The organism is Legionella gratiana, from assembly GCF_001467695.1.
Lineage (GTDB): Bacteria > Pseudomonadota > Gammaproteobacteria > Legionellales > Legionellaceae > Legionella > Legionella gratiana.
Window position 1 is genome coordinate 324,759 of the sequence record NZ_LNYE01000029.1, and the last position, 57,671, is coordinate 382,429.

Consider the following 57,671-nt stretch of genomic DNA (forward strand, 5'->3'; position numbering starts at 1 on the left):
TAACTTATAGAGAACCGTACCGCAAACCGACACAGGTGGACAGGTAGAGAATACTAAGGCGCTTGAGAGAACTCGGGTGAAGGAACTAGGCAAAATGGTACCGTAACTTCGGGAGAAGGTACGCCCTTTTCGGTGAAGGAATTTACTTTCTGAGCTGAAGAGGGCCGCAGAGACCAGGTGGCTGCGACTGTTTATTAAAAACACAGCACTCTGCAAATTCGTAAGAAGACGTATAGGGTGTGACGCCTGCCCGGTGCCGGAAGGTTAATTGATGGGGTTATCTTCGGAGAAGCTCTTGATCGAAGCCCCGGTAAACGGCGGCCGTAACTATAACGGTCCTAAGGTAGCGAAATTCCTTGTCGGGTAAGTTCCGACCTGCACGAATGGCGTAACGATGGCCACACTGTCTCCACCCGAGACTCAGTGAAATTGAAATCGCTGTGAAGATGCAGTGTACCCGCGGCTAGACGGAAAGACCCCGTGAACCTTTACTATAGTTTTGCACTGGACTTTGATGATGACTGTGTAGGATAGGTGGGAGGCTAAGAAGTAGGCACGCTAGTGCTTATGGAGCCGACCTTGAAATACCACCCTGTTGTTATTGAGGTTCTAACTTGGTCCCATAATCTGGGATAAGGACAGTGTATGATGGGTAGTTTGACTGGGGCGGTCTCCTCCCAAAGAGTAACGGAGGAGCACAAAGGTACCCTCGGTACGGTCGGACATCGTACCAAGAGTGTAAAGGCAAAAGGGTGCTTGACTGCGAGAGCGACGGCTCGAGCAGGAACGAAAGTTGGTCTTAGTGATCCGGTGGTTCTGAATGGAAGGGCCATCGCTCAACGGATAAAAGGTACTCCGGGGATAACAGGCTGATACCGCCCAAGAGTTCATATCGACGGCGGTGTTTGGCACCTCGATGTCGGCTCATCACATCCTGGGGCTGAAGCAGGTCCCAAGGGTATGGCTGTTCGCCATTTAAAGTGGTACGCGAGCTGGGTTTAGAACGTCGTGAGACAGTTCGGTCCCTATCTGCCGTGGGCGTAGGAAAATTGAGAGGAGCTGCTCCTAGTACGAGAGGACCGGAGTGGACGAACCTCTGGTGTACCGGTTGTCACGCCAGTGGCATTGCCGGGTAGCTAAGTTCGGACGGGATAACCGCTGAAAGCATCTAAGCGGGAAGCCTCCCTCAAGATGAGTTTTCCCTTGAAGCCCGTTGAAGACTACGACGTTGATAGGCAAGGTGTGGAAGCGTAGTAATGCGTGAAGCTAACTTGTACTAATTGGCTGATTGTCTTGACCATATAATCTGAGTTTCTTCAGATTGTAGCGAATATACGATACAATACGTGGATATATACTCTTTATTTACCTGATGTGTGTTTGATTCCTTATATAACTTATCCAACACACACAAACCCGTTTTCCTGGCGACCATAGCGGTTTGGAACCACCTGATTCCATCTCGAACTCAGAAGTGAAACGAACATGCGCCAATGATAGTGTGAGGCTTCCTCATGTGAAAGTAGGTCATCGCCAGGGTTTTATTCTAAAGCGGCTTTTGAGCCGCTTTTTTTATTTATAATTTTATCGTCTAGTGATAGTATCCGTTCAGGTAATCTGTCAACTTAATGAATTTATGCCACTAAGCGTCCGTTCAAAGGTATGCTTTCTTCTGAGTATCTAATAAATCAATAAGCTTCCATCTTTTAGAACCAAACAAGGCAGAAAAAACTATTTGATCATAGCTCAACTAGGGTCTGTTGACCATTCTACTATCCTGGTCAAAATGTCGTGATTTTATACGATCCGATTTCATGTATGCTACGTTTCGGTGCTCTAAAATCACGACATTTTGACTCGGTCTAGCGAATTGGTAACAGCCCCTGGAATCACAGTTATTCCAATTATTCATTTTAAATTCACTTTCCAGTAATTTTAAAGTTACATACTGATTATATAGGGATTTGCTGCGCGATTATTGTGATTTCTAAGTCTCCAAGCGAGATGATTATCTAAAGAAAAGACAAATAATCCTTCTAAAAACGGAGAATAACTATTAAAAAATTTGATAATAAATATAAATACAATCAATTTTACAAATATATCTCTTGATGGTTAAATATTTATATTCCAGCATGTGGAGTTACAAATGGAACTACAGGAAATTGATGTTGCAAATAGTGAAGAAGTTAAAACTCAAGACTCACTGTTACCACCGTCTGTTGCGGTCCGTTGTGACGTATCAATTCCATTAATAGAAATTCCCTTTGAAATAACAAGACAAGAATTAATACAAGTTTATCTTTTATCTATAGGTAAATGCATTCATGCTGATGAATTAGCAACGATTTCTGCTCAGAATGTAGTAAGCCACTTGCTTTTTCTTAAATCATTAGCTGCAATTGAATGTGACAAAAAACAAAAAAATCAATTACGTACTTTCGCAAAAAAATTGGGTAGGTTTCTTGAAAGTGCAGAGTTATCTTTATGGAATATTGCGAGTCGTTATATTCAAGAAAGCCAATTTCCTATCATTCGATGGTTGGTGCATCAATCGCCATCTTTAAATTTTATCGCTACTTTTATTATTGAGAAAAATTGTGGATTATTAACTCGCAATCAAAGCGCATTTCTTCGACAATTTGAAAAATCTGCGGCTTTTTTCTTCCCTGATCTTCTGTATATGTTATGGCTTACTCAATCCTATAAAGAAGATTCAAATGAGAAATTAATTTGCTCAAGTTGCAAAATTAATTATTATTCAGATGTTACTGATAATTTGCTTCTGCGAACTCAACCGAAACAAATTAAGTTTGCTGCAGAGAGTTATTATGAGCAAGAGAAGGAATCTATAAATTCTAATTTTCGTTATTTAATGAGTCAAAAGAATTTATTACGTATCCAAGGCCGAACACTGCTTTTTATTAATAAATCATCGGAAGTAATAGCTGTAAAAGTACAGAAGAAAGTTGAGAATAAATCGAATTTCAGTGAAGAATATCAAATTACAAACTATTTAATAAAACATCAACGCCGATTAAATTTACAAAGTGAATTACCACAACCCCTTGGTCTTTATTCCATAAAAAGGACAGAGATTTTGGAAAATTGTAATCATAATCCTGATTATGAGCAGTTTATTGAGCTTATCAGTGATATGACGGAGCTTGACGTTTATGTTTATAAAGCTCCGCTTGCTTATTTTACTTATTTACATGATGAGCAACAAACTTTTTCTGAATTGGCTTCCTCACTACAAAAAAATATTCATGATCTTTTTGTGCTTCTTAAAGAGGGAATAGTGTTTCCTCAATTAGCAGATATATTTCATACAGGTAGTGATAAAGATTGTCGGGAAGATATGGGAAGATATTATACATTAGTCCAACTTTTAAAAGTTTGCCAACCTCATTTGGGGCGAATTGATAAGTGGCAAAAAGCGGTTGAATTTGTCAACTTACGCGTGAGTGGTTTGGCTGATCTTGGGGATAATTTACCTATAACCAGTTTATTTACTCCTTCAGAGTTCACAAAGAAATATTTTCCGGAGATATTGAGGGGTGGATACCATCAAACTTTCTTTGATCAGTCAAGTGGTACGGCAAGCTCTCTTTTTACTGGAAAGCGTAAATTATTTGGTAATTATTTGTACCTCAATACTATTGCAGAGTATTTGTTAGTCATTCAATTAACTCTAGGAGCTTATGGAAATAAGGTAACTCGAAAAATTGGAGATCTTGTGGCAAAGAAAGCAGTTTGGCAGCAATTGGCAGAATTAATGTTTCATAGTTGCGCTGAAGTAGTTGCTTTGATGGCAGGAATACCTCAATCAAAGGCACTCGAATTATTGAGTCAACGTGCAAAAATAGACAAGCATGCGCAACAAATACAATTTTGGATGACTCCTGATTATGCGGATCTGAATAGCTCAGAGATTAAAATGCAACAGTACATGCTTTATCCTGGTGAGTCAGGATATGAAATTAATGATGAATTAGTTCCTGGGGTTGGTTTATCTGTCGATGGCATTCATCAAGATTTAGGAGGATACAATCAATCGCTTCCTTTGAAAGAATTTGAAAAGTTATTGTATGCTACTGTAACTCTTATAGAAGGGACAATTCAACTGGATAAGCAATTTTTCTTAGCAGTTAGTGCAAGTAAATTATATGATTGCCATCAGGCTACAGTAAATCTTATGGAGATAGCGAGATCTGGATGCCATTTTCCCAATGAGACTGCCCTATTCTACTCTAGGAAAGAAACCAGATGAATTCAGAGTCATCACATGTTTAGGATAAGAAAGAATTAGTTAACTAAGGTACGTAGTTGGTGAACATGAATTGTTAACACGCCCTTATTTTTTTCTCGATAAAAAGCAATCAACAAGATACACTCGGATTAGAAAGAATCAGATATGTTTAATAAGAAAAATTGTGTAATCTAGTGATTTTTTAAAAGCTATTTATCTTAAGGATGCCAAATGACAATTGAAAAGCGATTGATAAAACTGGAAGAAGAGATTGAAGAGATCAAAGAAATAAATCATGAATTAACTGCAAGCAATCAAAGATTAGCGATGCTTTTAGACCGAATGGATCAACGGCTTAGTTATTATGAAAAATTAAAACAGCATGCAGTAGCTAGTCATGGAGAATTATTGAATACTTTTGGCATTATGAGCCAACAAAGACAACAGGAGCATGAGCTTATAGAAGATCCCCCTGTTAATGGTCTCATTAAAAGTACTTCTTAACCTAAGTATTTATCTTTTAACCGCACATAATGTTGTGCTGAATATTCTAATTGATTTAATTCTTGAGCTGTTAATTTTCTAACAGCTTTAGCTGGACTTCCCATGTATAAATAACCACTTTTTAGTAGTTTGCCAGGTGTTACTAAAGAGCCAGCAGCAACCATTACATGATGTTCAATGTGGACTGCATCTAAAATCATTGCTCCCATTCCAATAAGGCAAAAATCATCGACCACACACCCATGTAATACAGCTTGGTGGCCGATTGTAATTCCTTTGCCTAGAATCAAAGGTTGACCTTCAGGAGAGAATGGACCTTCATGAGTGACATGTAACACGGAGCCGTCTTGAATGTTACAAGCATTTCCTATGTTAATGGAGTTGACATCACCACGAATAACAGCCATAGGCCAAACGGACACATCATCCCCCAAGTTTACATCGCCAATGACTATAGATTTAGGATCAATATATACTCGTTGACCTAAAGAAGGAGATTTATCTTGAAAGCTGCGAATTGCATTCATATATAATTATACCATAGTTACAAATTCTTCTGCGCTTGTTGGATGAATCGCGACGGTATTATCAAAATCTCTTTTGCATGCCCCCATTTTTACAGCGACTCCAAAACCCTGAAGCATTTCGTCGGCAGCCAATCCAATAACGTGGAGACCAATAATTTTTTCTTCTTGGCCTAAGGTAATTAGTTTCATTACAGTTGGTGTTTTTTGATTAGTGAACGCATCAAACATGGGTGTAAAACGAGTTTGATAAACTTTGATATGATCTTTGCCATGTCGATCAATTGCTTCTTCCTCACTCAAACCCACAGTTCCCATAGGTGGATGACTAAAGATTACCGTGCTTATATTCTCATAACTTAAACAAGCATCTGGTTGTTGACCAAATAATCGATCTGCCAAACGACGTCCTGCAGCTATCGCTACTGGGGTAAGAGCAGGAGCGTTAGTGACATCTCCTATAGCATAAATTCCTTTAGTACTTGTATTTTGAAACGCATCGACTAAAATCAAACCCTGCTTATCAGTTGTAACGTTTACTTTTTCCAGCTGCAGATGTGCAGTTCTAGGAGTTCTGCCTACGGCAGTAATGATCACATCTATGTCGCGAATAATAGAACCACTTTGACATACAATCGATTTTCTACCATCACTATGCAAATTAATCTCTTGCGCACGATGATTTTGATGGATTTGAATTCCTTGTTGCTGCATGATTTCTAGCAAAGTATCGCCTAAAATGGAATCAAAGCGACTTAACGGTCTTGTGCCCCTCATTAAAAGATGAGTTTTGCTGCCCAGAGCATGCAAAACTCCTGCTAATTCAACACCAATATAGCCACTACCTATTACTGCTACTTTTTGAGGTTGTTTGGTTAAGGAAAAAAAACCATCTGAATCGATGGTGTGTTGTACCCCATGAATTTGTGGCTGGGATGGTTCTCCTCCAGTTGCGATAATAATATGTGGTGCTTGATAAAACGCATCATTTACTTTGATTGTTTGTTCGTCATGAAACTCGCCTTTACCTTGAATTAAGGTGATATTGTATTGAGTGAAACGCTTGGCATAGTTTTCTCTTAGCCGTTCGATATATGTAGTACGCTGCTTGACAAGAGCACTCCAATCCAATTGTACCGGCACAGAACTAAATCCATAATCAGGTGCATGGTGCAGCATTTCTGCAATCATTGACGCATTGAACATGATCTTTTTAGGAACGCATCCTAAATTAACACAAGTTCCTCCTAAGTAATTCGCTTCAATCACTGCCACTTTGGAACCATATTTTGCAGCACGAACAGCACTGGCAACACCACCGCTTCCACCACCAATTACAATAAGATCAAATTGTTTGTTTTTCATAGACTTTTCTTGAAAAATAAGTTTATATTACCAGGAACTGTCCAAGTAACCAACTCATTCTTTTTACATGAGTGATGCATCAAAAAAGAAATAATTATCTGATGTATCAAGTCGAGACTTTTCTTAGTATCTCAGGTTGCTTCTCAGTAATGTTGCTTATTTTTACTAGCCGTAGCTTTATTCAATACTGAATTGTCTTTTACATAAAATTTGTACTCTTTATTTCTGATCTTTCATCCTTGAACATTATAAAGGGATTAAGTTTAGAAAGATTTTGGGTTGCAAACTATTCTTTTTTCTTTTTGTGCAATTAGGACGAGAGGATCATAAGTAAATGATCGTTAACAAGGAGATTAATGTGGCAATGACTAAGATTAGTCGTATCGTTGTACTAGGAGATAGCTTATCTGATAGAGGAACATTTGATAAACGTAAATTATTCGGATTTATTCCTTTAAGAGATTTTTATGAGGTTGGTTCTGATGCACCCAGAGGTCGATTTACAAATGGATTTGTTTGGGGGGATTATTTTGTTACTGCTGTTATCGGAGACTTCGCAATCGATTATGTAAGAAAAAAATTAAATATTAGTCATAATGCTTGGGGTAATGCTGATGTGTCAGATGCTATTTTGGCTAATGACTTAAATATACTGAAAAGAAATGAAAAAGCATTTAGTTTAAACAATGACAAACATATTTTATATAAGGGCGAGCGTTTTGCACGCTTTTATTGCGAAGCTGGATTAACCTCTTATGATTACACCACACAATTTACGATAAATCCTAAATATGAATTTCTTAGGTTAATATTGGCCAGTTTGGAAGACAAGCAAGAGCAACTTACAGATGAGGATAAAAAATATAAAATTACAAAACAAGAAAAAGCTGAAACATTGATTATCGAGTGGTCTGGAGCTAATGATTTACTGACTGTCAATCCCGAGCCTACTTTAGATGAAGCTACTCATGCGGTGAATGCACGTATTGCGAATCTTGAAACTCTTATTCAACAGGGTTATAGAAATTTTGTGTTGTTAAATTTACCTGATCTCTCTTTAACCCCAAGATTTCAAACAAAAAGTAAAGAGGAACAAGAAAATGCAGCAAAATGTTCTGAGCATTTTAATGAACAATTGGCAACCAATGTAAAACAAGTTATTGAAAAATATAAAGATTTAAATGTATCTTTGACTCTTTCGGTTTTTGATGTCAATACCCCATTTAAAGAAATGTATCACAATTGTGAGGAATATGGATTTGATAGGAATAAATTAAAATTACCCTATATTGATTCAGAAGAATTTAAACAAAATCAAAAGAATCCTATATATCAAAAGGAACATATCTCCCCTGCGGATGGTTACATGTTTTGGGATGACATACATCCTACTATGGATACGCATAGTTGGTTAGCTGTAATGTTTAAAGACGCCTATAATAAAATTTTTAAATTTGTTCCACCAGAATGTGAAAGAAGAAGATGCAGTAAGGAAGCAGAAGATATCGTTCACCATTGTAGATCAGGAGCGTATGCTCATTTACCTGCTGATGTAGCAAAAATAATAAATACTATTTATTTAGAGTCGAAGAGTTTGGAACAATCCTGGTGTTCTCAGCGTCGCGAAGAAGGTGAGCTTTTAAAACGTTTTGTTTTTGAGCTGAAATGCCAAAGCGGCAATTTGCATGAAATCGATGCACTTATAAAAAAATTTACTAAAGATTCTGAGAATATGAAAATGATAAAAAGACATAATTATCCTATTTATGACTTTTTTGCAGGTAAGAAAACTACTCATTTGGAAGATTCTATTAAGGCTCTTGCAAAGGCGGTTGACGAGCATCTGTACGTTTCAGAACAATTGACCATGAACTAGTTAGGCTTAGCTTGATTTCTAGACCTTACGTTTACGGGGGTGACGTTAGGAGTACGTCACCCTTTGCGAAAGCGGCGTTGTTGCGGAAGGTGACGTTCTTTTGAAAACTGAGCGTTGATTCTGGAGTTTCACTCCTTGCCTAGGCTGCAGTATTATATGCTATGGTTATTAGTGAGTACTTTAAATTCCACCGCAACATTATTACGGATTGCATTGGAGTAAGGACAAACTTTATCTGCTTTGGCTACTAACTCTTCTGCATCTTTTTGATTTAAACCTTCTATATGAGCATGCATTTCAATCCCGAGTTTAAATCCTTTTTCGGGTGTTGGGTACAAAGATACTTGAGAAAGAATAGAAGCTTCTTTAAGTGGGATATGCTCTAATCGAGCTACATGACGAATGGCGCTTTCAAAACAAGCAGCATACCCTGCAGCAAATAATTCTTCAGGATTTGTGCCTCCACCTTGTCCCCCCAACTCTTTAGGCATCGCAAGATCGATTCTTAGTAGGCCATCTGATGTTTCAATATGACCATTTCTTCCACCATGTGTACGTGCTGTGGCTGTGTAAAGTGCTTTCATATTCGTCCTTTAATTGAGTTGAATAAAAGATGATAAATTAAATTAGGGCCTGTTGACAATTCTAACGTTTAGCGACATAAAAGATAAGAAAAACCTTTTATGTCGAACTCACGTTAGTTAATCTTATATACTTTGTTACAGTCATTTGGAACCATAGGACTTTTTACGCCATAAAATAAACCTTGCTCCAAATAGTCGCATATTTGTTGGGTACTCAATTCATTTAGGCATTGAGACACTATTTTATTTCGACAATGAGAGAAAATTGCATTGGGGTTATTTAATGCTTTGTATTGTTGATTTCCCCATTTATCTAAATGACTCGTATAGTAAGTGGTAAAATTTTCAACTTTCATCTTTTTGTTCAGCGTGAAGACTTTCATCGCAGGATAATTATGGTGGTTACGACTGATGCCTGGGGTAGAAAAGGCATATATATTCTTACCATTATTCAAATTAATTTTTCTAAACTCATCCATATGGGAGTGAGAGATGAGTAGGGTGATTTCTCCGTATGATTGTTTGTTTTTATTAAGTATTTTTATAAATTCTTTTAAATATTGTTTATGCCAAATTGGTTTACCAAGATAGGAGTTTCCTGGTGGTTCGTGCATGGCGATTAATAGTTGTTCTGCACGGTGTCCTTTTAATTGTTGTTCCAACCAAGAAAGTTGTTCTAACGCATCTTTTTTCTGATGAGGGTATCTTGACAGCAATGGTGTGTTTGCCCATTGATTGGCATTGAGAGCAATTAATATGATTTTTTTATTTCCGGGGATGACGTAACTCGAATAATAGCCATCGCTGTACATGTGGCTGTCATTAATAATCAATTCCTTACAATGAGCACATGCACCATGCCAATCCACTGCAAAATTTAAAGGAGAAACACCATTTGATGTAAAAGGTTGATAATTTCCACTGAGAGAATCATTGTTACCTGTAATGTAAAAAATGGGTTTTGAGCCCACATCGTTCTTATATAATTCGTCAAATACCTTTTTTTCATATGCTCCTTTTATAGAGGCATTAAATAATGAATGAGTAGGTAAATCACCTAAGCAAAGAATAAAGTTTACTTGTTCGCTTAGTTTTTTGAATTTTTTCATAGTAATGTTGAGAAATTCTGGTCCTGTATCTTCACCATCGCGCGATACGTTATTTTCACCATAATGAATGTCACTGATTGTGAGAAAATTCAAATTTGCATATGCGGGATGAATAAACCAACTGATTAAAAAAATAAGCTTAAAGAGTGATTTCAATCAATTTCTCCATAATTTTTTACTTAAACTTTAGGGTAAATATTGGGATTCTTAAGTTGCTTCGTGAATACTCCAAATTCGCTGTACTTGATTTGGATTATTTATTGTTTGCACCCACAATAATGTTGGTCCACCAGCAGGATTTATCGATAAAGTTTTGGAGGATAACATCACTGCAAAAGGATATTTTTTAACAACAGATTGTAGTGCTGACCATACTTTATCAGGATCACTTTGGTTATCGTTTACGATGAGCTCATTACTACGATACACCACATTGACTGGTTGATCTTTTAAAGACATACGTATTGCAGACTCCAAACGCCTCCATTTGGCTTGATGTGACTTTTGTTTCTCAGCTTGAGTTGGATTGGTTTGAAAACTAATGCGCTGATGTGGTGAAAAAACACGACTTAAACGGCTGCTACTCGGGTTATTTTTTAAAAAATAGGTGCATAATGCATCTAAAACGGGTCGTCCAGGCCCTGCTGATTTGCCAGGCTGTCGGTTGATGTACAAGGCAAAGGCTAAGGTATGGCCATTAGATGTATATAGATAGCCAGAAAGGCTATTTATTCCTACCATAGTACCTGTTTTAGCACGAACAAAACCTTGTTGGCTCGGAATACGAAACCTCTTTTGTAAGGTGCCATCACGTCCAGATATAGGTAAAGCAGCTATATATTCGTAGGATAAAGGGAAGCGCTGATATAAAAATTTCAATAAAGATATGGTTTGTTCAGGAGTAACTAGGCTATAGCGTGATAAACCTGAACCATCAGTAATGATCGCATTCGTAAAATCAATACCTGTTTGAGATTGTAGAAAATTCTTAATTATAGGTTGTGCTGATTGCCAGTTGACTGGAGAGCCATTAAGCGTTGCTGCAGCATGTAAATACAAGCTATCAGCATATAAATTATCAGAAGGCTTTAAAGTATCAGCCATTAAGTGTGATAAGGGTCTTGAGTATTGTGTTGCAATTAATAGAGAGCTACTAGGGGTTTTACCTAATTGAACTTGGCCATTGAGTTGGATATGTTCTTGGGCTAATTGGCTTTGGATCATTGCTTGGGCATACATTAAAGGATTTTTGATGGCCATTCGTTGTTGTACTGCCCATTGGCCAACACCTACACAACCGCGTATCGTTAAATGATTTTCTTTATCTAAACTAAAGCTAACGCCACAACCTTGAGCCTTTGCTTTGGTAGTCGCTTGATTATTTAATGTGATGTTTCCTCCTCCATCATCTACTTCAACTACAGTTGGATCACCTGCACGTGCTCCTGGATTTACAGTAACGGTCAAACGATTTGCATCGAGCATCACTGGCGCGTTAGGTGCACCATAGCTGTACGCTAAATCAGAGGTTAACCAGCCTGGAGGATAGGGATTAACTCCAGCTACGCTGCTGTCAATATATACATTACCTTGAATGGTATTGATATTTAATTCTTTCAAAGAAGCAAGAAGTTTTTTTAAGTCATCTCGACTAAAAGAAGGATCCCCGGCAAGTTGTAAATAAATATTTCCTTGCAAAACACCTTGCTGTATTTTGCCTGCACCCATACTGAGTTGATTTTTAAAATGGTAATCAGGCCCAAGAACCATTAATGCGGCAGCCTCAGAAAAAAGCTTCATGTTGCTTGCAGGAATATAGAGTCGTCCGGCATTTCGTCGATATAAAGTTTCTCCTGAAGTAAGATCAACAACCACAGCCCCAAGATTAACGTTTGGATTAATTTGGTTAATTAATTTATCGATTTCATTTTGTATCCGAGCACTTTGAGATACTGAGGATAAGGTCACGAAAAATGCGCTAACTAACGTCTTTTTCATTAATATTGTTCCTCTTTTTCTTGGGGATGTAAGGATATTCTAATCATATCGTAAGCCCAAACGCTCCAAAAGTCCTGCAAGCGTATCATTATCAAAAAATTTTACTTTTAGCCATCCGCCATTATCAGTATCATTTATTATTTGTACAGGAGCGCCAACTTGTTCTGCCAAAATGGTTTGTAAGCGTTCAATATCACGATCCTTTTTAGCATTTTTGGGAAAAGAGCGTTCTTTGCTTTTTTGCATTTTTACTGCATGTTCAAGTTGTCTTACTGACCACTGTTCATCTATAGTTTGCATCGCCAAATATTCTTGTTGGGTTGGATCGAGTCCTACGAGCATTCTTGCGTGACCTAAGGATAAAGCTTTACCACGAATTAAGTTTTTTATTGGTTCGCTTAGACTTAGTAAACGTAGAATATTGGCAATATGGCTGCGTGATTTTCCTACTAGAGTAGCTATTTCGTCTTGATGATAATTAAATTCATCAATTAAACGCCGATAGGCACTTGCTTCTTCAATTAAATTTAAGTCTTCTCGTTGAATGTTTTCGATCAATGTCACGGCGCAGGCTTGCTTGTCGGTGTACTCTCCTACTAGGCAAGGTACGGTTTGCAATCCTGCGATTTTTGCCGCTCTCCAGCGTCTTTCTCCAGCAATAATTTCATAGCGATGTTTTGCAATGGTGCGCACGATGAGTGGTTCGATTAAGCCTTGTGAGGCAATGGATTGGGCGAGTTCTTGCAGCGCTGTAGTATTAAAATCTTCTCTAGGTTGATATTGGCCTGCATAAATGCTTTCAATGGGTAAGTGGTGGAATTCAGCGTGCATGGAAAAAACACTCAAATGAATAATGAGAAATTGTTTCACATTTTGGTGAGAATTAAAATAGTCCTAGAAGCAACGTCAATTCAGAAAGTGTGCTCAATGAAAGAGGCTTTTAAACAACATAAACCTAAGAGTGACGAACAGGCGCAATTGCAGGAGGGAAATCTACCCCCAAATCCACATAACCAAAGATCTCTATAGGTTTGGGAGAGTTTATTGCGATATCAGTACAGCACATAAAGATTCTGCCTGATAGGCTCAAAGCAAACCATACACTATCGCTGAAATTGCAATAATGCCCATAATGGTAGTAAACACATTACTTATTACTGCCGTACGATACTTTTTCATTGCTGGAATTTTAGCAATGGCATACATGGGCATGATAAACAGAAGTATGGCGATGACAGGGCCTCCAAGCGTTTCTATCATTTTTAAGATATTGGGATTTATTGTAGCGACTATCCAACAGGTTAATATCATGAAAATTTCAACAATTCGTTGTAATTTAGTGTCACTGATAGTTATTTTGGAGGGTTTGAACAGATTCATAATAATACTGCTTAATCCTTCTTTCGCACCTAAATAATGGCCTAAAAATGATTTAGAAATTGCAATAAAAGCAATGATTGGTGCAACAGAAGCAATAAAAGGTGTTTTAAAATGATTTGCTAGATACGAGAGTATCGAAATGTTTTGTTGCTTTGCCTGTAGCAGATCTTGAGGAGAAAGGCTAAAGACACAGCTAAATACAAAAAACATGACGGAAAATACCATCAATAGATGACTGTATTGCATAATCCAAGTACTGTTACGATCGGCATCATGACCATATTGCTCTTTTTGATTTACTGCAAAAGAGGAAATAATGGGCGAATGGTTAAAAGAAAACACCATCACCGGAATGACTAACCACAAGGTCATGAGTAATCCGTGCCCACCATTAGCGTGCAATGAATTACTTTGTTGTAAAATGGCATTATTCCAGTTGGGAATTAAGTAAATGGATAAAAATAAGAGTATTGTTGCAAAAGGATAAACCAATACAGACATTGATTTTACTATAATTTCTTGTCCAAAACGTACAATAGCCATTAATGCAAGAATAAGGATGATGGCTAAAAGCGCTCTTGGAGGTGCTGAAACACCTAATTGATGAACAAGAAAGCTTTCAGTCGTATTAGTAATGGCTACACTATACATCAGTAAGATTGGGTAGATTGCAAAAAAATACAAGACAGTTAATATTCGTCCTGAAAAAACACCAAAATGTTCCTCTACTACATTGGTAATATCGTTTTTTGTCGAAGAGCCTGATAACACAAAACGGCATAAAGCACGATGTGAATAGTGCGTCATTGGGAAGGCAAGTAGGGTCATTATAATTAACGGCCAAATGCCATTGAGTCCAGCATCTATAGGAAGAAAAAGTGTTCCTGCTCCAACTGCGGTACCATAAAGGCTTAACATCCAAGTCGTATTATTTTTTGTCCAAGAAGTTTTTTTATTTACGGTTAGCGGCGATATTAGCGTTGTAGATTCATTTGATGCCATTAAAACAACCCTTAGATGTAAAACCCAACATATTCTGTTCAATATTAACACTTTAAGACTAATATCTCAACAGAATTATGTGTGTCTGAGTTAAAATTATAAAATTCAACTTGCTTTGTACAGCAATTTTTACTTATATGTAAAGTAAATTTAGTTTTCAGCGCTTAACATTCCAATTTTGTTCCATAAAGTCTATCCCCAGCGTCGCCTAAACCTGGAATAATATAACCTTTATCATTGAGCTTTTGGTCTATGGCTGCAGTAAAAATTGGAATTTCTGGATGTTCCTCGTGGAATGCCGCTATTCCTTCAGGAGATGCGAGAAGACAGAGAAATTTTATGGACTTGGGGTTTAAAGCCTTAATTTCATTGACTGCAGCAATAGCTGAATTTCCAGTAGCTAACATAGGATCAACCACAATAACATCCCGATCTTGGGTGTGTTCTGGAAGCTTAAAATAATATTCAATGGGCTCTAATGTCATTGGATCACGATATAAACCAATATGACCAATTCTGGCTGTAGGTACTAGCTGTAACATACCATCGACTAAACCATTTCCAGCGCGCAAAATAGAAACAAACACCATTTTTTTTCCTTTTAAAACAGGAGATTCCATTAACGCTAAAGGGGTTTCGATTACTTCATATTCTATTTCCAAATCACGGGTTATTTCATAAGCCAAAAGCATGCTAATTTCGTGCATTAAGGCGCGAAACTTGACTGTGCTTGTGTCTTTTCGACGCATAATTGTTAATTTATGCTGAATTAATGGGTGTTTGACGACAACAACATGTTGATTATTCATTGGTTACTCCATAAATTTCGTTTCATCCAGCTAGGGTCTGTTTACAATTCTACTTTCTTGGCCAAAATGCTTTGATTTTCTGTGCTACGATGCGCACATACTTCGTGTATGCTGTGCTTCGTTGCTCGAAAATCAAAGCATTTTGACTCAAGCTAGCGAATTGTAAACAGACCCTACTTTTTTCTTGATTAAAAAACGGTTCCATCACTAATAATTTGGAGAGGAGGGGTGCCTAGAGAGCGTTTTTGTTTGGCAATTCGCCGTCCTGCTTCCCAAGTGCCACCTTGCAAAATCTTAGCTAAGGGTAATTCGGTCTGATTTTTTCGTAATTTTTTTCTGATTAAATCAGCTAACTCATCTAATAAAACTACAGTGAGGGCACGCCATTCTACGATAATTTCTGCATCAGGTAAGTGGGCTTTTTCCAGATCCTTTTTATCTTTTAGACGGAGTAACTCACTATCAATAAGTAAACCACCATTTCGGTATTCAGGTAATCCGGTGAGTTCATCAAGATGAGTCACTGAAATTCCAGCCTGTTCTAAAGGTTCGATCAATGAATAGGTTAACCATTGGGATAATTTATGAAATGGAATATATTCAGAACCAAGTTCATTAGTTTTTAATGCCTTATGTTGCCAAACGTCTCCGAGGGAAACGCCATGAAATAAAAGTCTGGGTGGCCAGACTGCATTAAATGTGTTAAGTATTGTTTGAAAAATTTGTGTTGCTGTGAGCTGCTTATGACTTGCTAATGAGCTTACGTAAGTAAAAAAATTGCCTAATCGGTGTTCTTTGCCAAAATGTTGCTCATCATGCTGCATTAGTGATCCTAATCGATTTAACAAGGCGAGCCGTCCGGAAATACCTTCCAGAGGATTGCTTTGGGTAACTTGAAAACCGTGTCGAAGCTCGTGTTCACTAAGTGTCAATAAGCGTGCTGCATCTACTCTGAAGGGTTCTGATGGATAGGAACTAAAAATACCCTTTTGATAAAGTGATAAACTGGCTAATGCCAAGCCTTCTGATCGTGAATAGGTAACTCCTGTTTCTGGTTCTTTGTAACTCCAATATTGTCCTGCACCTGCATCTAAAAATACGCTGATAATAACGAGTTCATAAAGAATTTTTCCATGCTCTTCAATAGATAAGGAACTTAATTGTTCTTGCATTTTTTTTATGCGATCGATACCTCCTACCTCAAAATGTCGCCAACGACTATGATAAGGAATATCTAAATTGGGATAGTTATCCTGAATCACATTAATAATAAAGGATGCGGTGCTGGTCATTTTTTCAGGATCTAAGGCGAAGTATGCTGATTTATCGTGTTTTATTAGATCGAGAATTGCTTGTGATCTTATTCGGATCGTACGAGGATCCATAAGCGTCGCAATAACTTGGTCAATTTCTTGTTGCTCATTACTCATGGAGATCACGTCCTTTGGTTTTTGCTAATTCATTGATATCTACGATACGCTCAGGGGAGTAATAACCTGCTGCTCGTTTGGCGTTCATTTCTACCTGTGCGTCGGGTGGAACGAGCTCGTCGGGAATGGTGACACGTTCTGCGATGTTAATGCCCGATTTGAGTAAGGCGTCATATTTCATATTGGACATGGAAACAAAACGATGAATTTTAGTGATGCCAAGCCAGTGTAGGACATCGGACATTAATTCTTGAAAACGCATGTCTTGAACGCCTGCGACGCATTCCGTTCGTTCAAAGTATTTGGCTGCGGTGTCTCCACCTTTTTGTCTTTTGCGAGCATTATAGACCAAAAATTTGGTGACCTCTCCTAAAGCTCGACCTTCTTTACGGTTATAAACAATCAACCCAGCCCCACCTTTTTGTGCAGATTCAATAGATAATTCAATTCCATGAACTAAATAAGGTCGGCACGTACAAATATCGGAACCAAAAACATCAGAGCCATTGCACTCATCATGAATACGGCAAGTGAGTTCAATTTTAGGATCATGTATGGTAGTAACGTCACCAAAGAAATAGGCTGTTAATCCGCCTATAGGAGGTAAAAAAACATCCAAATCGGTGCGTGTAACCAGTTCAGGAAACATTCCCGCTGTTTGTTCAAATAAGGTGCGACGTAAGCGCGACTCTGAAACTCCAAAGCGCTCAGCAATTCCCGGTAGATACCAGACAGGTTCTATGGCTGCTTTAGTAACGGCAACATCACCGGATTCTTTTAATATTTTTCCATCTGGTTTTAATCGGCCTTTTTGTATTGCTGTATGTAGTTCAGGAATATTAATATGAGCTTTGGTCACAGCGATTGTTGGCCGAATATCGTATCCTGATTTAATCTCTTCGGAGAATACGCTGGCTACGAGATGCCCCCATGGATCAAGAGAGATAATTTTCTGAGTCCCGCCCCATTGAGGGTGGGGGCCTATAGCAACTGGCGGGGTGGTATCGGTTAGATCAGGAACATGTTCAGGATCCAAAACTCCTGCGGCAACAGCAAGAGCTCGGTAAACAGAATAAGAGCCAGAATGAGTGCCCACAGCATTGCGATTTTTTATATTGGTGAGTGATGCAATAACTGGACCTCGCTCTTTAGGGTCTTGGGCTCCCCATTTTATTTTTAAAGGTACAGCTGTATGACCCGCTGGATGTGATGATAAAATGATATGACCTTTGGATTTTTTTTTTGATTCCTCTTGCACCATAGTATTAATCCTTTAAATAACGTGAGTTCGACCTAAAAGACATAGAAATGTTTTTTAGGTCGTTAAACGAACATTATCCCGTAAAGCTTGTCCCCAGCGAAAGCGGGAATGCACCGCATTTATACGGGATCCAGTTCTAAATAAAATTCAGTTCGATATAAAAAATCACTTTATTTTTTATATCGAACTGACGTTAAATAATAACTACTTATCATAACAGAAGAGATTCAAAGGTAGAAAGTGTTCTATGTCAAGAAAACGGATGTTCTTTAGATAATTAAGACTATTAATTGAGGCATTTATAAATTTTAGAGATTATTGTACTGGGGTGACATTCCCGTTATGATGATTGAATTTTTATTTACAATCAGGAAGATTGATTGATGACCACGTTAATAGTGTGTTTGTTTCTTGCAACGTTGCTGCCTTATCTTCTAAAGCTCGTAGTTGCCAGTTTTATGCAAAAAGAGGGGAAATACGACAATCATTATCCAAGATTACAACAGGCTAGATTACAAGGAATGGGTGCAAGAGCTGTGGCTGCGCATCAAAATAGTTTTGAGTCATTACTTGTATTTGCCATTGCTGTGTTGACCGCAATTGCTACAAATCATGTGGGCACAGCAGTTCAAGTTTTGTCGGTTATTTATATTGTTTCACGAATTATTTATAGCTTTTTTTATATAATGGATATGGCTTCGCTAAGATCAGCAATTTGGTTTGTTGGTTTTTTTTGTTGTTTGACTGTTTTAGTGTTATGTATGATCTGATTTTTGTGAAATAAGAATTAATGCATAACTATGTTGGAAAGGGTTTTTAATGCACGAAAAAAATAATATGCAACAAGTCTCATTACAGCCTTTGTTGGTTTTTGTAGTTTTAATGCTTATGGTATTAATGCAAATGACTACAGATCAGTATGTTCCTTCATTGCCTGCTATCACTAAAGTTTTTAATACGAATGAAGCGTCAATTCAATTAACGCTTTCTCTTTTTATGCTTGGATTAAGTATTTCACATGTATTTTATGGTCCTTTATCCGATAAAATTGGCCGCAAACCGCCATTGATGTTTGGGGTTGGTTTAAGTATTTTGGGCAGTTTATGCTGCTTTTTAGCGCCCACAGTTTTAGTTTTGATTATTGGCCGTTTTATTCAAGGTTTTGGTATCGGTTGTTGTGGTTCAGTAGGACGTTCTTTAGTTCGCGATCTTTTTACGGATAGAGTGTTATCAAAGATAGGCTCCTATGTAGGTATAGTGAGCGTTTTTATTATGGTTGCCTCTCCTGTACTAGGGGGATATATCCAAGAACATTTTGGATGGCGCAGTAATTTTTTGTGTTTATTCGTGTTTGGTATCATCATATGGCTTTTTGCATTATGCTCTCTTCCAGAAACCAATAAAAATCTGAACCCACAGGCTACTAAACTAAGAGTTATGCGGGAGAATTACTTCATTTTATTGCGCTCGAAAGTTTTTTTAGGTTATGCACTGTGCGCTTGTTTTGCTTGCGCAGGTTTACTTGCTTATCTCGCAATCGCCCCTTTTCTTTTTCAAGATGTCTTAGGATTGAGTCCCGTAGAGTTTGCCCAGTTAACTATTTTTATTGCAGGAGCAATTTGTGTTAGTGGGATAATTAATAGTCAAATGGTGATGGGCAAAGGAGTGTCTCATATGGTGTTTATTGGGATAATTTTCATGATTATTGGTGGTCTAACCATGCTTTGTCTGGCTTTTTTAGGGATGAAAAATGTATTATCTATTATGATTCCAGTTTCTTTTTTTAGTATGGGTGTCGGTTTTACTTTTATTAATGCCTTTGCTGGAGCTTTTCATCCTTTTCCGCATATGGCAGGAACAGTAGGTGCTTTATATGCTTGCATGCAGGATTTAAGTGCAGCATTATCTACGGGCATTGTTGCGCTTGGTAAATGGTATGGGCAGTATTCATTAGCGTTAATATTCCTCATTTTGGGAGTAAGTTCATTAGTTTCATGGTATTATCTGGCCTCTAAAGAACGTTAAGGGGAATTTATGAAAATTACTGAGAGTGAGTTAAAAAATATTATTGCCAAGTTGTCTGGCTCTAATGCAGATGAAATTCATGATGATACCGCTTTAATAGAAGACTTACATTTAGATTCTTTAAAAATTGTAGAGTTACTTGCTATTCTCAGTGAAGAATATAACTTAACAGTGACTGAGGACGATGCAATGAATTTCCATACTTATAAGGATTTATTTGATTTTACTCAAGCATAAAGTTTCTAGTGACCTGCTTTTAATAAATTGTATGATGTGCCTAATGTGACCGTTTTTCGGTATCCATTCAGGGGGTATGCTTTCTTCTTGGTGAAAGGATGGATTTGAGCGCAGGTTGCGCGAAAATAATACTGAGGAAACGGAGCATACATCACAGTATGTGGGGCTTCCGAAGTGCTATTTTCGCGTAAAATGCGCCAAATGCAGCCATGAGGCATGAATGCTTACGTTCTACTCAAGTTTAACCTGAGTATAGCAAAGCATAACTCAGGAATTCAACTTTGATAAGTTTTGACGATGAACTTATTTATTCTAAGCATGAATTTTCACGAGGGTTTAAACAGAGGGTTTAAATCGCTTTTACTGCCCTTAGTAAAATATGCCATCAACATGCAAACTGCTACCGCACCAACGAAAGCTAATCCGCCATAGAATATAGAATTTCGTATTAAACCACTTGATTCAGTTTTTTTCGCAGTAGGTGAAGTAGTGTTTTTCGATTTTTTTTCTTCATCATTATGAAGAGAAATTAGACATTCTTCACTGGGAGAATGAACAGGGGATTTATCCTCTTCACTCTCAAGAATGGGTGTTTTTGAAGAGTCAGGAATGGCTTTAATGATTTGATAGCGCTCTAATAAACTTTTCCATTGATTTCGATGGTGTTCTTCGTAAATTTCAGTCTCTTCTTTTGCTAAGACACTGCTGCTTTTGTGTTCAACATCAGATTGTTCAAGAAACTCTTTATAACTTTGATGTATACCATCAATCGATGCTGCACATTCTTTTTCACAATAACGGGTTTTAGCGTTATGTTTTAATCGTATTTGCGCCTCTTTGGGTATCGTACTGTCTAGCTCCATATCTGGGTTTTCTTTAATATTTTTAACTAAGTCAAAAACTTGAAAAGCAATCAGCGCACTGTCATATTCGCATTGCTTTTGAATTTGAGTCACTGCTATAGATGCAGAGGTACAGTCAACTCCGGCAGACTCTCCTATTTTTTTGAGTCGAGTTAATCGCTGCTCCACTTCTTCAGGTGAATTTTTTTCGTCCAGTATCCATCCGGCATATGCTCTTGCATATTCTTGCTCCAAGTAAAATTTCACCTGATTAAAAAGCTCACTAAAGTGTTTGGGATTATTTAATTTACCTTCCAAGGGATCTTCCATATCAGCTATAAGCTGTTCTGCAAATCCTAATAACTCGCTTATTTCAGCAAAGACAAGTTTTGCATTAAAACGCGGATCGTGAATAATACCTTCTGTTGTCAAGGCAACATATTTTTTAATTTGAATATCAATCAATTGACTTAAAAATTCGAATAATTCTTTTTTATTTTTCATCTTGTTTCCTTTCTTATTTTGAGCAAGTAGATTATCTTATGACTTTAATTGATGCAATTAAATCATTTCCTTGATCTTATTTTTCTAGGCCGTGCGGACGAATTGTAAACACACCTTATTATTCTCCATTATCTTAAAAGACTTATATACTAAATAAGAAGGGGGGAATTTTTATTAGGGAACAATATGGAAACAGAGCGTGGGTTATTGGTGACAACAGAGTCATCCCAAGTAATAGACATCATTAATCACTTCCATCATCAAATTCTGGGTGCCGGTAAAGAGCCTCATTTAATTTTAGATGCAGTTAAGAACCATCCTAATAATTTACTTCTCCAAGTTTATGCCGCTTCATTTTATCTTTATGGTCAAACCAACCCTACCACCGAGAGGGCCAAAGAACATTTATTCCATGCTGAAAAATCACTGTATTCAGCAAACTTAAGAGAAAAAATAATTTATCAAGCAACTAAAGCTTGGATGAGTTTGGATTATGAAAGTGCTTTAACACTGTTATCGGCTCTAACTTCTCTTTATCCGCGTGATACTTTAGCAGCAAAATTTGCGGAATGGTTATTTTATTGTACTGGGCAAGCGTACAACAGTCATCATTATTTGGCATTTTGTGAGCGTATTGCTCCTCATAATCAAGATGAATCTCATTTTATAGCCATGCATTCTTTTGCGGCTGAGTTATCTGGTCATCTATCAGAAGCACAACGTTTGGTTGAGAAAGCTCTTTTACTTGAATCACTCACACCATGGGCGCATCATACTCTAGCTCACATTTATCTGAATACAAATAACTTAGCCAAAGGGATTGCCACTTTAGAAACGTTTCGAGTAAGTTGGAATGAAATTTCACCACTTCTACGTGGTCATAATAGCTGGCATTTAGCATTATTTTATCTTGCATTACGACAAGTAGATAAGGTAATGGCCTTATATCCTACCATTTTTGGTTCTTCTCCAGAGATGATTACTGAGCAAATAGATGCTTTATCATTATTATGGCGATTGGATATGGCTGGGTTTCCTCAATTAGATCAATTTAAAATTATTGAACATTATCTCGATGAGAATCCTTATACTCATTATACTGGTTTTAATACAGTCCATTATATCTATGGGCTTGCGCGTTTAGGGCACGAAGATGCGGTGCAAAGAGCTATTTTAGCTGTTGAAGAATATGCTAAAGCGCTGACCAAAGGTTATAGTAAGACGCTTTGGCAAGAGGTTATTTTACCTTTAAGTAAAGGGATATATGCTTTTGTAACTAATGATTTTCAATCTGCTTGTGATTTTATCGCACCTTGTATTTCAAGACGTACAGAAATTGGAGGCAGTGATGCGCAATCTGAAATTTTAGCGCAGACTTATTTGCTTTGTTTATTGCAAATGAATAAGGAAAAAGCAGCTAAGGAGTTTTTCAAGTTTCATTTAGCTCATTACAAAGGAACACCTTTAGCTGAATTTTGGTTTGGATCGAAGTTCTCGTTTTAAGGTATAAAGCCACGCAGGATACGTCGTCTCTCATAAAAGGTATTTCATATACTTTTATGTCGAACTGTTTTTATTTGGAATAAGCGTTCAGCAAATTACCCGCCCTTGGGGCGGTAATTTGCTGAACGGAAACTATTTAGAACTGGATCCTATATAAATGTTGCATATCCCCGCTTTTCGCCTGAATCTTCTACACATCTTGTCTATCGCAAATAAAACAGGATCCAATTATTTCTTTTGCAGAAGGAGACGGTATTGAGAGCATCGTCACCCTCTGCGCAAGCAGCTGTCTCTTGATGAGATAGGATCAAGAGAACTCACGTTAATTTATAACGACTCTATCCTTGCTTTGTGCTCTAGCAATTTTCCTTTTGTTTGTTGTGCTTGAGCCAATTTTTCTTGTTCTTTGGCAATGATTTCGGCAGGCGCTTTATCAGTGAATTTAGGATTATTCAACTTCCCTTCTGCAAGACTAATGTCTTTATCTAATTTAGCCAACTCTTTTGCGAGTCGGGTTAATTCAGCTTCTTTGTCAATTAAATCAGCCATAGGAATGAGTAATTCAATTTCATTCAACACAGCTGTAGCGGAGACAGGTGCTTTTTCATCCGTGTTAAGGCAATGGATGTGACTTAATTTGCTCAATGCTTTTAAAGTATCTTGGTATTTTTCTATTCGCTCTTTGAGTATTGGTGTAATGTTGCGAATATAAAGTGGAATAAGCTTCGCTGGGGAAATTGACATTTCACTGCGTATGGTGCGTACAGCTTGAATTGCTGCTTTCAGCCACTCTAATTCTTCTTCAATAGCAGGGGCTATAAACTCTTCATTGACTTGGGGATAGGCACTGACCATGATACTTGCGCCATTTTCACTGGTTAATTTTGTGGTACGTTGCCAAATTTCTTCAGTAATAAATGGCATTAAGGGATGCAACATTTTTAGAATTTGATCCAAGACATGAATGAGTGTCCTACGGGTGCCTCTTTTCAAGGCACTAAGTGCATGTTCATCTTGCAGTATAGGCTTAGATAATTCTAAGTACCAGTCGCAATATTCATGCCAGACAAATTCATAAATAGCGTTTGATAGCAAGTCAAATCGATAGGTTTCAAAATAATGATGAACTTTACTTATGGTGCGTTGTAAGCGAGATAAAATCCATTGATCAGCAGGGCTGTATTGAAATGCTCCATCTCCGAAGTCAATTTGTTCTTCATCTGTATTCAATAATACGTATCGTGCGGCATTCCATAATTTATTACAAAAGTTTCGGTATCCTTCAACACGTCCTATATCAAAACGTACATTACGTCCAGTTGACGCAAGCGAACAATAAGTAAAACGAAGTGCATCTGTGCCATAGGCGCGAATACCCTCTGGAAATTCTTTACGTGTGGCTTTAACAATTTTATCACGAACTGATTCAAGCATTAAATTAGACGTTCGTTTTGCAATTAACGATTCAAGATCGATACCATCGACGATGTCTAAAGGATCAAGTACGTTTCCTTTAGATTTGGACATTTTATGTCCTTCACTATCACGAATTAGACCGGTAATGAAAACCTCTTTAAACGGAATTTTGCCGGTGAATTTTAAGCCCATCATAATCATACGGGCTACCCAAAAAAAGATAATGTCAAAGCCAGTAACCAGAACAGAGGTTGGGTAAAACTGTTCTAATTCAGGAGTACGATCAGGCCAGCCCAGAGTTGAAAAAGGCCAGAGAGACGATGAAAACCAAGTGTCTAGGACATCTTCATCTTGCTTTAGCACAGTAGCGTCTTTAATTTTATATTTAAAGCGCACATCATTTTCACTGTAGCCTACATATACATTACCGTTACTGTCATACCAAGCGGGTATTCGATGCCCCCACCATAATTGGCGACTAATACACCAATCCTCAATATTATTCATCCATTGAAAATAAGTTTTTGTCCATGTTTCGGGTATAAAACGAATATCCCCATTTTCCACAGCAGCAATAGCTGGCTCAGCCAGGGGCTGCGTTTTAACATACCATTGATCGGTTAAAAGTGGTTCAATAATGACATGTGATTTTTCACCACGAGGCACTTTTAGTTTATGCGGTTCCGTTTTAACTAATAAACCTGTTGCCGTTAGATCTTTAATGATTTGTTCTCTAGCGACAAATCGATCCATACCTTGATATTTTATTGGGGCATTTTTATTAATAGAGCCTTTTTTAGTTAATATATTGATTAGGGGTAGTTGATGGCGCTTACCTATTTCATGATCATTAAAATCATGTGCGGGCGTAATTTTAACACAGCCACTACCAAATTCCTTATCAACGTACTCGTCGGCGATAATGGGAATCGTTCTGTCACAAAGTGGTAAATGCACTTGTTGTCCAATAAGATGTTTGAATCTTGGATCTTCGGGATGTACAGCAACAGCTGTATCGCCTAACATTGTTTCAGGTCTTGTAGTAGCGACAGTTAGAAACTCTGTTGAATTCACAATTGGATAACGAACATGCCAAAGAAACCCATCTTCTTCTTCAGATATGACCTCGAGATCAGATACAGCGGTTCCTAATTTAGGATCCCAATTTACCAATCGTGTGCCTCGATAAATTAACCCTTCATCATAAAGTTGTACAAATACCTTTTGTACAGCAGCAGACAATCCTTCATCCATGGTAAATCGTTCACGACTCCAGTCAACTGAAGCACCTAAGCGTCGCATTTGTTGGGTTATTGTATTGCCCGATTCATCTTTCCATTGCCATACACGTTGTAGAAACTGTTCGCGAGAGAGATCTTTTCGAGAAACGCCGGATGCCTCAAGTTGTCGTTCGACCACGAGTTGCGTTGAAATCCCTGCATGGTCAGTTCCAGGTTGCCACAATGTTTTATCACCTAACATTCGATGATAACGAGTTAATGCGTCCATAATTGTATGCTGAAAACCATGCCCCATATGCAAACTACCAGTGACATTCGGAGGAGGGAGCATGATACAAAATTTTTGGCCGTCACCATGAGGTTGAAAATAATGATGAGTTTCCCAATGGTTGTAGCGTGCTTTTTCAATTGCTTCTGGGGAATAGATTTTATCCATAATTAAACCTGTACTAATAAAACCAGAAATAGTATCACAAATTACATAGAGCACCACCCACTAAGTTTTATACTGTATTGCAAATTCACTCGGCTTCAGTTTATTTAATGATGTGGGTTAGGTAAGTGCACATCAGGAATTTTTGCTTCATCAAATTGCGGCTCAGATGTTTTTGAACGATGGTCCTCCGCTATATAAGTATATAATGTAGGGACTACAAATAAGGTAAATCCAGTTCCAATAAGCAATCCTGTCGCAATAACTAACCCAATGTCAAAGCGGCTTACGGCACCAGCACCACTGGCAATTAAAAGAGGTAATACACCAAATACCATTGCTGCGGTAGTCATCAGAATTGGTCTTAATCTAATTCCTGCAGCCTCTTCAACGGCAGCTCTCTTATCCAGATTTTTTTCTCGTTGTAAATGGTTGGCAAAGTCTACAATTAAAATTCCGTGCTTTGAGATTAAGCCAATAAGTGTGATTAAACCGACTTGTGTATAAATGTTAATGCTCGCTAACCCTAAATTTAAGGGTATCAAGGCACCGCAAATCGACATAGGCACGCTGATTAATACAATTAGCGGATCACGGAAACTTTCATATTGAGCAGAAAGTACTAAGAAGATGATGATAATTGCAAAAACAAAAGCAAAGAGCAAAGCAGTTCCTTCTTGCATAAACTGCCTTGATTCACCACCGTAATCATAAGAAAATCCTTTAGGTAATACTTCATCAGCTTCTTTTTGTAAAAATTGTAATCCTTCACCTAAAGTTTTGCCTGGCATCATTACTGCTTGAATGGTTGCAGAGTTCATTTGTTGGAAATGAGAAGCCGCATTAGGTACGGTTTTTTCTACCATGGTCACTACGGTTGAGAGCGGGACCATGGTGCCATTAATGGTTCTTACATAAATTTGTCCTAATTCTTCTGGACTCATACGAAAGGAGCGGCTTAACTGCGGTATAACTTGGTAACTGCGACCCTCAAGGTTAAAATAATTGACGTAGTTACCTGATAGAGCACTCGTTAAACTGCTACCAACCGCTTGCATGTCTAATCCCATTTCTGATGCTTTAGAACGATTAATGTCCATTACAATTTGAGGTTGATTGAATTTAAGTGAATTATCTACATAGATAAATAAGCCACTTTTTTTGGCCTTTTCAGTAAGCTTGTTCGATACATCAAGTAAACTCTGAAAATCATTTGTTGTTTTGATAACAAATTGTATGGGTGTCCCCCCCCCTCCACCAGGAAGAGGAGGAGGAACAATAGCAAAGGCATTTAATCCTGCAACGCTTGATAGCTTGTCTTGTAAAGGTTGCTTCAGGGCAAATTGGCTTTTTTGACGTTCATTCCAGGGTTTAAGTACCATACCTGATATAGGTTGATTATTATTTACTGTAAAATAATTTTCTGTTTCAGGAAAACTTTTATAAATTTCGTCAAAAGGTTTGGTAAATGCTTCAATATAATTAAGTGTTGCATATTGAGGGATCATGGCCATGACAAAAAAGAAGCCTTGATCCTCATCGGGCGCTGTTTCTGCTGCAGTATGAGTATAGAGGTAAGGAAGCATTAAGATCACGACTGCGGCAAAATAGAGCATAATCACACGAGTATCGAGTAAACTATGTAACGCTTTTTGATATTTTGATTTAAGTTTATTAAAAAAGTTATCAAGAAAATGTACAAACTTTCCGCTGCCAATGTCTTTGGATAAAACTTTAGAACACATCATTGGTGATAAAGTTAACGCAATGATACCAGAAATAATTACTGCACTTGCTAAGGTAAAAGCAAATTCTTTAAATAAGGCTCCAGTCAGGCCACCCATAAAACCAATAGGTGCATAAACTGCAGCTAGTGTAATCGTCATTGCAATAACAGGGGTAGCAATTTCTCGAGCACCAATCATTGCTGCATCAAAGGGTGTTTTCCCTTCTTCTATATGACGGTGCACGTTTTCAACCACTACAATTGCATCATCCACAACTAAGCCAATCGCTAAAACAAAGGCAAGTAAGGTTAATAAGTTAATACTGTATCCCAGCATAAGCATGAGCGTACACACACCTACTAATGATAAAGGAATAGTCACTATAGGAATAAAAACTGAGCGAATGGATCCCAAGAATAAAAAGATGACCACAATAACAATTAAGGCAGCTTCAATAATAGTATGCGTTACCTCGTCCAGAGATGCTCGGATAAACGCAGTTGCATCATAGACTATGGTGCCTGTTAAAGAAGGAGGGAATTCCTTGATGACTGAAGGCAACATTTTCCTTACAGCACTGATCACGGTGAGGGGGTTTGCTGTTGGAGTGGGGGTAATCGAGATAAATACTGCTTTTTTTCCATTAAAGGTTACTGATGAGTCATAACTTTGTGAACCTAACTCTATTTTTCCAATATCCTGTAAGCGCACTATAGAACCTTTATCACTTTTGACAATCAGGTTACTAAATTGAGTTGCATTATTTAGATCTGTTTTAGCAGTAATGCTGAGTGCTACATATTCCCCTTTGGTATTTCCAGCAGCGGTTAAAAAGTTGTTTTTGGCAAGTACAGTAGATACATCAGAAGGTGAAACACCCAATGCAGCCATTTTTTTGGGGTCAAGAAAAATGCGCATTGAATAAGTAGACCCTCCCAAAATATCAGCTTTGGCAACTCCATCTACTGTTTGTAGTTGTGGTTGTACCACTCGGGTTGCATAATCAGTGATTTGCTGCGGCGTCATTTCTGTACTATCCAAACTGATGTACATCAAGGCTGTAGATGCATCGGAAGTTTTTAAAATAACAGGTTGCTGAGATTCTTTGGGAAGCTGGTTGATTGTTTGTTGCACCTTACTCATTACATCGGTAAAGGCAATTTGGGGATCAAAATTTAATTTAATAGTTAATGTAATTGTACTTAAGCCTTGGGTGCTTGAAGAAGTCATATAATCAATACCTTCCGCACTGGCTACCGCTTTTTCTATAGGAGACGTAATAAAACCTGCGATGAGATCCGCATCTGCTCCAGGATAACCAGTCATAATGGTAATCACTGTATTATCCATACGCGGATATTGACGAATTTGCATATTATAGATAGCGTTAATACCAAAAAGAAAAATGAGCAAACTGATTACCATGGCAAGCACAGGCCGTTTGATAAAAAGATCGGTAAATTTCATAACATATCCTGATTAAAAAATTCTGTATTAGGCGATGTCCGCATAAAATTACTGTAACGTTTTGAAGCAAGAGATCCCCAGATTTAACTTTGTAGTTTTCAGGTTATAACCAACAAGCCTATTGCCCCAACATCTCTGGATTACTCACTTCTTCAAGCCTGACTTCATTATTGATTGTTACAGGAGTGCCATTTTGTAATTTTATTTCTCCGGCGCTTACCACTAATTGCCCTGCTTTAACCCCTTTTTTAATAACTGTATAATTACCTTGTTGCTCACCTACAGTTACGAACACACGTTTCACAGTTAGAAGATCGGAGCCATCTTTATTTTTCTTGCCGTCTGCATTCTTTTCGATAACATAAACTGCGTTGCCGTATAAGCTGTAAGAGATTGCAGTCGAGGGGACTATGACTGTGTTTGGTATCGATGGTTGGCTTATCTCAATCGAAGCAAACATTCCTGGAACGAATGTAAAACTATGGATTTTATTTTGAGTGTTTAGGTCAGAATTACAAGAAACAATCGATTTAGTTCCCAAATGTTCTTTTCGAATTTTTACTAGAGGCGATTTTTTAGGATCTTTAATGGCTGCCGTAGGGCAATTGGCAAGAGTCCCTTGTACAAGCACATTATGAGTGTTTGGATCCACTTTGGAGTTAATTGCGGTCACCTTCGCTTCAAAAAGAGCATTAGGAAATGCTTCTACAGAAAAGGTGATGATTTGATCGGGTCTTATTTTTTTATAAAGTTGTTCTGGAAGGTAAAATTGCAAATACAGCGGATCAAGTGATTGCAAGGAAACGATTGAAGTTTGTCCAGGACTGATAAATTGCCCTAAATTTATTTGACGTATACCTAATTTTCCTGCGAAAGGTGCCGTAATATGTTTTTGCTTTATTTGCGCTTCAGTTCGTTGTAATTTAGCTTGAGCTTGATCGCGATTTGCTCTGGCTTCATCCACGTTGGATATTGGGGATGCACCACGTTTATATAAATCGCTTTGGCGTTGATAATTTAAATTTCTAATAGCTAATTCTGCTTGATTAAACTTTAGTGTGGCTTGGTCAACACTGTCATCAATTGTTATTAATGGTGCATCTTTATCAACATATTGTCCTGACTCAAAATCAATTTTAATGACATTTCCAGAAGCTTGTGAGTTCACATCAACCCCATTAATTGCTACGAAATTACCTACTGCATTAATTGTTGGTTGCCAATCTACTGCTTTTGCAACAGCGGAAGCTACAGAAACGGCAGGTGGTTGGTAGTTTGCAAAAAAACGCTTAATCAGGAATGCTTTTATCAAGTTAAATGCAATGATCCCACCGAAAACAATCAGTAAGATTATTCCCATAATGGTCATTCGCTTTTTTATTAACTTCATTAATGCTCTCCCGAATTTTTAGAAAACGCAAATTTTCAAGTTTGCCAAATATAACACGAAAGATAAATTTTATTATCTTTAATTGTATTTAGGTGATTCAATTTTATCGATATTAGATTTATAAAAATATATTTCATGGTTACAAAAATATCCTATTGACTAAATTCAACACTTTGTTACTATGCGGCTTTCATCAATCAAAGGAGAAACCATGAAGTTGAAGTCCTTGTTATTTGCTATTTGTTTTGGATTGTTTGGCCATGCTGTTGCAGCAAATCAACATATGCATCCAAAAGCTAATGAAGTTGACAATAATAAGAATGCTGCTAGTAAGCCTTCTATGCTTCCAGGTTATTGTGAAATTGAAGTGATAAATGAGTCTTATACAGATGTGTATGTAGATGGTTTTTTCGATGATAACGCTTATTTAAAACCTTTTAGAGTGTTTAGTTTTGATGCGCCTCATTACATTAGCTTGTATTATTACGGTGCTTGTCATTATGGCATGCAGCTTAGAGTTGCAAGTGCAGGCTCACCTTATTTCATTTATGATCGATGGACTACAGTAGGCTCTACAGTTCATATCGTACCTTATTTAGCGAATGCTCTTAATAAGAGTGAAAATGATAAAAATGTTAAAGTAGAAGTAACCACAAAATAAATAATCATATATGATTATTTAGTAACAAATAGGGAAGTTGCATTATGATGCAACTTCCCTATTTTGTATGAGAGGAATGACTTATGAAACCTGTAATACCTTGTTTTTTACTATTCTCATTGTTGACTTCTTGTAAAATGACTCAGCCTGAATATTATGATGCAGGTTATTTTCATTCTGTTCCTCCTCGATCAGAAATATATGGCTTTGATGAACATCCACATGACTATCACCATCCTAATTATGATCATCAATCCGCTTTCAAAAAAGTAAATACTGATTCTAAAAGTACTAAAGTACAGAAACAACCACAATCTTCGTGAGTATAATTCGGTCTAATTTGTATCACAATTCGTATACCATTAAATTTTGTGGTACTCTAATGGGGTTTTTTCTTTAGGGGGTTGAGGATGCATCACTCACTGAAAATGATATTTGTTGTGCTTTTATCGATAATGGTTATAGCATGCGTCGCTTCTCCAGGCAGAGAAAGCACAGGAGAGTTTCTTGATAGTTCAACGACAACGACTAAGGTAAAAGCCACATTGGTTAATCAATTAGGAACGACTGGTTTAGCGGTACAAGTAAAAACCTTTAAAGATGAAGTGCAACTTAGTGGTTTTGTGGCTACAGAACGATTAAAACAACGTGCAGGAGCAATTGCTGCAAATGTAGATGGTGTTAGAAGAGTGCGTAATGACATCATTGTTCGACCTTAACTTTTTTCTTTAGGATGACTTATGTTTGATGACAGCTATACTCTAAAAAATTTTGATGATGAGATCTTGCAAGCGATTGTTAACGAACAACAACGACAAGAAGAGCATATTGAGCTTATTGCATCAGAAAATTATGTAAGTCCACGGGTTCTTCAGGCTCAAGGATCTGTATTAACCAATAAGTATGCTGAAGGCTATCCGGGCAAGCGCTATTATGGTGGATGTGAGTATGTTGATGTTGCTGAGCGATTAGCAATTGCGCGCGCAAAAAAACTTTTTGGTGCCGATTACGTTAACGTTCAACCTCATTCTGGTTCACAAGCCAATGCAGCGGTGATGATGGCCTTAATAGCTCCTGGTGATGTAGTTTTGGGAATGTCTTTACCTCACGGTGGACATTTAACTCACGGCTCCAAAGTGAATTTCTCAGGTAAGCTGTATGAAGCCATACCTTATGGTGTCGATGCTCAGACCGGTTTGATTGATTACGATGTCTTAGAAGCTTTAGCTTTAGAACATAAACCTAAATTAATCATTGCTGGATTTTCTGCTTATTCACGGGTTGTTGATTGGCAAAGATTTAGAACAATAGCCGATAAAGTAGGGGCCTATTTAATGGCAGATATGGCGCATGTTGCTGGTTTAATTGCGGTAGGTCTTTATCCTTCTCCTATACCTTATGCTGATGTCGTAACCACCACTACGCATAAAACATTAAGAGGACCAAGAGGGGGGATGATTTTATGTCGTGCGAATGAAGAAATTGAAAAAAAATTAAATTCTTCAGTATTTCCTGGGTCTCAAGGTGGGCCATTAATGCATGTAATTGCGGCTAAAGCAGTTTCTTTTGCGGAAGCTTTACTGCCCGAATTTAAAATCTATCAACAACAAATTTTATTAAATGCAAAAATAATGGCGTCGGTGTTAATGGATAGAGGCTATAAAATTGTTTCTGGCGGTACAGATAACCATTTACTATTAGTTGATTTAATTGATAAGAATATTACAGGTAAGGATGCTGATATTGCTTTAGATAAGGCAAATATTACCGTGAACAAAAATACTGTTCCTAATGATCCGCGTTCTCCGTTTGTCACCAGTGGCTTACGTTTAGGAACTCCTGCAGTCACAACACGAGGATTTAAGGAAAAAGAAATTACTCTTTTATCTAATTGGATAGCAGATATTCTTGATGATATTAATAATGAGACGACTATAGCAAAGGTTAAAGAACAGGTCTTGCTTTTATGTCGTGAGTTTCCGGTTTATAAATAATCATGTATTGTCCATTTTGTCATGCAGAAGAAACAAAAGTAGTTGATTCGCGTTTGGTCGCTGAAGGAACCCAAGTACGGCGAAGACGAGAATGTCTTGTATGCCATGAACGCTTTACTACTTTTGAAACAGCTGAGTTAATCATGCCCTTAATTGTAAAGCGTGATGGTAGACGTGAGCCGTTTAATATAGAAAATTTGCGTTCGGGTATGTTAAGGGCTTTGGAAAAAAGACCGGTGAGTGTTGATGCATTGGAGACTGCAATTATTTCAATAACTCAAGAAATTCGCCGCCGGGGGGAGCGAGAAATTGATTCTCAGATTGTTGGTGAGTTAGTAATGAAGGAATTGTTTAGTCTGGATCATGTGGCTTATGTGCGATTTGCCTCGGTCTATAAGCGCTTTAAAGATGTGAGTGATTTTAGGCTAACTATTGATCAGATGAATAAAGATTAAAAGTAACTACTCACTCTGTATCAAGATGTGTCAAATACGGTCCATTCACCAAGATTTTCTTTTAGAGAGTACTAATGTCTGTTTTATAATGAGTATATTGAGCAATTTATAGTTATTTATTTATGAAAGTTTATGAGGTTAAGGTGGAAAAGCAGTCAATAAGTGGTAAAAGAAAAGCCAGAAAATTAGCACTTCAGGCTCTTTATCAATGGTTAATGTCGGGAACAGAGGTGCATGAAATAGAAGCGCAATTTCGCGTTATTAATAAAATGGAAAAAGTAGATGTTGATTATTTTTGCCGTTTATTACATGGCGTCCCTGAGCAGGTTACTTCATTAGAGGCACGTATTACTCCTTTTCTTGATCGAGAAATCGCTGCACTTAACCCAATTGAACTTACTGTCTTACGTTTAGGTTCTTTTGAGTTACTCTATTGTCCTGAAATTCCTTATAAAGTTGTACTTGATGAATCCATCTCTTTGACTAAAGAGTTTGGCTCCCAAGATGGATATCGTTATGTCAATGGTGTATTAAATAACCTAGCGCGCCAAGTGCGCTCAATTGAAATCAGTCATAGCAATGAATGAGTTTTCACTCATTGCCCAGTTTTTTAAACCGCTTGATTTAAAAAGTGATGAAGTCTTATTAGGTATTGGTGATGATGCAGCTTGTTTACATCTCTCTGATGGAGTAGATTTGCTGATCAGTACTGATACTTTAGTTTCAGACGTACACTTTTTGCCTGAATGGAATGCCTATGATATTGCTTGCCGCTCTGTCATGGTCAATGTAAGTGATATGGCAGCTATGGCTGCAAAACCATGTTGGATCACGCTTGCTTTAACGTTGCCTGAATTAAATTCTAAATGGCTGACTGCGTTTGCTCACGGATTAAAGGATTCGCTAAATCAGTTGAATATGACGTTAATCGGTGGTGATACAACTAGAGGTCCTTTATCAATTACAATTACTATCTTGGGTACGGCACCTGAGGGACAAGCTATATCACGTAGTGGTGCGAAACCCGGAGACATTATTTTGGTTTCAGGAGAGCTAGGTGCTGCAGCATTAGCCATTAAATTGCTTGATACAAAGATTCCAAAGCATGAGAAAGAAGAGTTAATGCATAAACTACTACATCCTAAACCCCGTATTGATTTAATTGATTTTTTGCGACTTCATGCAACAGCAGCTATAGATATCTCTGATGGACTTAGTGCAGACTTAAATCATATTTGTGTTGCTAGTGGTGTAGGAGCTTGCCTAAATGAAGATGCAATTCCAACGCATTCGTTACTTAAGAAATATTTGCATGGTAAAGCAGTTGACTTAGCATTAACAGGCGGCGATGATTATGAGTTATGTTTTACGGTGCCTGAAGATCAATTTCCTTCATTGATGAGCGAATTGAAGAAAACGAATTTGCTTTGTTATCCTATAGGTGTGATAGAGGATGCACCAGGGATAAGGATAAAAAGTGTGGATAATCAGTGCCATGCATTAAAACCAATGGGGTACACGCATTTTTAAGTTTTTTGCGTTAGATAACGTTTTAAACCATCTACATTGACGATATATGAAGTTGAGAACAATGATGAAACAAATGAATTTGGCTAGAAGTGTATTTCAAGATCCTATTTACTTTATCGCTTTTGGATTTGGCAGTGGATTAATGCCTACAGCACCTGGTACTTGGGGAACATTGGCTGCTGTCCCTCTTTATTTATTACTTATAGGAACTCATTGGACTGTTTATCTTTTTTTTACATTGATTGCATTTATTTTAGGTGTTTGGGTTTGTGAGAAAGTTTCTCAAGACCTAGGGATACACGATTATAAAGGGATTGTTTGGGATGAGGTTGTTGGTTATTTATTAACTATGTTTATGGCTCCAAAAGGATTGTCATGGATAATTTGTGGTTTTATTTTGTTTCGAATTTTCGATATATGGAAGCCACAGCCTATTGATTATATCGATCAAAAAGTACGTGGTGGGTTAGGAGTTATGCTTGACGATGTACTAGCAGCGGTTCCTGCTTGGGTAATAATGCAAATTTTAGCATGGGGTTTTGCTTGATGAATGAGAATCACAAAGAACTCATTAGTATGGGCTTAACTATAGGAATTATAGTTCTTAGTTTGTTTATTATTCATCGATTTATCCCATCTATGATATGGGCTTCAATTATTGTTATTGCTACTTATCCTTTATACGAAAGATGGCGTCGATTTTTTGGAAATAAGGATGATTTATCGGCTTTACTTTTCACAACGTTAATTGGATTACTGTTTTTACTTCCTCTAAGTTGGTTGGTGGGGCTGCTCATCAAAGAGTTACAAATATTCATCAATTTTTTACAGAGTTTAAATGAAAAAGGAGGCGTGGCCCCTGAGTTCTTGAAAAAATTTCCTTGGATAGGTAATGACCTAGTTGTTTATTGGGATAATAATATTGGCAAGCCTGGAATGATTAAAGGATTATTATCTAATATTCATTTATCTTTAACACCGACCAGTTATTATGTAAAACAAATTGGTTCTAATTTGGCTCATCGAAGTGTACAAGTGGGTTTTACTTTATTAAGTTTGTTTTTCTTCTATCGTGACGGCGAGCAATTAATCAGACAAATTTATCTTGTAGGTGAAAACTGTTTGGGCAAACGATGGTTCCGCTATGCAGATAGGCTTCCTAGAGCTTTGAGAGCCACAGTGAATGGAACGATCGTTGTAGGGCTTGGGGTAGGTTTTTTAATGGGAGTTTGTTATGGTTTAGTTGGTTTTCCAGCACCTACTTTGGTTGGATTTATTACTGCACTTGCTGCAATGATTCCCTTTGTTGTGCCTGTAGTTTTTATTACGGTAGCTATGATTTTATTTGCGTATGGTGGTATGTTTGGCGCAATCGCTGTTCTTGTTTGGGGAACCTTAGTCATGTTTGTTGCCGATCATTTTATCAAACCGGCACTTATCGGCGGTGCTATTGAATTACCTTTTTTAGCGGTCTTATTTGGCATCTTAGGGGGGGTTGAAACTTTAGGTTTATTAGGTTTGTTTGTAGGACCTTTAGTTATGGTTTTATTTGTTACCTTATGGCAAGAACCACAAATTCATACAAATTGTAATCAATTGAATGAACAGCATATGAAAGCGTTATGAATGTAAGTCCTACCATTCAGTAAACAGGGACATAGGGTGAGTATCACTCATGTTTAAAGTCGCCATTAAGAATAAAGTGAAGCAATCCAGTTCAAATCTTCAATGCAATATCGTTCTGGATTGCTTCGACTAGGCTCGCAACGACTAAATTCATAGATCCGGCGAGCGATTACGGCGTAGGGAATATAAGCTTGTAGGGGGAACCTGAACATAAAAGGATAACTACTTATAATCGCATTGGTCAAAGCGATAAACGATACCCACATCACCCATTTGAGCTTGGAAAGTTCTTCCAAATGTATCCGAGGAGCTTGTTGCTAAATAACGATATGAAGCATTTAAGGCAAAATTTTCTGCAAAGTTATAGGTCAACCCAGCAGTACCTTGATAGGCAAAGAGGCCATTACTTTGTTTAAAAAAGATGGCTCCAAATGGACCAGTACTTTCTAAAGAGTTTTGAATGTAGGCATAGCCAATGCCGACACCAAGAAAAGGGGAAATCGTGGGTAGAATAACGTCCGGGAAATCATAATAAATATTTGCCATACCAATGTTTGCATTGGTGTTGCCCGAAACACCAATTTGAGGAATAAAAAAAACATCAAAACTTTTGGTATTCGCTTGGAGATAGGTATATTCTATTTCATAGCGAAGTGGATTACTTTGATACCCTAACCGACCACCCACGTTAAAACCATTTCGATATGCCGCGTCTGAAAAGAAGAAACCAGAATCAAATCGAGAAGTATAGCCAGGTATATACGAATAGCCACCAAAGACGCTGGAATACCACCCATTGACTGGAGTTGCAGCTGAAGCAAGACCGCTAGCTAATAAAGCGGTAGAAAATAGTGCTAATTTCATAACATCCCTTTGTTATTATTTTTTGTCGAATCATGTTAACGTGTTACTTTAAATTTGCAATATCAGAAGCATATATTTTTTTAAGAGGAATGTATTCGTGTGGCAAGATCTAAAACCCTGTCTATACTTCAATTTGTTCTCTCTAATTTTAAATTCTTAATCGATAACTAGAGGCATAATATCTCATTCCAACCTTAATGAAAATTTATCTTTGTAAGATGGAAATTGAGGCAAAAGGTTCATAGAAAGCAGTAATTGAGAGAAAATGATAATTATTAAAATCTAAAAATGCATAATAATTTTCTACTTGTATAAAATAAACATTAATGTAATGATAATTTTTGCATCATGAAAAGGGAGTTTCAAAAATGCCAAAAAAAAAACCATTAGAGATATCAAAAGAATTTGTTAATCAAGTATTGGCTATAATTGCGGACGAGTCAGAGGAAGGGCGTAGAAAAATTATTGCTATTGCACGAAGAGCAGAAGAAAAATATGAGCGTCCTATAAAATCCTGGCTAACAGGATGGTTTTATCAATATACCCGCACTCGTGGTGAAAAAGTAGAGCAATCAATCGATGTGATGCAAAAATTTCCAGATGCGTATACTCGGCTGCTCGAATTTAAACTCATAATCAGTGATGGCGAGTGGAAGATAGGCTCATATAATTATCTGCTTTTTTTAGAGTTGATCGATGCTATTCCTGACTATGCCTCCATAGATGAATCATTTATTCATTCATTCATTCTTGAGCTTAAAGAGTTAGTCATAAAACAAATTGATAGCTTTATGTTTCAATATAAATCTACACTAGAATCCATTAAGGCTCGAGAGATTGAACGGCAAACAATCCGTCAAAATGAGCGTCAATCTATTGAAAATATATTAATTTTTAATGAATTAACTGTTGCAAAAGAAATGCTGTCCCAACAACCCGATAAAACGGGTTTTTCTTTGAGCTTTAAAAATGATTTATGGAATCTGTTTTGGATTGATGAAAATGGTGAAACCTATCCACTTTCCCCAAGCAATGAATTGATTTTAAAACTTACTACATTAGAAGAGCCTAATATTGAAAAACTAAACAAGGTTAGTTTAAAACAAATCAAAAAAGAATGTGTTAAAGCGCGAGATCAATATCTTTCTAAAATTCAAGTGATTATCAATCCAGAGGATAAAAAGTCACATGCTCCTTTGAGCATTGAAAATCTAATAATCAATGGAGTTACATCAACTTTTGTTTTGCGTGATACAGAAAAGGAAACTAACCTGTGGTGGATTAATAGCATGGGAGTTTCAAGTAAAATTTCTTTGACTGATTATCCCAAACTGAATTCTTGGTTAGCGACTCATAAACCACCATTTAATGAAACAGATGGGTTACAGTTTAAGGCTAATTTGCTGCATATCAAAACCACACAACCCTTTTCTGCTTCTAAAATAGAAAGTATGAATGAAATGTTAGAGAAAGTGTTAAAAAAACAAGGCCCAAGAGATGCGTTTACAAAAGACAATCTTAATATTGGTAGGCTAGACTTAGAATCATTTGATAACATAAAACTTCATCTAGAAGATAGAGTAAAAAAAATAGCAGAGAGAACCACACCTGTTTCTGAGCCTCTTCATGAAGCAACTGCTATTCCGAATCCTCCTAAAAAGTTGAAACCAGAGCGATACACAGCCCTTTCACAGTTACCCAATTTTTGGCGACAACATGACATGGCAGAGAAAGTTGAGGAAGTTCAAACCTTGGTTTCTCATTTAAATAAAAATTAGGGGGGCAAGGAGTCCCTCCAAAATCAAAACAATTTGCGTGCGGTAGCACGCATTTATGTGAATATGTGTGTGCCCGTTAGTGTTTGTTTAGTGATTTTCAAAGCCATTGGTTATTGGATAACGCCAGTCTTTGCCGAAAGCTCTTGGGCTTATTTTAATTCCAGGTGGAGCTTGGCGGCGTTTGTATTCATTATGTTTAATTAGTTGAATTACTTTTGCTACTGTTTCAGGTGCAAATCCTTGTTGAATGATTTCTTCAGGGCTTAAATTTTGCTCTACGTACCCAACGATGATTGCATCAAGTACAGGATATTCAGGCAAACTATCTTGATCGGTTTGATCAGGTCTTAATTCCGCAGAGGGAGCCCGAGTTAAGACGCGCTCGGGAATGATGGCACCAAGGCTATTACGATAGTGTGCTAAAGCATAAACTTGAGTTTTAAGTACGTCTTTTAGTACAGCAAAGCCACCAGCCATATCTCCATATAAAGTAGCATAGCCGACCGCAGACTCACTTTTATTTGAGGTTGTAAGCACCATGTTGCCTGTTTTATTAGAAAGAGCCATGATCAATAACCCGCGAATTCGTGCTTGTATATTTTCTTCAGTAGTATCAGGAGATAATCCTATAAATAAAGGTTCAAGAGTTGCTATTAAGGCAGCAAATGCTGATTCAATTGAAAGTATTGAATGAGATACTTTTAAATGTTGAATTTGTGTTAGAGCATCTTCATTACTCATTTGCGCTGTATAACGTGAAGGCATGAGCACCGCATGAACTCGATCAGCACCTAAAGCATCTACAGCTATGGCCAACGTTAAAGCAGAATCAATCCCTCCTGAGAGCCCAATTAAAACACCCGGAAAATGATTTTTGTTGACATAATCTCGAATACCACAAACTAATGCTTCATAGATTAAGGCTTCGTTTTCAAGTAAGGGTGATATTAATCCTTTGATTTGATTTCCTTGTATTTCAACAGTAGATAAACTTTCTTTAAATGCTGTTCCGCGCGCACTAATTCTTCCTTGGGAATCTATCGCTATTGATTGTCCATCGAAAAGAAGTTCATCTTGGCCACCAACTTGATTTACATATACAATGGATATACCTCGTTTTGCATAAGATTTTAATAGGGTTTCCCTTTTTTGATATTTACTGTAATCAAAAGGAGATGCATTTAAAATGAGTAAAACCGAAATACCATGCTCAATCAAATCTTCTGCTGGCCCTGGTTGCCATAAGTCTTCGCATATGATAACTCCTACTTTGTAATTGTTGATTTCTAAGATACATGGATTCTTTTTACCCGGAGTAAAATAACGTGCTTCATCAAAGATTGCATAGTTCGGTAAAATTTGTTTGTTGTAGTCAGCAACTTTTTGCCCTTGATAAAAGATACTTACGCTATTATATCGGTGTAGTTTCTCGTGAGATGGATGCCCGATAAGGACATAACAATCTTCGATTACTGCTTGAATTTCCTTTAAGTGTTCATTGATTTTTTGCTGAAATTCTTTGCGAAAGAGTAAATCTTCTGGAGGATAACCTGTTAATGCAAGTTCAGGGAAGACAATGATGTCATGATTGAATTGCTGGCTTTTGATAATCTCAATGATTTGATCTCTATTGGAGGTTAGAGCCCCTACAGTAGGATTAATTTGCGCCATTAAAACTGTAAGTCGATTTTGCATGATATATACTCTAATAGAATCAAGGTGTAATAAATTAATACAAAGTCTTATTAATTAAAAGATAAAATTGTTAATTAATTTAAAAATTGACTAAAATAACATGAGTTTGACATCAAAAGCACTGCAGTGCCATTGATGTTGTTACACATTATCCCGTATAAATGTTACGTTTTCTGTGGACAATGTTCCAAATAAAGGCAGCTCGATATAAAAAATTACTTATTTTTATATTGAATTCACATTAAAATAGATCTTTTGCCTAATAAGTACATATATTTTATGTTAAAAGAAGCACTTTCAACAATGCCAGATGTCTTTGAGGCTAAGATATTATTGCGTGGGCAAGAATATTTTGAAAAGGGGCATGTGCTAAATATTCGGTTTAGTGATGGTTTGCTTAAGGGAAGAGTTAAAGGCAGTGCAAGCCAGATTTATGATGTCCATATGGATTTAAAAGTTTGGCCGAAGAAAGTAGCCCATTGTACTTGCGCTTATCAACATAATTGCAAACATGCTGCAGCTTGCCTCTTAGCATTACGCGATAGAGAAAAAAGCAGCTCTCAGTCTTTGGCTGCAAATAAGTTAGATAAACGATTGGATAGCTGGCTAAAAAATTTACGCGCCCAAGAAGCTGCGATTGTGCAAACAAAAGAGGTTACGCATCATTTAGTTTATCTCATTGATCTACGGCTTGATGGCTATGAGCACCGTGTTGTTGTTAAATTAGCTTTGGCTAAATTATTAAAACGTGGTGGTTATGGAAAAATGATCACGTTTAATAGTCTTTCTGACTCCAAAAAACAACATTTTATTGGTGATGATACTGATCTGGTTGCTTTATTGCTCTTTAAATGTGGTGTTTCCGGTTGGTTTGATTCTTTAATCATTCGTAATAGTGAGCTACTTGAACGAATAATTGCTACTGGAAGAGCTTTTTTTATACAAAATCCACATCAAGAAATTCACTTAGCTGAATCTATCAAAGGTACTTGCCAATGGGTATTGTCTCATAATGGAAGTCAAAATTTATTATTAATGCATGAGGACAAGGTACTTAAGCCTTTATTACTGGATAACAGCTGGTATTTTAATTATTTGGAAGCCAAAATAGGGCATTTACTGACCTCATATCCCATAAAACAGCTGAGTTATTTATTGGAAGCGCCGTCAATTCCGATGGAACAGGCTGAATTGTTGGCCCATAAAATGGCTAAGACTTGTCCTGAATTTCCCGTACCTCAAGTCTTTAAACAACGTGAGATACGTAAGGTTATCCCCGTACCGGTGCTGATTCTTGATACTATTAGTGAGTTTGATGAAGAGTCCTCTTGGCTCTATGATACTGAAGAAGAAATACATGCTTTATTTACAGTGCATCTTGTTTTTGATTATGCGGGCTTAATTGTTTCTGGTTCAGAAGCATGTGATACAGTTGTGTGTCAGCAAGAAGGTGTTTTAATTCAATACCAACGAGATAAAGATTTTGAAAAATTAAAATGGGATGAAGTGCAGTCCATATTGGACCTAAGGGTACCTAGAACTTGGGAATATGAGCAATGGAATAAAGTAAAAAAAGTAGATTTTATTATTCAAAATATTAGTGTCCTAGCTGATTTGGAGTTTCTTTACAATCAATCAATCCCTGATCTAAAAGATAGAGGCTGGCGAGTAGAGTGTGTTGGTTTTTTGTATCAGGAAATTGTTAGTGCTGATGAGGTCGAGTGGTATTCTGATCTTCAAGAAAGCACAACAGATTTTTTTTCATATCAATTGGGAATTTTAGTTGAAGGAAAACAAGTGAGTATTGTGCCTTTAATTGCTGATTTAATTCAGCGTTATAGTGGCAATAGTTTGGATAATCTTCCTGATACTCAGTTGATAAAACTTCCTTTGCATGATGGGCGTGCACTCCAGTTGGAAATGGGACGAATTAAGCCCTTGATTCGTTTATTATTGCAATTTGGCTTGCGTCACCTTGATGCAAATCAAAGCGTTCCTCTTAATAAATATCAATTCATCTTGATGCATGAAGCTGAATTAGCCATTGCCGCAATGAAAACACGTTGGCAAGGCGCAGAGACACTTAGAGAGCAAATAAGGCAACTGACTCTATTAGCGAATATTCCTGAAATACACCCCCCATTTGGATTACGAGCACAATTAAGAGATTATCAATGCCAGGGATTAAATTGGTTGCAGTTTTTACGTATCAGTCGTTTTAACGGTATTCTGGCGGATGATATGGGTTTAGGTAAAACAGTGCAAACTTTAGCACATCTGCTTTATGAAAAGGAGCAGGGTCGTACTCAATCTGCTACATTAATTGTTGCACCAACAAGTCTTGTAGGTAATTGGTTGGCTGAAGCAAAACGCTTTACACCCCAATTAAAAGTTTTAATCCATCATGGATCCGAACGGCATCAGGATAATTTTGATGATTATGATTTGGTGGTTTCCACTTATGGATTAATTCAACGTGATAAAGAAAAATTTGTAAGTTATCCTTTTTATTATCTCATTTTGGATGAAGCACAATTTATTAAAAATGCACGTACTAAAACAACCCAAATTATTCAACAATTGCGTGCTACCCATCGTTTGTGTTTAACAGGCACACCTTTAGAGAACCACTTGGGTGAGTTATGGTCATTGTTTCATTTTTTAATGCCTGGTCTATTAGGGGATGCCAAGCAATTTAGACTTTGGTTTAGAACTCCGATTGAAAAATATGCCGATAGAGAGAGACGAGAAATTCTAACAAAGCGTGTACAACCTTTTATTCTAAGAAGAACAAAAAATCAGGTAGTCCGCGAATTGCCACCAAAAACGGAAATAACTCATACCATAGAGCTTATTGGAGCACAGCGTGATCTTTATGAAGCGATACGCATGAGCATGGAGAAAAAAGTTCGTGATGCGATTGCAAAACAAGGCTTAGGTAAAAGCCATATTCTTTTGCTCGATGCTTTGCTTAAGCTACGGCAAGTTTGTTGTGATCCTAGACTGTTGTCTTTACCAGAAGCGGCCATAGCTCATGATACCTCTGCGAAGCTAGAAGCATTAATGGATTTGCTGAATAATTTAATTGGCGAAGGTCGAAGAGTTTTAGTATTCTCACAATTTACTTCTATGTTGCAATTAATTGAAGTGGAGTTACGTACTCGTCAATACGACTACTTGAAGTTAACGGGGCAAACACAGCACCGACAAGCAATGGTAGAAAAATTTCAAGAAGGTAAGACGCCGGTGTTTTTAATTAGCTTAAAAGCAGGTGGTACAGGTTTGAATTTAACACGTGCTGACACCGTAATTCAGTATGATCCATGGTGGAACCCTGCTGTTGAAGATCAAGCTACAGATAGGGCTCATCGTATCGGCCAGGAAAATCCTGTATTTGTTTATAAATTAATTACCTCAGGTACTGTAGAAGAAGCTATTTTAATGATGCAGGAGAAAAAAAGACTCTTGGGTGAAAGTGTACTATCTCCTGATTCTGCAAAAACGATGACTTTAAGTGAAAAAGATATCGAGCAGTTTTTTATGCCATTAAGCTAAATCTTAAAAAACAGTTGGGGCACACTACTGTGTGGGCTAAGTGTACTGACCCAACTGCTTTTTCTAGGTTAAAATAAAATAAAAACTAGCATAGTTTCTATTCATAGCATAAGCTATTAACTGATTGCAAACATGGAGAAAATTATGAACCTATGGAAGCGAGCTTTTGGTTTTGTTCTTGCCTCATTTTATTTCCCTACGCTATTGGCTGCATCCCAAGTTCCAGTGGGTAACTGGGTCACTATGGATGATAAAACGGGTGCTAAAAGAGCAATTGTGACTATTACTGAATCCGGGGGAGTGTTAAGTGGTGTTATTGATAAGGTATATCCACAACCGGGCGATACTGGAATTTGTGAAAATTGTCCTGGTGCATTTAAAGGAAAAAAAGTAGTAGGATTGCGGTTTATGTGGGGATTGAAGAAAGAAGGGGATAATGAATGGAGTGGTGGCTCTATTTTAGATCCCAAAACAGGTAAAATTTATCGGGCTAAGCTCACTGTCCAAGGAAATAAACTCTTGGTTCGAGGATATCTCGGAATTTCTCTATTAGGCCGTACTCAAGTTTGGCATAAAGAATAGAGCCATGTTATAAAACAACACTAAATCTCTAGGATATTTGCATCCCGAATAACATCTATTCGGGGTGACATCCTTTTAAAAGAACATTACAATACATTTTGGTCTAATTTTCATTATATTATTGCTATGTATGAGCTGCAAAATTCCAAAAAAACGGTTGATCCATTAAAGCGACCGCCTCATTCAGTGGAAGCGGAACAATCCATTATTGGTGGATTGATGTTGGATAATCAGGTTTGGGATAAAATCAGCCATAAGCTATGCGAGACAGATTTTTATCGTACGGAGCATCGAATTTTATTTCGAGCCATTTCCGCATTAGCTAAAAAAGATCAACCCTTTGATGTAGTCACGTTACTCGATGCTTTAACGTCATATAATGAATTAGATGACGCAGGTGGTGAAGCCTATTTATTTGAACTTGCTAATAATACACCTAGTGTTGCTAATGTATCTGCTTATGCTGAGATTGTTCGTGAGAAATCAGTCCAAAGACAGCTTATTGCTGTAGCTACAGAAATTGCTGATTCGGCATATAATCCGGGAGGTAGAGAAGTTCCTGAATTGCTGGATTTAGCAGAAACCAAAGTGTTTGCAATAGGGGAACAAACAGGCGGGGATGGAGGTCCTGAAAATATAAAATCCATCTTGGTCCGTGCAGTAGAAAAAATAGATGCGCTTTATCACAATGGGGATGCAATCACTGGTTTAGCCACAGGCTTATCTGATTTAGATGAAATGACTTCTGGGTTACAACCTTCTGACTTAATTATTGTTGCAGGTCGTCCTTCCATGGGTAAAACTACTTTAGTAATGAATATGGCGGAACATGCTGCGATTAAATCCGGTAAGCCAGTACTGGTTTTTTCCATGGAAATGCCCGCAGATTCGTTGGCCATGAGGATGATGTCTTCATTAGGGCGTATCGATCAGCACAAGATTAGGACCGGAAAACTGGATGATGATGATTGGCCTCGAGTAACTTCGGCAGTACATATGCTTTCAGAAGCGCCTTTATTTATCGATGATACTCCAGCCCTAAGTCCTGGAGAAATGCGTGCACGTGCTAGACGTTTAGCTAAAGAACATGGTTCATTAGGTCTTATTGTAGTGGATTATTTGCAATTAATGAAAGTACCTGGGTTTAATGCAGATAACAGAACCGCAGAGATTTCTGAAATTTCTCGTAGTCTTAAGTCATTGGCTAAAGAATTACAGGTACCCGTAATTGCTCTATCACAGTTAAACCGAAGTTTGGAGCAACGCGCGGATAAAAGACCTGTTATGTCAGACTTACGAGAGTCAGGAGCAATCGAACAAGACGCTGATTTAATCTGTTTTATTTATAGGGATGAAGTCTATCATGAAGACAGTCCCGACAAAGGTACTGCAGAAATAATTGTAGCGAAACAAAGAAATGGTCCTATTGGTAAGGTGCGTGTTGCCTTTATAGGTAAGTACACGCGTTTCGAAGATTTAGCTTACACAGGTTATCAAGGGGTAGATTGAGGTGTCAAGACCTACTAGGTTGGTGATAGAGCCAAGTGCTTTACTTCATAATTTAGAGCAAATAAGACGATTTGCGCCAGGCAAGAAAATAATTGCAATGGTCAAGGCAAATGCCTATGGTTGTGGAGTGCATGTTGTGGTCCCAGTATTAGAAGGGCTGGTTGATGCTTTTGGGGTCGCCTGTATTGAGGAGGCTTTAACTCTCCATAAGATAGGTAGTCGTACTCCGTGTATTCTTTTTCAAGGTGTATTTAGTCCTGATGAATTTAAAACAGTGGCGCACCATCAATTTGGTTGTGTCATACATCAACCTCATCAATTACAATGGCTTTTAAATACCTCCTTAAATAAACCCATTAAATTATGGGTGAAGGTAAATACAGGTATGCATCGCTTAGGTTTTAAACCTCATGAGATACACGATGTATTGGATGCATTACAAACTTGTCCTTGGGTGGATAAAGATATTGGTTTGATGACTCATTTAGCTTGTGCAGATGAGCCAGAGCGTGTGGAAAATGTTCAGCAAATTTCTTTATTTGAGAGTATTTCTATTGCTGGATTTAGTCAACGAAGTATTGCTAATTCAGCGGCTATTATTTCTTTTCCACAAACTCATGCAGATGTGGTGAGGCCTGGTATCATGCTGTATGGTGTATCTCCTTTTGCCAATCAGACAGCAATGGAGTTGGGTTTGCTTCCAGTAATGCGCTTTATATCAGCAATCAGCGCAGTGTATCATAATCCTCCTTTAGCCCCAGTAGGATATAGTGGTATTTGGAAAAGTGAAAAACCTTCTATTATAGGCATCGTCGCTGCAGGTTATGGAGATGGTTATCCACGGCATATTGCTGAAAATACCCCAGTATGGGTTCAAGGTAAGGAAGTGCCTATCGTAGGACGGGTCTCAATGGATATGCTGGCTGTAGATTTAACAGATCATTCGGAGGTTAAACCTGGAGCGCCAGTCGAGCTTTGGGGAACACATATTTTAGTTGAACGAATTGCCCAAGCAGCGGGTACTTCAGGTTATGAATTGTTGTGCCAAATTTCTGAGCGCGTACGTCATGGTAGATTGTAGTGTTATTGTAATTCAGTTTAAATTTTGATCTTTATGTAATTAAACCTAGAAAAAACAGTTGAGTCCTACTGCACAAGCTAAGGGCACTGAACCTGCTGTATTTTCAGCACCTTTAGTTTGCTCGCTACGGATTCAACTGCTTTTTCTAGGTTAAAAGATGTCTACTCGCTGACGTTAATACAGATGATCTTTATAACTATGGATAATAACTGAGCGTGGTGTTAGAATAAGAGCCGATTTTGTAACCTTTTAAATGGTGATACGTTATGAAAAAACTAGCAGTTGTATCATTGTCTTTATTTTTGGTGGGTTGCGGACCAGTAACTCATGAAGACGTAGGTACTATCTCAGGTGGCGTTATCGGTGGATTGATTGGAAGTCAATTTGGTGGTGGATCTGCGGCTAGAATGGCTGCAGCAGCAGGTGGTGCGATTGTTGGTGCTTATTTGGGTGGCCAAATTGGTAAAACTATGGATAAGGTCGATCGAATGGAAATGCAACGTGCATTAGAAACTGCTCCTACCGGTAAAGCGGTAAATTGGTCAAATCCAGATACAGGATACAGATATTCAGTGCAACCAACACGTACTTATTATCGCGAGCGTTTACCTTGCCGTGAGTATATTACTAAAGCAGTTATTGATGGAAAAACTGAAACATTACGTGGTAGTGCGTGTCGTCAGCCAGATGGTACATGGCATGTTGTGAATTAAAAATGGTAAGCGTTCACACAATAGTGTCAGCTTAAGGACCAATCTTCGTCTCTAGGCAAATCGTCACCCTCCGCGAAAGCGGGGGGTCTCAATCAAAAGCCTTACTATAAAAGCACAATTGTTCTAGAAACAAAGCGCTGACTGTTTAGCAAGTTATTTAGACCCTCCGCTTTCGCGGAGGGCGACGTTCTTTCGAAACCGTGAGTTCCTCGAAACCTCATCTTTTCCCTTAAGCTGACGCCATTAGTGAACACTTATGAAGCTACAGGCGATTTATTAATCCCATTTTAATATCGGGCCACTCAGAACGAAGAATGCTAAAAATTATTGTATCAGTAATTACCTTATCTTGAAGAATCATATGTTGGCGCAATAGGCCTTCTTCAGTAGCCCCTAATTTTTTGATGGCATTGTAGGAGCGTATGTTACGAGAGTCAGTGCCTAGTTCAACTCGATTAATACCCCAGCATTCAAATGCTTGAGTTAACATAAGTAACTTCGCTTCAGGATTTACTTTGCTTCCCCATAAATTAGGTGTATACCAGCTATAGCCTATTACAAGACTTTTGTTTTCTAATTGAATCCCATAGTATGCTGTTGCGCCTACAATAGCTTGGTTTGCTTTGCAGCGTACCGCATAAATAATTTGTTCTCCTGTTACCATTTTATCTAGGCAACTATTAAACCAGGAATCAAAGAATTTTTTCGTGGCATTTTGTGGCATGTATTTCCATATTTGCTCATCATCAGCTGCTTTAGATAAACCTTCTCGATGTCGAAGTGAAATAGGCTCTAGATGGATAATGCTACCCTTTAAAATATCACTTTCTGATATGTGTATTTTTGAAGACATAAGGGATATGGCCTTAATAATATGCAACTTAATTTTAGTGATTAGACTGTAACTTTATTCCTATATTTGATACTAAAAAAGTGTAACACACAGCCATAGATAGGAACAAAGGCTATCAGGCTAATTAGAATTTTAAAACAGACATCAACGATGGCTATTTCCGGCCAATGTTGGCTCAAAAAAGGATGGGTACTGTGATAAAACGCAATAGTAAAAAACAAAAGGGTATCTATTATATTTCCTATTGTAGTTGAAAGTGCTGGCGCTACCCACCAAGATGAGCTGTTTCGAAGACGCTGAAAAATAAAAATATCCATAAACTGGCCGATGACATAGGCAATGAAGCAGGCAAATGCAACACGTAAAGGCATATAGTGTATTGCAAAAAAACTATTCCAGCTTAAGGCTCCAAGAGATTCAATAGAGCTTGCTATAAAATATGAGATGAGTAATCCTGGAATCATACTAATAAAAATGATGCTTCGAGCCGTCTTGGCGTTAGAGAGCCTAGTAGTCAGATCGGTCAAAATAAAAATGAAGGGATAAGTAAAAGCGCCCCAAGTAGTGTGATAACCAAAGAGATCAAAAGGGTATTGTACTAATATGTTACTGATAGTTATTAAAAAAACATGTGCACCTGTAAGAAGTCTAAGCGCTAAAATTTTATTCTGAATCAAAAAAGTAGTCTCTAGTTGATTAATCCGAAAGTTTGTACTCTATGTAGACTTTTTTATTTAACTCAAAAGCCGCACAAATAGGGGTCTATAGGCCTCTAATGTTAAAATAAAAGGCATGAGAATTCAATTTTTACGCCGAACTCACATTATTTAGCGAGTTTATCTTTGTTTTTATCACAACAGCTTGTTGTGTATAAATTAAACAAATTATAGAGCCAAGCAATAAGAAAACCTACGATGAAGGCATCAATAAAACCTACAACTCCTCCCAAGATACTTCCTTTGATTGAGGGTGCGTAACCTGGATATAATGAGCTTATAGCTAAAACAAAAGCATGTCCATAAGTATAATAATAAGCAAGTAATCCTAAAATGAATATGGATACGCCCCAGAGAACTCCAAATGCGAGACCTAAAGCTACAGGATTTAATTTGCAACTTTTCATGCTTTTCTCTCCCTAGTAGATGACGTTTATGTAGTGACTTAAAGGTATTTCCGTGCTTTTACGTCGAACTCACGTTATTAAATAATTTTTCACAAATTAAAAAATACAAAGTTTCTAATTGATATAATTGGTTTAAAGTAATACATTCATTAACCTGATGAATCGTTGCATTTACAAGCCCAAGTTCTATAACCTCAACACCATAGGGTGCTATAAAACGTCCGTCTGATGTACCTCCACTTGTAGAAAGTTCTGGTGAATTTCCTGTAAGCTCGATGATCGCCTCCTTGCAACATTCAAGTAAGGCCCCATGATCAGTTAAAAAAGGTTCACCACTGAGGCGCCAATCGATGACTGGATTAAGGTTATACTCCAGAAAGGTAGTAATAACTTTTTCTTTTAATGCATGATGAGTATGCTCTGTTGAATATCTAAAATTAAGATGTAAAACCAACTCACCCGGAATGATATTTGCAGCGTGGCCACCTGAGTACAGATGAGTAATTTGCATGGTGGTAGGGGGGAAATGAGCATTGCCCTGATCCCATACTGTAGTTGTAAGTTGCGTCAATACAGGACTTATCTTATGTATTGGGTTATCAGCTAAATGAGGGTAGGCAACATGTCCTTGTTTACCATGGACGTTGATTTTTGCACTCAGCGACCCTCGCCTGCCTATTTTAATGACATCACCAACAGTATGGGTACTTGAGGGTTCACCTACTATACAGTAATCAATATGAATGCCTTGACTTGCTAAGACTTGCATGACGTAAGGTGTGCCCATATCATAATCTTCACCTTCCTCCGCACTTGTAATAAGAAAACCTAATCTTCCGTGAAATTTGGGGTAGGTTTTAACAAAACGTTGTGCCATCAAGAGCATACAAGCCAGACTTCCTTTCATATCCGCAACACCGCGTCCATAGAGCATTCCATCTCGATTTTCAAGCACAAAAGGATCGGCCAACCATTTTGTGATTTCGCCAATAGGAACTACATCGGTATGACCTGCAAAGACTAAAAGAGGGCCTGTTTCACCATAAGACGCAAAAAAATTAGATACTGGGCCTTGATTCATTCGTTGGCAAGTAAATCCGATTTGCTCTAGAAATTGGATCATAAACTCCTGACACCCTGCATCTTCTGGCGTAATCGATGGGAAACTAATAAGTTTGTCTAGGATTTCTTGTAATTCCCCGGAATGATGAGGGGTTAGGCATTCAGTCATATTAGTTTGCTCTCAGTAATTCATTAATACTCACTTTATTTCTTGTTTTTTCATCGACTTGCTTCACAATAACAGCACAATATAAACTATAACTTTTATCGTCACTCGGTAAGCTTCCAGCAACAACTACTGAGCCTGCTGGGATTCGTCCATAAGTGATTTCACCAGTAAGTCGATTATATATTTTGGTGCTTTGCCCTAAATAGACGCCCATAGATAAAACGGAATTGCGTTCTACAATAACGCCTTCAACCACTTCGGATCGGGCCCCTATAAAACAATTATCTTCAATTATTGTAGGATTAGCTTGCAGCGGTTCTAGAACTCCACCGATACCTACTCCACCTGAAAGATGAACGTTTTTACCGATTTGGGCACAAGAGCCAACAGTTGCCCAGGTATCTACCATCACTCCTTCATCAATGTAAGCACCTATATTCACATAAGAAGGCATTAAAACGCAGTTTTTTGCTATATAGGCGCCTTTCCGAACTATTGCATGGGGAACTATTCGTACCCCAGTTTGTTTGAACTGTTCTTCGGTATAATTGGTGTACTTAAGAGGCACTTTGTCATAAAACTGACAGAAACTGGAATCGATAACTTGATTAGTATTCAGTTTAAATGATAGGAGAACCGCTTTTTTTATCCACTGATGGACAATCCATTCATGATTTATTTTTTCTGCAACACGAAGTTGGCCACTATCGAGACAAGAAAGTACCTCATTAATTGCAGTGATGAGTTCAGGTGTTGCTGTATCAATGGATAAAGTTTGACGTTGGTCAAATGCGTGTTCAATTAGAGTTTGTAACGGATGCATCTTTTTTTCCTGTGTATAATATTACTTGAAATTTGCTTTACTGCCCTTTAATCCTCAAATGCATATTTCAAATCAGCTTGTAAATCATCTGCATGTTCTATGCCTACTGAAAGTCGGATAAATCCATCATCTATCCCTAATGCTTTTCGTTGCTCAGGAGGGATTGAGGCATGGGTCATAATAGCAGGATGTTCAATCAAACTTTCTACACCTCCAAGACTTTCAGCGAGAGTGAATAATTCACATCGTGATAAAAATCGCTTAGCAGCATCGAGACCACCATCAATCACCATGGAAATCATACCTCCAAAGCCATGCATCTGTTCTTTAGCCAGTTTATGTTGAGGATGGCTTTCAAGTCCTGGATAAATGACTTTGATAACTTTAGGATGATTACTGAGCCAATTTGCTAAATGGTAGGCATTCTCACAATGTCTTTGCATCCGTAAAGGGAGTGTTTTTAGACTTCTTAAAACCAGAAAACTATCAAATGGACCAGCAATTCCCCCACATGAATTATGGAGAAAGGCAAGTCTGTCCACTAAATTCGGATTATCGCCGACAACCACAACTCCGCTGACTACATCAGAATGACCATTAAGGTATTTGGTAGCAGAATGAAGGACTATATCAAATCCTATTTCGAGAGGGCGTTGGATCCAGGGGGTTGCAAAGGTGTTATCTGCAACAGCGATTAAATTATATTTTTTTGCGATTAAGGCTATTTCACGTAAGTTAGCGAGTTTTAGCATAGGATTAGAAGGAGTTTCAACCCAAAGCATGCGCGTTTTTGAGGTAATAGCTGCTTCTATTTTTTGTGAGTCCGACATATCGACAAATGAAAAGGATAAGCCAGATGTACGTGTTTTAACTTTATCAAATAAGCGAAAGGTTCCTCCATATAAGTCATCCATGGCTACAATATGATCTCCAGCATCTAACAAGTCAACAACTGTATTAATTGCAGCCATTCCAGATGCAAATGCAAAACCACGTACTCCTGATTCCAGACTGGCGATACATCCTTCATAAGCCCCTCGGGTAGGATTATGTGTACGGGAATATTCATAGCCAAGATGCTCACCTGGAGCACGTTGCTTATAAGTTGACGTAGCATAAATAGGTGTCATCACGGCACCTGTACTTGGACAGGGTTCTTGGCCAGCATGTATCGCACGAGTATCAAAATGGTTTTTTTTCATTGAGATCTATCCTTTTTAGGTCACTTGATTTTTCTTCGTGTATGGAAGAGCGCTCTTTTCAGACTAGTTGATGTAGGATATTCTAGTGGGGCTTATATGTACAGAAAAGTTTACCTTTCTGATGAGTATAAAGAGTGTGTTTTTTGTTGTAGTTTAATCAGACTTCAGTTTTTTATTAATCAGGGCTTTGACCATGAAATTTGATCTTCTTGCTTTGTTAACGGCAAAATACGCACAGTGGATTATTATGGCTTTAATTTCTCTTTTTTCGTTGCTGATCATTGCCGAATGGTCTACCTTAATTTTTTCGCCAAATGTCCAATCTTCACCCGAAACAACAAATGAAGTACAAGTAACAAAAGTACAAAATTCTTTTGATGCCATTTTGCATTCATCCTTATTTGGAGTTTATGTTTCTAATAATTTATCAAGTATTAAAAAATCAATATTGAATGTTACCTTAGTTGGGATTTTATTTGCTAATAAGATAAATGACTCTCAAGTTATCATACGTTCTGCAAATGGTGAGGAGAAAACCTATAAAGTAGGGGATACTGTGCCTGGAGGTGCGGTGATTAAGCGAATTATGGCTACTGGAATTTTAGTGGATCGACATGGGACTTTAGAGAGTTTAAGTTTACCTAAAAATGAATTAATCTTTGAGCCAGTGGCAAAGCCTTTGACAGAGGATAAAGATTTATGAGGCGTTTATTTGAATTATTAACCGTTGTAATTTTTGTTTTTACTCTAGGGGCTTGTGCTATTTCTAGTGCTGTTAATTTGCGCGAAGGTATTGATAGTTTTAGAGTCGAAGAGTACCGCAAAGCTTTTATTCGATTAAAACCAGAAGCTGAAAAAGGCCAACCTGATGCCCAGTATGCAGTAGGCTATATGTATTATTATGGTAAAGGCGTAGTAGAGGATCGTAAAAAAGCTTGGTTTTGGATCAATGCTGCAGCAAATTTAGGACAGCCTGATGCAAAAGAAGCAATTCGAATTTTAGCAAGTGGAGGCTCCTTGAGCTGAGTCTGCAAATGGATAGGGTAAGAACTCCTGGTTGCAAGTAACCAGGAATTCTACGAAATATAAAGTGCTTATAGAATGGTATTGTAATGAAAAGATAGGATTTTGTAGGTGGGTTTAGCTAATCCTAATGTGTTTAATCGTTCTTTTGAAAACCATTGGCCTTGTTTTTCGGACAATCGGGTCTCTAGAGATGTAGTTTTTATACTCAGTGCGTTAATTTCTAAGTGGAAATGACTAAAGCGGTGTTTAAAAGCAAGTAATGACTGCGGATGCTCACCAGATAAATCATAATTTAATCGAATAAAATCTAAGGGACACTCATCTGCATCAATGCTTGGCAAACACCATAAACCACCCCATACCCCAGAAGGCGGGCGTTTTTCTAAATAGATGTGTCCTTGTTCATTATGTAAAACCAATAATTGCCGGTATTGAATAGGTACGACTTTTTTTATTTTTTTTGTAGGATATAGATGTTGCTCTTTGTGTTTAAAAGCCAAACAATCTTTCTGTAAAGGGCAGTTAGAGCAATTGGGATTTTTTAGAGTACAACAAGTAGCCCCTAAGTCCATAATTGCTTGAGTATAATCAGCACAGTTTTCTTGGGGCATACAGGAATGAGCTAATTCCCATAATGTTTTTTTGACCTGAGTTTGTTCTGGATAGCCTTTGATTCTAAAAAAGCGAGTTAAAACTCGTTTAACATTACCATCTAAAATTGCTGCGGGTTGGTTATATGCTTGCGATAAGATAGCTGCTGCGGTGGAAGGCCCAATCCCTGGTAGTTCATTTAATGATTTATAATCATTTGGGAAAATGCCTTGATGATCGTGCAAAATGATTTTTGCAGTTTGATGAAGATTTCTGGCTCGGCTGTAGTAACCCAATCCTGACCATAAAGAGAGCACCTCATCTTCGTTTGCATAGGCTAAGTCACTCATGTTGGGAAATTGTTGCATAAAACGCTCAAAATAGGGAATAACCGTTTGTACTTGAGTTTGTTGAAGCATAATTTCGGAAATCCAAACTCTATAGGGGGTGCGTGGGAGTTGCCAGGGTAGATTTTTACGACCGTGAAGAGCAAACCAAAGAAGTAATGGTTTACTAAATTGTTCCTGTAAATTTTGTTTATCCACTCTTATGATTCTTTTGATGTTTCTGGTTGGCGTACTGTAAAAAAAGCAGGGTTTAAGGTCAATCATTAAAAAGAGTTTATCTTAAAGACGATTCGCAAAATGACGATATATAGTCTATCGTTTTAAGTAATGTCAGTTGCAGATGGATTTTATGGGATCCAGTTGGTGATGAGTTTGTTCGGATGAGTAGATAACGTCCGAATGGCCCGAGAGCTTCGTTCGATCGTTTATCTGAAACTGATGTTACGTTAGGGCCTGTTGTACTCAGGATGAGTAACCCAATCAAGGAGAGATATATGCGCCAAAGCCAGTATGCAATCGTTGTATTGAAACCTACGGCTGCTTTCTTATCATTTCTCACGTCAAAGTTACCCGAGATTAAACTACCTGATTTAAGATTGTTACAAATTGATAATACTGCATATGTGTTAGAAAGACACCTTTCAGGCGAGGTTATTCTTGATCAAATAGAAAAACATTTTTCAGTCATGTTTCGTCATGAAATTTTTCGTTGGTTAGGAGATAAAGTACACAACGAAATGGAAGTCAATTTCCTTGATTTTCTTTGTTGTTTTAAATTTGAATTACATCATCATATTCTTTTGATGGAACCCTCAATAGAAAAAGGACGTCAATTATTATTGATTGAACCTCGCTTAGCATTATTGAATTGGATTAATTCCGCAGAAAGAAGGCAAGAAGGTTTGCACGATGTTGTTGAAAAAATCAAATTGATGCAGTTAGAAAATACAACGGTCTTGGTCAAGAGTTTTTCCAATTTGACCGAAATAAAACCTTTTATCAAAAAGAACTTTCTTGCAATATCTTCCACTGCGATGAGGTATACGTTGGGTGAGTCTGAGCAATGGCCAATTATTGATTCGTTCCAAACATTTAATCAGTATTTTGCTATTGAAATACATACCCAATTAATTCATTTAGCTCAATCTAAAGTTAATTACGGTATCAGTTAATATAACTTGAGTTCGACATAAAAGGCATAGAAATGCCTTTTATGGTGCTAAACGACGTTACCCCGTAAAATGCGTAGCATTTAGACGGGATCCAGTTCTGAATAAAACCAGTTCGATATAAAAAATCTCTTTATTTTTTATGTCGAACTGACGTTAATATAGTGTTTACTTAATCTATAAAAAGCAGCTGTATTTTTAATTCGCTTGCTACGGAACCAACTGCTTTTTCTAAGTTTATATAGTAGAGACTAACATGTAATAAGCCTCTGGTAATGGAACAAAAACATTTGCCTTAAAATTATTCTTCTGAGCTAATTAGTGACATTTTTGTTGGTATATATTACAATTTCCCTGCATTTTTGGGGAAATGCAGGATTTTGA

At 37.6% G+C, this 57,671-nt stretch carries 48 protein-coding genes, 1 rRNA gene and 1 other annotated feature (1 of these 50 only partly in view); of the genes, 26 read left to right on the forward strand and 23 right to left on the reverse strand.

Translation table 11 applies throughout. The annotated features are described in order from the left end of the window. Nucleotides 1–1,301, forward strand: a sequence feature (mutual gap in cmsearch alignment for this rRNA model is longer than 100) (it extends 1,638 nt beyond the left edge of the window). 122 nt (nt 1,302–1,423) lie between these two features. The 3 genes from rrf (at nt 1,424) to Lgra_RS14435 (ending at nt 4,756) form a co-directional block, all read left to right on the forward strand. Continuing rightward, nucleotides 1,424–1,539 (forward strand): 5S ribosomal RNA (gene rrf / locus Lgra_RS14425). 610 nt (nt 1,540–2,149) lie between these two features. Beyond that, nucleotides 2,150–4,273 (forward strand): SidJ family T4SS effector polyglutamylation protein, encoded by a 2,124-nt coding sequence (locus Lgra_RS14430; RefSeq protein ID WP_058499962.1) that lies wholly within the window; start codon nt 2,150–2,152, stop codon nt 4,271–4,273. Between the two features lie 210 nt (nt 4,274–4,483). After that, nucleotides 4,484–4,756, forward strand: a complete 273-nt coding sequence (locus Lgra_RS14435; RefSeq protein ID WP_058499963.1) for a hypothetical protein — start codon at nt 4,484–4,486, stop codon at nt 4,754–4,756. On the opposite strand, the gene Lgra_RS14440 is transcribed toward Lgra_RS14435, so the two are convergent. Together Lgra_RS14440 and gorA are read right to left on the reverse strand one after the other, a co-directional pair. After that, nucleotides 4,753–5,283 carry a gamma carbonic anhydrase family protein gene (locus Lgra_RS14440; RefSeq protein ID WP_058499964.1) on the reverse strand — a complete coding sequence of 177 codons (531 nt, stop codon included), beginning with the start codon at nt 5,281–5,283 and terminating at the stop codon, nt 4,753–4,755. The two genes, Lgra_RS14435 and Lgra_RS14440, sit on opposite strands and share 4 nt — an antisense overlap. 6 nt (nt 5,284–5,289) lie before the next feature. Next, nucleotides 5,290–6,645: a glutathione-disulfide reductase gene (gene gorA / locus Lgra_RS14445; protein ID WP_058499965.1), complete on the reverse strand. Its 1,356-nt coding sequence runs from the start codon at nt 6,643–6,645 to the stop codon at nt 5,290–5,292. Between the two features lie 334 nt (nt 6,646–6,979). On the opposite strand from gorA, the gene Lgra_RS14450 reads away from it, so the two are divergent. Beyond that, nucleotides 6,980–8,521, forward strand: a complete 1,542-nt coding sequence (locus Lgra_RS14450; RefSeq protein WP_238584462.1) for an SGNH/GDSL hydrolase family protein — start codon at nt 6,980–6,982, stop codon at nt 8,519–8,521. Between the two features lie 152 nt (nt 8,522–8,673). On the opposite strand, the gene Lgra_RS14455 is transcribed toward Lgra_RS14450, so the two are convergent. The 8 genes from Lgra_RS14455 to Lgra_RS14495 form a co-directional block, all read right to left on the reverse strand. Beyond that, nucleotides 8,674–9,105: an organic hydroperoxide resistance protein gene (locus Lgra_RS14455; RefSeq protein ID WP_058499966.1), complete on the reverse strand. Its 432-nt coding sequence runs from the start codon at nt 9,103–9,105 to the stop codon at nt 8,674–8,676. A 113-nt stretch (nt 9,106–9,218) separates the two neighbouring features. Next, a complete protein-coding gene (locus Lgra_RS14460; RefSeq protein WP_058499967.1) occupies nt 9,219–10,370 on the reverse strand; it encodes a metallophosphoesterase in 1,152 nt (383 codons plus the stop codon). 51 nt (nt 10,371–10,421) lie between these two features. Next, the gene (gene dacB / locus Lgra_RS14465) at nt 10,422–12,212 is read right to left on the reverse strand and encodes a D-alanyl-D-alanine carboxypeptidase/D-alanyl-D-alanine endopeptidase (RefSeq protein WP_058499968.1); all 1,791 of its coding nucleotides are present in this window, start codon (nt 12,210–12,212) and stop codon (nt 10,422–10,424) included. A 39-nt stretch (nt 12,213–12,251) separates the two neighbouring features. After that, entirely contained in the window at nt 12,252–13,043 is a 792-nt protein-coding gene (locus Lgra_RS14470) for a ParB/RepB/Spo0J family partition protein (protein WP_058499969.1), read from the reverse strand. Between the two features lie 255 nt (nt 13,044–13,298). Then, entirely contained in the window at nt 13,299–14,594 is a 1,296-nt protein-coding gene (locus Lgra_RS14480; protein ID WP_058499971.1) for a serine/threonine transporter, read from the reverse strand. 164 nt (nt 14,595–14,758) lie between these two features. Beyond that, on the reverse strand, nt 14,759–15,403 hold the full coding sequence (gene upp, locus Lgra_RS14485; RefSeq protein WP_058499972.1) for a uracil phosphoribosyltransferase: 645 nt from the start codon (nt 15,401–15,403) through the stop codon (nt 14,759–14,761). 188 nt (nt 15,404–15,591) lie between these two features. Then, entirely contained in the window at nt 15,592–16,833 is a 1,242-nt protein-coding gene (locus Lgra_RS14490; protein ID WP_058499973.1) for a URC4/urg3 family protein, read from the reverse strand. Next, on the reverse strand, nt 16,826–18,094 hold the full coding sequence (locus tag Lgra_RS14495; protein ID WP_058499974.1) for a GTP cyclohydrolase II: 1,269 nt from the start codon (nt 18,092–18,094) through the stop codon (nt 16,826–16,828). Before Lgra_RS14495 ends, Lgra_RS14490 begins: the two co-directional genes overlap by 8 nt. A 383-nt stretch (nt 18,095–18,477) precedes the next feature. Here Lgra_RS14495 and Lgra_RS14500 point away from each other — a divergent pair, with 383 nt between their 5' ends. The 3 genes from Lgra_RS14500 to Lgra_RS14510 are packed head-to-tail and all read left to right on the forward strand — an operon-like array spanning nt 18,478 to nt 20,356. Next, on the forward strand, nt 18,478–18,864 hold the full coding sequence (locus tag Lgra_RS14500; RefSeq protein WP_058499975.1) for an MAPEG family protein: 387 nt from the start codon (nt 18,478–18,480) through the stop codon (nt 18,862–18,864). Nucleotides 18,865–18,913: 49 nt separating this feature from the next. Continuing rightward, complete coding sequence (locus Lgra_RS14505) at nt 18,914–20,119, forward strand: multidrug effflux MFS transporter (RefSeq protein ID WP_058499976.1); 1,206 nt, start codon at nt 18,914–18,916, stop codon at nt 20,117–20,119. A 9-nt stretch (nt 20,120–20,128) separates the two neighbouring features. Continuing rightward, a complete protein-coding gene (locus Lgra_RS14510; protein WP_058499977.1) occupies nt 20,129–20,356 on the forward strand; it encodes an acyl carrier protein in 228 nt (75 codons plus the stop codon). A 326-nt stretch (nt 20,357–20,682) separates the two neighbouring features. On the opposite strand, the gene Lgra_RS14515 is transcribed toward Lgra_RS14510, so the two are convergent. Beyond that, nucleotides 20,683–21,702 (reverse strand): hypothetical protein, encoded by a 1,020-nt coding sequence (locus Lgra_RS14515; RefSeq protein ID WP_058499978.1) that lies wholly within the window; start codon nt 21,700–21,702, stop codon nt 20,683–20,685. A gap of 186 nt (nt 21,703–21,888) precedes the next feature. On the opposite strand from Lgra_RS14515, the gene Lgra_RS14520 reads away from it, so the two are divergent. Then, nucleotides 21,889–23,205, forward strand: coding sequence for a tetratricopeptide repeat protein (locus tag Lgra_RS14520; RefSeq protein WP_058499979.1), 1,317 nt, complete (start codon nt 21,889–21,891; stop codon nt 23,203–23,205). Between the two features lie 327 nt (nt 23,206–23,532). Here the strand turns inward: Lgra_RS14520 and Lgra_RS14525 are convergent, their stop codons facing one another. The 3 genes from Lgra_RS14525 to Lgra_RS14535 all read right to left on the reverse strand — a co-directional run bounded on the left by Lgra_RS14525 (nt 23,533) and on the right by Lgra_RS14535 (nt 30,870). Next, nucleotides 23,533–26,298: a valine--tRNA ligase gene (locus Lgra_RS14525; protein WP_058499980.1), complete on the reverse strand. Its 2,766-nt coding sequence runs from the start codon at nt 26,296–26,298 to the stop codon at nt 23,533–23,535. A 104-nt stretch (nt 26,299–26,402) separates the two neighbouring features. Further along, nucleotides 26,403–29,489 (reverse strand): efflux RND transporter permease subunit, encoded by a 3,087-nt coding sequence (locus tag Lgra_RS14530; RefSeq protein WP_058499981.1) that lies wholly within the window; start codon nt 29,487–29,489, stop codon nt 26,403–26,405. Between the two features lie 118 nt (nt 29,490–29,607). Then, nucleotides 29,608–30,870 carry an efflux RND transporter periplasmic adaptor subunit gene (locus Lgra_RS14535; RefSeq protein WP_172468410.1) on the reverse strand — a complete coding sequence of 421 codons (1,263 nt, stop codon included), beginning with the start codon at nt 30,868–30,870 and terminating at the stop codon, nt 29,608–29,610. 220 nt (nt 30,871–31,090) lie between these two features. On the opposite strand from Lgra_RS14535, the gene Lgra_RS14540 reads away from it, so the two are divergent. The 9 genes from Lgra_RS14540 to Lgra_RS14580 all read left to right on the forward strand — a co-directional run bounded on the left by Lgra_RS14540 (nt 31,091) and on the right by Lgra_RS14580 (nt 37,145). Then, on the forward strand, nt 31,091–31,540 hold the full coding sequence (locus tag Lgra_RS14540; protein ID WP_058499983.1) for a hypothetical protein: 450 nt from the start codon (nt 31,091–31,093) through the stop codon (nt 31,538–31,540). 83 nt (nt 31,541–31,623) lie between these two features. Further along, on the forward strand, nt 31,624–31,863 hold the full coding sequence (locus Lgra_RS14545) for a hypothetical protein (protein WP_058499984.1): 240 nt from the start codon (nt 31,624–31,626) through the stop codon (nt 31,861–31,863). 87 nt (nt 31,864–31,950) lie between these two features. After that, the gene (locus Lgra_RS14550; protein ID WP_058499985.1) at nt 31,951–32,259 is read left to right on the forward strand and encodes a BON domain-containing protein; all 309 of its coding nucleotides are present in this window, start codon (nt 31,951–31,953) and stop codon (nt 32,257–32,259) included. A gap of 21 nt (nt 32,260–32,280) precedes the next feature. Beyond that, a complete protein-coding gene (gene glyA / locus Lgra_RS14555; protein WP_058499986.1) occupies nt 32,281–33,534 on the forward strand; it encodes a serine hydroxymethyltransferase in 1,254 nt (417 codons plus the stop codon). A gap of 2 nt (nt 33,535–33,536) precedes the next feature. Continuing rightward, entirely contained in the window at nt 33,537–33,989 is a 453-nt protein-coding gene (gene nrdR, locus Lgra_RS14560; protein WP_058499987.1) for a transcriptional regulator NrdR, read from the forward strand. A 143-nt stretch (nt 33,990–34,132) separates the two neighbouring features. Further along, complete coding sequence (gene nusB, locus Lgra_RS14565) at nt 34,133–34,576, forward strand: transcription antitermination factor NusB (RefSeq protein ID WP_058500337.1); 444 nt, start codon at nt 34,133–34,135, stop codon at nt 34,574–34,576. Further along, the gene (gene thiL, locus Lgra_RS14570) at nt 34,569–35,519 is read left to right on the forward strand and encodes a thiamine-phosphate kinase (protein WP_058499988.1); all 951 of its coding nucleotides are present in this window, start codon (nt 34,569–34,571) and stop codon (nt 35,517–35,519) included. Before nusB ends, thiL begins: the two co-directional genes overlap by 8 nt. A 64-nt stretch (nt 35,520–35,583) precedes the next feature. Next, entirely contained in the window at nt 35,584–36,066 is a 483-nt protein-coding gene (locus Lgra_RS14575; RefSeq protein ID WP_058499989.1) for a phosphatidylglycerophosphatase A family protein, read from the forward strand. Continuing rightward, nucleotides 36,066–37,145 (forward strand): AI-2E family transporter, encoded by a 1,080-nt coding sequence (locus Lgra_RS14580; protein WP_058499990.1) that lies wholly within the window; start codon nt 36,066–36,068, stop codon nt 37,143–37,145. The genes Lgra_RS14575 and Lgra_RS14580 overlap by 1 nt, the downstream gene beginning before the upstream one ends. Nucleotides 37,146–37,367: 222 nt before the next feature. On the opposite strand, the gene Lgra_RS14585 is transcribed toward Lgra_RS14580, so the two are convergent. Next, on the reverse strand, nt 37,368–38,009 hold the full coding sequence (locus tag Lgra_RS14585) for an outer membrane protein (RefSeq protein ID WP_058499991.1): 642 nt from the start codon (nt 38,007–38,009) through the stop codon (nt 37,368–37,370). Between the two features lie 368 nt (nt 38,010–38,377). On the opposite strand from Lgra_RS14585, the gene Lgra_RS14590 reads away from it, so the two are divergent. Continuing rightward, entirely contained in the window at nt 38,378–39,787 is a 1,410-nt protein-coding gene (locus Lgra_RS14590) for a hypothetical protein (protein WP_058499992.1), read from the forward strand. 87 nt (nt 39,788–39,874) lie between these two features. Here Lgra_RS14590 and Lgra_RS14595 read toward each other — a convergent pair whose 3' ends face one another. Further along, nucleotides 39,875–41,482, reverse strand: a complete 1,608-nt coding sequence (locus tag Lgra_RS14595) for an NAD+ synthase (RefSeq protein ID WP_058499993.1) — start codon at nt 41,480–41,482, stop codon at nt 39,875–39,877. 279 nt (nt 41,483–41,761) lie between these two features. Here Lgra_RS14595 and Lgra_RS14600 point away from each other — a divergent pair, with 279 nt between their 5' ends. The 5 genes from Lgra_RS14600 (at nt 41,762) to Lgra_RS14620 (ending at nt 48,922) form a co-directional block, all read left to right on the forward strand. Then, entirely contained in the window at nt 41,762–45,037 is a 3,276-nt protein-coding gene (locus Lgra_RS14600; protein ID WP_058499994.1) for a DEAD/DEAH box helicase, read from the forward strand. A gap of 144 nt (nt 45,038–45,181) precedes the next feature. Beyond that, nucleotides 45,182–45,619 (forward strand): DUF2147 domain-containing protein, encoded by a 438-nt coding sequence (locus Lgra_RS14605; protein ID WP_058499995.1) that lies wholly within the window; start codon nt 45,182–45,184, stop codon nt 45,617–45,619. Between the two features lie 126 nt (nt 45,620–45,745). Beyond that, nucleotides 45,746–47,128 (forward strand): replicative DNA helicase, encoded by a 1,383-nt coding sequence (gene dnaB, locus Lgra_RS14610; RefSeq protein ID WP_058499996.1) that lies wholly within the window; start codon nt 45,746–45,748, stop codon nt 47,126–47,128. A 1-nt stretch (nt 47,129) separates the two neighbouring features. Further along, entirely contained in the window at nt 47,130–48,209 is a 1,080-nt protein-coding gene (gene alr / locus Lgra_RS14615) for an alanine racemase (RefSeq protein WP_058499997.1), read from the forward strand. A 266-nt stretch (nt 48,210–48,475) separates the two neighbouring features. Next, entirely contained in the window at nt 48,476–48,922 is a 447-nt protein-coding gene (locus Lgra_RS14620) for an RT0821/Lpp0805 family surface protein (protein WP_058499998.1), read from the forward strand. Nucleotides 48,923–49,184: 262 nt separating this feature from the next. On the opposite strand, the gene Lgra_RS14625 is transcribed toward Lgra_RS14620, so the two are convergent. The 6 genes from Lgra_RS14625 to Lgra_RS14650 all read right to left on the reverse strand — a co-directional run bounded on the left by Lgra_RS14625 (nt 49,185) and on the right by Lgra_RS14650 (nt 54,154). Next, the gene (locus Lgra_RS14625) at nt 49,185–49,775 is read right to left on the reverse strand and encodes a GNAT family N-acetyltransferase (protein WP_058499999.1); all 591 of its coding nucleotides are present in this window, start codon (nt 49,773–49,775) and stop codon (nt 49,185–49,187) included. Between the two features lie 41 nt (nt 49,776–49,816). After that, on the reverse strand, nt 49,817–50,452 hold the full coding sequence (locus tag Lgra_RS14630) for a 7-cyano-7-deazaguanine/7-aminomethyl-7-deazaguanine transporter (RefSeq protein WP_058500000.1): 636 nt from the start codon (nt 50,450–50,452) through the stop codon (nt 49,817–49,819). Nucleotides 50,453–50,598: 146 nt separating this feature from the next. Beyond that, a complete protein-coding gene (locus Lgra_RS14635; RefSeq protein ID WP_058500001.1) occupies nt 50,599–50,898 on the reverse strand; it encodes a bacteriophage holin in 300 nt (99 codons plus the stop codon). A 58-nt stretch (nt 50,899–50,956) separates the two neighbouring features. After that, the gene (gene dapE / locus Lgra_RS14640; RefSeq protein ID WP_058500002.1) at nt 50,957–52,129 is read right to left on the reverse strand and encodes a succinyl-diaminopimelate desuccinylase; all 1,173 of its coding nucleotides are present in this window, start codon (nt 52,127–52,129) and stop codon (nt 50,957–50,959) included. Nucleotide 52,130: 1 nt separating this feature from the next. Beyond that, on the reverse strand, nt 52,131–52,952 hold the full coding sequence (gene dapD / locus Lgra_RS14645) for a 2,3,4,5-tetrahydropyridine-2,6-dicarboxylate N-succinyltransferase (protein ID WP_058500003.1): 822 nt from the start codon (nt 52,950–52,952) through the stop codon (nt 52,131–52,133). A gap of 47 nt (nt 52,953–52,999) precedes the next feature. Continuing rightward, complete coding sequence (locus Lgra_RS14650; RefSeq protein WP_058500004.1) at nt 53,000–54,154, reverse strand: trans-sulfuration enzyme family protein; 1,155 nt, start codon at nt 54,152–54,154, stop codon at nt 53,000–53,002. A gap of 193 nt (nt 54,155–54,347) precedes the next feature. Here Lgra_RS14650 and Lgra_RS14655 point away from each other — a divergent pair, with 193 nt between their 5' ends. Both Lgra_RS14655 and Lgra_RS14660 read left to right on the forward strand, forming a co-directional pair. Next, nucleotides 54,348–54,857 (forward strand): type II secretion system protein N, encoded by a 510-nt coding sequence (locus Lgra_RS14655; protein WP_058500005.1) that lies wholly within the window; start codon nt 54,348–54,350, stop codon nt 54,855–54,857. Continuing rightward, nucleotides 54,854–55,180 carry a tetratricopeptide repeat protein gene (locus tag Lgra_RS14660; RefSeq protein ID WP_058500006.1) on the forward strand — a complete coding sequence of 109 codons (327 nt, stop codon included), beginning with the start codon at nt 54,854–54,856 and terminating at the stop codon, nt 55,178–55,180. The genes Lgra_RS14655 and Lgra_RS14660 overlap by 4 nt, the downstream gene beginning before the upstream one ends. 68 nt (nt 55,181–55,248) lie before the next feature. Here the strand turns inward: Lgra_RS14660 and mutY are convergent, their stop codons facing one another. Continuing rightward, on the reverse strand, nt 55,249–56,316 hold the full coding sequence (gene mutY / locus Lgra_RS14665) for an A/G-specific adenine glycosylase (RefSeq protein WP_083502915.1): 1,068 nt from the start codon (nt 56,314–56,316) through the stop codon (nt 55,249–55,251). 296 nt (nt 56,317–56,612) lie between these two features. Here mutY and Lgra_RS14670 point away from each other — a divergent pair, with 296 nt between their 5' ends. Beyond that, entirely contained in the window at nt 56,613–57,290 is a 678-nt protein-coding gene (locus tag Lgra_RS14670) for a hypothetical protein (protein WP_058500007.1), read from the forward strand. Nucleotides 57,291–57,671 lie beyond the last annotated feature (381 nt).

Coding starts and splice junctions, on each gene's coding strand:
- Lgra_RS14660 (WP_058500006.1), top strand. CDS start 54,854: ATGAGGCGTTTATTTGAATTATTAACCGTTGTAATTTTTGTTTTTACT.
- Lgra_RS14520 (WP_058499979.1), top strand. CDS start 21,889: ATGGAAACAGAGCGTGGGTTATTGGTGACAACAGAGTCATCCCAAGTA.
- Lgra_RS14585 (WP_058499991.1), bottom strand. CDS start 38,009: ATGAAATTAGCACTATTTTCTACCGCTTTATTAGCTAGCGGTCTTGCT.
- Lgra_RS14620 (WP_058499998.1), top strand. CDS start 48,476: ATGAAAAAACTAGCAGTTGTATCATTGTCTTTATTTTTGGTGGGTTGC.
- dapD (WP_058500003.1), bottom strand. CDS start 52,952: ATGCATCCGTTACAAACTCTAATTGAACACGCATTTGACCAACGTCAA.
- Lgra_RS14450 (WP_238584462.1), top strand. CDS start 6,980: ATGATCGTTAACAAGGAGATTAATGTGGCAATGACTAAGATTAGTCGT.
- glyA (WP_058499986.1), top strand. CDS start 32,281: ATGTTTGATGACAGCTATACTCTAAAAAATTTTGATGATGAGATCTTG.
- Lgra_RS14505 (WP_058499976.1), top strand. CDS start 18,914: ATGCACGAAAAAAATAATATGCAACAAGTCTCATTACAGCCTTTGTTG.
- Lgra_RS14510 (WP_058499977.1), top strand. CDS start 20,129: ATGAAAATTACTGAGAGTGAGTTAAAAAATATTATTGCCAAGTTGTCT.
- Lgra_RS14530 (WP_058499981.1), bottom strand. CDS start 29,489: ATGAAATTTACCGATCTTTTTATCAAACGGCCTGTGCTTGCCATGGTA.
- Lgra_RS14670 (WP_058500007.1), top strand. CDS start 56,613: ATGCGCCAAAGCCAGTATGCAATCGTTGTATTGAAACCTACGGCTGCT.
- gorA (WP_058499965.1), bottom strand. CDS start 6,645: ATGAAAAACAAACAATTTGATCTTATTGTAATTGGTGGTGGAAGCGGT.
- Lgra_RS14495 (WP_058499974.1), bottom strand. CDS start 18,094: ATGGTGCAAGAGGAATCAAAAAAAAAATCCAAAGGTCATATCATTTTA.
- Lgra_RS14435 (WP_058499963.1), top strand. CDS start 4,484: ATGACAATTGAAAAGCGATTGATAAAACTGGAAGAAGAGATTGAAGAG.
- Lgra_RS14525 (WP_058499980.1), bottom strand. CDS start 26,298: ATGGATAAAATCTATTCCCCAGAAGCAATTGAAAAAGCACGCTACAAC.
- Lgra_RS14490 (WP_058499973.1), bottom strand. CDS start 16,833: ATGAGTAATGAGCAACAAGAAATTGACCAAGTTATTGCGACGCTTATG.
- Lgra_RS14480 (WP_058499971.1), bottom strand. CDS start 14,594: ATGGCATCAAATGAATCTACAACGCTAATATCGCCGCTAACCGTAAAT.
- Lgra_RS14545 (WP_058499984.1), top strand. CDS start 31,624: ATGAAACCTGTAATACCTTGTTTTTTACTATTCTCATTGTTGACTTCT.
- Lgra_RS14430 (WP_058499962.1), top strand. CDS start 2,150: ATGGAACTACAGGAAATTGATGTTGCAAATAGTGAAGAAGTTAAAACT.
- Lgra_RS14605 (WP_058499995.1), top strand. CDS start 45,182: ATGAACCTATGGAAGCGAGCTTTTGGTTTTGTTCTTGCCTCATTTTAT.
- Lgra_RS14470 (WP_058499969.1), bottom strand. CDS start 13,043: ATGCACGCTGAATTCCACCACTTACCCATTGAAAGCATTTATGCAGGC.
- Lgra_RS14655 (WP_058500005.1), top strand. CDS start 54,348: ATGAAATTTGATCTTCTTGCTTTGTTAACGGCAAAATACGCACAGTGG.
- Lgra_RS14590 (WP_058499992.1), top strand. CDS start 38,378: ATGCCAAAAAAAAAACCATTAGAGATATCAAAAGAATTTGTTAATCAA.
- Lgra_RS14550 (WP_058499985.1), top strand. CDS start 31,951: ATGCATCACTCACTGAAAATGATATTTGTTGTGCTTTTATCGATAATG.
- Lgra_RS14540 (WP_058499983.1), top strand. CDS start 31,091: ATGAAGTTGAAGTCCTTGTTATTTGCTATTTGTTTTGGATTGTTTGGC.
- Lgra_RS14600 (WP_058499994.1), top strand. CDS start 41,762: ATGTTAAAAGAAGCACTTTCAACAATGCCAGATGTCTTTGAGGCTAAG.
- nrdR (WP_058499987.1), top strand. CDS start 33,537: ATGTATTGTCCATTTTGTCATGCAGAAGAAACAAAAGTAGTTGATTCG.
- Lgra_RS14650 (WP_058500004.1), bottom strand. CDS start 54,154: ATGAAAAAAAACCATTTTGATACTCGTGCGATACATGCTGGCCAAGAA.
- Lgra_RS14500 (WP_058499975.1), top strand. CDS start 18,478: ATGACCACGTTAATAGTGTGTTTGTTTCTTGCAACGTTGCTGCCTTAT.
- thiL (WP_058499988.1), top strand. CDS start 34,569: ATGAATGAGTTTTCACTCATTGCCCAGTTTTTTAAACCGCTTGATTTA.
- Lgra_RS14595 (WP_058499993.1), bottom strand. CDS start 41,482: ATGCAAAATCGACTTACAGTTTTAATGGCGCAAATTAATCCTACTGTA.
- dapE (WP_058500002.1), bottom strand. CDS start 52,129: ATGACTGAATGCCTAACCCCTCATCATTCCGGGGAATTACAAGAAATC.
- Lgra_RS14575 (WP_058499989.1), top strand. CDS start 35,584: ATGAAACAAATGAATTTGGCTAGAAGTGTATTTCAAGATCCTATTTAC.
- Lgra_RS14580 (WP_058499990.1), top strand. CDS start 36,066: ATGAATGAGAATCACAAAGAACTCATTAGTATGGGCTTAACTATAGGA.
- Lgra_RS14625 (WP_058499999.1), bottom strand. CDS start 49,775: ATGTCTTCAAAAATACACATATCAGAAAGTGATATTTTAAAGGGTAGC.
- upp (WP_058499972.1), bottom strand. CDS start 15,403: ATGAATAATCAACATGTTGTTGTCGTCAAACACCCATTAATTCAGCAT.
- Lgra_RS14440 (WP_058499964.1), bottom strand. CDS start 5,283: ATGAATGCAATTCGCAGCTTTCAAGATAAATCTCCTTCTTTAGGTCAA.
- Lgra_RS14515 (WP_058499978.1), bottom strand. CDS start 21,702: ATGAAAAATAAAAAAGAATTATTCGAATTTTTAAGTCAATTGATTGAT.
- dacB (WP_058499968.1), bottom strand. CDS start 12,212: ATGAAAAAGACGTTAGTTAGCGCATTTTTCGTGACCTTATCCTCAGTA.
- Lgra_RS14635 (WP_058500001.1), bottom strand. CDS start 50,898: ATGAAAAGTTGCAAATTAAATCCTGTAGCTTTAGGTCTCGCATTTGGA.
- dnaB (WP_058499996.1), top strand. CDS start 45,746: ATGTATGAGCTGCAAAATTCCAAAAAAACGGTTGATCCATTAAAGCGA.
- Lgra_RS14455 (WP_058499966.1), bottom strand. CDS start 9,105: ATGAAAGCACTTTACACAGCCACAGCACGTACACATGGTGGAAGAAAT.